This window comes from Klebsiella spallanzanii (assembly GCF_902158555.1).
Classification (GTDB): Bacteria; Pseudomonadota; Gammaproteobacteria; order Enterobacterales; family Enterobacteriaceae; genus Klebsiella; species Klebsiella spallanzanii.
Genome location: NZ_CABGGS010000003.1, coordinates 56,622 through 114,108, shown reverse-complemented (window position 1 = coordinate 114,108; position 57,487 = coordinate 56,622). Strand labels below are relative to the sequence as shown.

Below are 57,487 nucleotides of genomic sequence, written 5' to 3'. Positions count from 1 at the left end.
AGATGCCTGGCTGTACTGAGGCTTTAGCACCACGCTGAAAAGCCCGCTGGAGCCGGTAAAATCTCGCTTCCAGATTTCATGTCCCGGGCAAGAAGGCAAAGCCGGATGAAGCACCTGTTCAACCTCGGGCCTTTCACTAAACCAGCGTGCGATGCGCAGTGCCGACGCCTGATGGCGAGCCAGACGCAGCGACATGGTGCGTAGCCCACGCTGGGCCAAATAGACATCATCTGGCGCCGCGTGCAGACCATACTGATAAACCATACTTCTGATAGCCGGCCAGCACGCCTGATTCGCGGTAATCAGGCCCATCTGAGCATCAGAATGGCCAACAATATATTTCGTCGCGGCATGTACCGACACATCGACACCATGGTCGAAGGGTTTAAAGAACAGTGGCGTAGCCCATGTGTTATCGACTATTACCTTCGCATCACGCGCATGAGCAATGCGGCAAATCGCCGGAATATCCTGAACTTCAAACGTTTGCGAACCAGGAGACTCGGTAAACACCACGCTGGTGTTATCACGAAACAGGCTGGCGATCCCCTCGCCCATACAGGGCTCAAAATAGGTTGCGCTTACGCCCATCCTCGCCAGCACATTATTGATAAACCCGCGCGTCGGCCCGTATACGCTGCTGCTCACCAGGATATGGTCGCCGGTTTTCACCAGCGCCAACAGCGCGCTGGTGCAGGCCGCCAGCCCGGTAGGCACCAGCAGCGAGCGATAGCCTCCTTCCAGTTCCGCCAACGCTTTTTGCACCGCGAAGGTCGTCGGCGTCCCGAAACGACCGTAATACATCACCTCATCAGCCCCATCGGTAAAAAGCGCCTGGTCACGCTCTTTGAGCTGCTGGCAGTTTTTAAATATCACGGTAGAGGCGTGATAGACCGGTGGATTCACCACGCCGCCAAAAACCTCCGGATCGAACGGCCCATGGCACAGATAAGTTTCCGGTGCGACCTGATGGTCAAAATCATGTTTAGACATTCGCTTTATTCCTCTTTCATACTTCATCATTAGGTAAACCACCCCGCGACGTTTGTCGCCAGCCAATCGAATTACGCCATCACGCTATGACGAAAACAGCATTACAAACGGACCAATACACATCAAAATGCCGATTAAAATAACGTAATAAACGGCGGCGCCTCGGACATCGGTAAACTTATCGTTTTTAAGAATAATGATGCCGGGCACAATGCAGCTAATAATCCCGTAGGTGACGCCGCCAAAGACAAAGACTTTCAAAATTGGGAAGTTCGTTAAGACAATTAACCACAGCACCAGCACCACCATAAAAAAAGCAATAATGCTGTTCTGCTTTTCACGCCCTTCTTGCTGGCTGAAAAATTTCTGCGCGGTAAATTTAATTAAACCAACAAACGATTCATGTACGGCAAGGTAGATCCCAAGGAACGCTGTCACAATGGAGAAAACATTGAGAATAACGCTCATAATTTTGACCGCAGAGCCAGGGATCACCTTTGCCGCCAGGGCCAGCGCAGAGATGTTTTCCTGATAGGCACGCAGCGCATCCGCTTCGCTGATTGACAAAATAATCGACACGACAAACAGTAAAATAGTCACAACCAGTATCAGATACGCAACTTTATGCACCCGCAGGATTTTATATTTGGCGATTTCTTTATCTTCCTCACGTTTTTTATAGGCCAGATTCATCGGGTTTAAAATCTGTACAAACATGATGGAAAATATGGCAAACGGCAGCGTAGGAAACGTCCCTACAATTAGATGACTGAATCCCGGCAGTTCGCCAATATTTCCCAGATTCCAGAATGGGATAACCACAAAACCAATAGCGACAATAATAACTAACTTAATCGCAATCATGCTGCCTGAGACTTTAAACAGCATTTTTTCGCCTTTTGAAGCAATCAGCGATAGCCCGGCAATCCATAGCAGCGACCACCACCAGTAGTCGGACATCGTGTGCGCAGTCAATCCAAAGGTCTTCAGATAAGAGGCGCTGTCATTCGTCACCGCCATGGCATACTCAACCATCGATTTAAGTACCGTGATGGAGTAAAGCGCGCCAAGGAAAAAACCCCAGCGGCTGCCGACATAGCTGGTAATTATGCTCAAGTAAGAGTCCTGCGCATCGCTTCGCGCCATCGTCTCAATAAATAATTTTTGCATATAATAAACGGCGGGATAACCCAAAATAACCGCCAGTGCAAATACCCACACACCTTTAAGACCGACCTGTAATGGAAAGAAAACGATGCCTGAACCAATAGCGGCACCAATACACAACATTACCCATCCGCAATCATATAGCGTAAAAGGTATCTTTTTATTTCCAGCCATTTTATTATTAATCCCTATCGCCATGGTGCCTCCGCAACCCATAGATCATTTATTGTTAGAGTACAGTGCATATCGATATCTATCTCAAACATAAGTTTAACATTACTAGACTTTATTATTTCCAAATTGATAACCGTAACGTTATTAATGTCTGGATTAGCTGCAAGCTTTACATAGTCAAATTTCATTAGCGATGGAAAAATAGCAAAAACAGTTTCAACTTAAAGTCACAACTCAGTAATAACTAAAACACATGATCCAATGCACAAATAAATAAAAGATGAGAAGTTAAATTGTGATCTCATCGATAGATTTTACAGACCAGACGAAATTTAAAAAAACAATAAGTGATAGAGATCACACTGACTTTTTACTGCTCAGCACTCATCATCAATCCACTTCTCCCAGTCGTTCCATGGCTGCACATCTTCGACTAAAAAATCAATAAACGACCTGATCTTAGGATTACGATAGCGTGAAGGAAAATAGAGCGCGTAGAGGCTATGGCTGGTACAGGTCAGCTTACCATCCAGGCGCAACGGCAAAAGCTGCTGGGAATCGAGATATTGAGCCACCAGATACGAAGGCAGGTAGGCAATCCCCTGATGAGCCAGAACGGCTTTCAGCAAGATTAAACTGCTGTTGGCCTTAATCGGCGTTAAGGTTTGAACATCACCTTCGGTCATGGGAGATTTATCGCGGCAGGTTGGTGTAATGCCAGGATAAACCAGACATTCATGCCGGTATAGCTCGCGCACGCTCATCGGTGTCCCCATGCGCGCCAGATATTCCGGCGTTGCACAATAAATCCAGCTTATCCGTGCAAGCTGACGCATAGCGTAGTTTTGCGGCGGTGATGAGGTGATTCTAAGCGCAATATCAATATCGTTTTCGTTGAGGTTAACAATATTATCGTTGAGATCAATAACGAGCTCGACCTGCGGATTTTTACGCTTATAGTTTTCATAAATATCAATCAGGTGAGAATAGCCAAATGCGACCGAACAGGTCACTTTTAACGCTCCGCGCGGGTGATTAAAATATCCGCTGGTGGTGTTGATCAGCTCATCAAAATCTTTCAGCAGATCCCCGGCTCTGGCGACAAAGTACTCCCCGGCTTCCGTTAAGCGAAAATTACGCGTAGTGCGCTGAATCAACGAGACACCCAGACTCTCTTCCATCCCCGCCAGCCCTTTACTGACGGCGGAAGGAGAGAGATTAAGCAGTCGCGCCGCTTCCGACAGGCTCTGCCCTTCGCTGATCTTAACCAGCATTTCTAATTGTTTTACTGTTAATGGAATCGTCATTAAGGTGTGGCCGTTTCTGGTTCTACACCGCATCGCGGGCGTAAAGTTAAAAATGGGGCCACTATCTTGCCTTTTCAGCAAACTGGCAAAGCAGAAAATCTTGTGTGAGACAATAGATTTTCTTTGTCGTGAAGAAGGGAAAAGCGAGAGCAGAAAGCGCCCCTCGCTTTTTAGTGTAGAAGATCAGGCAACGCTATAAATACGAATATCCGGCGCGCTGTTTAAATAAGGTTTCAGCGCCTCAACCACGTCCTGCACAAACAGCTCCGACGTGAGGTATGCCTGAGCCTGCTCGGCGGTATTAAAACCATGCAGAACTTGAACATCTTCGTCGCGAATCAATAATTCTTTTGATACCGCGCCGGGAATCAGTGCCAGGAATGGAGCCTTATATTTCTGGTATACCGCTGCCGCCGCGCTGCGGTTGTTATCATTGATATCCAACGTAATCTGTAAAAATGCCATCTTTTACCTCCATTGTGTCGTTGACGTTCGACGTATTGGGTCTGCAGCTTTCCCAGGAAGAAAATCTATGGAGTATTTTTATCCGGGGCGCAACACCAACCGCAACAGGCCGCTGGAGCCGTATTATGTCGATGGGTAGCTGCGACGACAAATGAGATAATCTTGCCTCCCCACAAAGATTTTCTTTAGTGGAAGCGACACCTACAGCCAACGTCGCACTCTACGCGCGTACTCCGGCCACTGGCGAGGAAAGAGGCGGGCCAGTTCCGTTTCTTCCGGGCGGATATGCAGCACGGTCAGCAAATAGATAAACAACGGTAGCGTCAGCAGCAGCAGCGGTATGCCGCTCAGGCTAATAAACGCGACCTGTACGCCAATCATCGCCAGATAGATAGGATTGCGCGAATAGCGAAACCAGCCGTCGGTCATCAGGGTGGTGGTTTCCTCTGCCCGAAGCGGATTCAGGGTCGTGCGTCGGGAATAAAACTGACATAGCGTGCCAAACACGATAACCGCGCATACCCCCAGCAGCAGTGCCGCCAGGCTCAAGGAAAGTGGCTTCCATACCCAAAACTCGTGCCCGGCAATCAACAGGTCAAAAAGCAAAAACAGCAGCAGCAAAACCGGTGGAATAAAAATCTTCCTTAACATTAGTATCCTCCATGGAATAAGCAACAAAATCATTCAGATAGTCCCCCGGCGGCACAACGCCCGCCGGGGCTGATAGCCGTTACAGCACTTTACTCAGAAACTCAGCGGTGCGCGGGTTGGTCGGCGCGCTAAAGATCTGCGCCGGTTTGCCCTCTTCCTGAATAATCCCCTGATCGATAAAGATAACCCGGTCGGCCACTTCTCGGGCAAAGCCCATTTCGTGGGTCACGATAACCATGGTCATTCCTTCGCTGGCAAGATTTTTCATCACCTCCAGCACGTCGCCCACCAGCTCCGGATCCAGCGCTGAGGTCGGCTCATCGAACAACATGATCGACGGCTTCATCGCCAGCGCACGGGCAATCGCCACGCGCTGCTGCTGCCCGCCGGATAAGCTTGAAGGCCAGGCGTCGCGTTTGTCGCTCAGGCCCACCTTCGCCAGCAGCGCTTCCGCCAGATGTACCGCCTCGGCTCGCGCCATACCGCGCAGGCTCATCGGGGCCATAATCAGGTTTTCCAGTACCGTTTTGTGCGGGAACAGATTAAAGCGCTGAAAAACCATACCGACGCTTTCGCGCATCTTATTAATGTCAGTGGCGCGATCGTGGGCGGCAAAACCGTTCACCTCAACTTCGCCTTCGCTGACCGTTTCCAGCGCGTTCATGCAGCGCAGAAAGGTACTTTTCCCCGATCCGGACGGACCAATAATGCAGACCACTTCCTGCGGTTTGATATCACAGCTGATGCCGCGCAGAACATGGCTGTCGCCAAAGCGCTTGTGTAAATTATGAATGTGAATCACTCTTGCCAAACCTCTTTTCCAGACGGTTAACCAGCTGCGCCAGCAGGAAAGTAATAACCCAGTACACCAGAGAGATGGTCAGGTAGGGTTCCCAGTAGGTGGCGTAAGCGCCGGAAACGGTACGCGCGGCGTAGGCCAGATCCGCCAGACCGATGGCTGAAGCCAGCGAGGAGTCTTTGACGATGGCGATAGCGTTATTGCCCAGCGGCGGGAGGATGCGGCGAAACGCCTGCGGCAGAATCACCTGGCGCATGGTTTTCCACCACGGCATTCCCAGCGCGCGGGAGGCTTCCATCTGCCCTTTATCAATAGATTGAATACCGGCGCGGAAAATTTCGGAAACGTAGGCCCCGGCATTGAGGGTAATCGCCACAATACAGGAGAGAAACGCGCCGTAGTTGGAGCGCAGCTCGCGGGCGAAATCAGCGCTCATCATGCCGCTGGTCACCAGCAGACCGTCGCGGGGGTTGATAAACAGCGGCACCAGCGCAAAGTGCACCACCATGATTTGCACAAACAACGGCGTACCGCGAAACGCGCTGACGTAAAAGCGCACCGGAAACTGCACCAGGTAACGCAGAACGTATTTCCATACCCCGTGCTCGGCTTTCGCCATTCGCCCCAGCCCGAGGGTCAGGCCCCACAAGGTGCCGAGGATCACGCAGATAATGGTACATTTGATGGTCATCAGGGCACCGTCCATAAACAGCGGACCGTACTCCTCGATAATCTCCCAACGGAATGCCGTCATAACCCTTCCCTAAAAAATACGGCTATCGCCAGTGTCGATAGCCGTGATGAAAACAAAAAGCGAATTATTGCGCTGGCAGCGTCGGGACGTTCTCGTCGAACCAGGTTTTATAGATTTTGGCGTAGGTGCCGTCAGCAACGATTTTCTGTAAACCGGCGTTGATTTTCGCCTGCAGCTCGCTGTTGCCTTTCGCTACCGCAATGCCGAAATACTGACGTTCAAATTTGGCGTCCGGCACCAGTTTGAACTGCTTCTCCGGGTGCTGTTTGATGTAGTATTTCACCACGCCAACGTCGCCTACCGCCGCGCTCACGCCGTCTTCAAACAGCTCCTGCAGCATCAGCGGGGTGTTATCAAAACGCTTGATAGAGGTGCTGTTTTTACCCAGGACATCAGAAACCACGATATCGCCGGTGCTGGAGTTCACCACGCCAACTTTCTCGCTTTTCAGCGCTTCAAGCGAAGTGACTTTCGAGTCCGCTGGAACGACGATGGACTGCTCTGCGGGGAAATACGGGGCTGAGAAATCAACCATCTGCTTACGCTTATCGGTGATGGTGATCCCGGAAATAATGATGTCGCGGTCGCCGGTGCTCAGGGTAGCAAAAATCCCTTCCCACGGGGTATTAACCAGTTTGATATCAAAACCTTCCGCTTTAGCGATCGCTTTGATGATATCAATATCAAAACCTTCCAGCTGTTTCTGGCTGTTCTCAAACTCAAACGGACGATAGGTTCCACCGGAGCCCACCACGTAAGTTTGCTGAGCCGCCTGCGCGGTGCCGATCATCGCTGCGACCAGGCAGCATGCTTTCATCCAATTCTTAACCATGACAACTCCATTTTATGCATTAATTTTGCATAAAAATACACAGAGTCAGCATGGCATGCAACCGGAAACCGTCCCGGTGGTGAATTATCTTATATTTAGCTTCGTTTACCGCCGGATTTACCAATAGCCCGGTGCAATTCATTGATCCGCTTCATCGATTTCACCGTCTTTTGCGGCGCGGTGGAGGCCACCGACAGCACGATCATCTCCAGGCACACCAGCACCGTACCGTGCAGCGGTACCCGTCCGTTGTCGCCGCCGCGCGGCACGTCGATAACCACCTGCGCTTCCTGGCTAAAGCGGGAATCCACCGCCTGGGTGAGCAGAATGGTCGGGATCCCCAATCGGCGAGCTTCACGCAGGGTGGTCATTCCCTCCCGATGCGGCGATTTTTGCCCCATCATAATCAGCACGTCGCCCCGCTGCAGGCTGATTAGCTGCTCGGCGAGGCTAAATCCGGTGCGATTCATCACGTACGAAGGCAGGCCAATGCGGCTCAGCAGCCGGGCGGTATACTCCGCCAGAATGCCCGACGCGCCGATACCAAAAATCCCTACCTGGCGCGCATCAGTGAGCAACGCCACCGCCTGAGCCACCGCCGCGCGGTTATCAGGACGAGAGAGTACCTCGCAGGCCCGCTGATGCCCCTCCAGCACGAAATCAATACTTGAATTGATATCGCTGGAGAGCTCGCTCACCGTCGAAAGCATTTTTTCCGACGAGGTCACCGACGGGCCAAACCAGCGCTCCATGGTCTGCTTTAATTCACGCAGTCCGGCAAAACCCAGTGCCTGAATCGCCCGCACCACCGTGGCATCCGAGGTGTTCGTCGCGGTAGCTATCTCCATGGCCGTGCGCTCCAGTACCACTTCGCGGTTATCATTGATATAGCTGACCACCGCCAGCAGACGCGGCGACAACTGATGCGCGCGGGCGCGAAAACGCTCGCCGAACAGGTCAACCCGCCCCCTCTCTCTCTTTATTGCCGTTCTCATTTCAATCCCTCAGGCAGCGGTCGTCCGGCAATATGCGACTGTACCTGGGCGACCATCAGCGTTAACGCGGCAAACGAGTTAGAAATAACATCTTCACGCGGCAGCAGAATATAGCGCCCGGTGCGACAAGCGCGCATAAAATCACACCAGCCCGGCATTACGCCCTCCATCGCCTGTAGCTCATCCTGCGGCTTGCCGCCGGTATCCGAGCGCCAGGTGGCGAATACGAAATCTGCATCCAGCTCCGGTAACTGTTCGGCACTCACGTCAATGCGCTGGCCATCGGGTATCTTGTCAATCAGCGGCGGGAAGCGGAACCCGGCATCGCGCAGCACGCGTCCCAGAGCATGATAAGAGTGATGCACGGTAACCTTGCCGTTATTGGCCTGAATCACCGACACGACAATCTTTTGCGTATCCACCGTCGCCTTCAACTGCTTAATCTGCTCCTGATAGCGGCGTTCGAGGATCAATAACCGCGGCTGGGTGCCGGTCAGTTGGGCGAGCTTGCTATAAATGCGCGGCGCGCTGCCCTGCAGGTGGTCAATGCTCACCGTCGGGGCAATCTTCTCCAGTTGTTCAACCGAAACGTGGCGGCTGTTCTCGGTGATAATCAAATCCGGCTTTGCTGCGGCGACGGCTTCAAGGTCGATATCCGCCGTGCCGATAAACTGAATCGCGCTGTTATCGAAATCGATCCCGGTTAACTGCGCGCTGGAACGGAGAAAATGGCTGCCGTCAGGACGGGTCCGTCCGTGGCTGGCGACCGGCGGCACCCCAAGCTCGATCAGCGGAATGGTGATATCCAGATCGTGCATCGACACAATGCGCTGCGGGTGCAGCGGGACGGTCACCGTCCGGCCTAAGTCATCAGTAAATGTTTGCGTATCGGCCGCCGTGGCGACGCCCGTCATTAAAACCAGCAGAGAAATGAACCAGCGCATAGCAATCCTTTTGATTTACAAGGCGTCACGACGACGCCAAAGCAGCACAATAAAAAACGGGCAGCCGACCAGAGCAATCACAATTCCCGCCGGAATTTGTAGCGGAGCAAAAGCCAGGCGCCCCAGGGTATCGGTCACTAACACCAGCAGTGCGCCAATCAACGCGCTGCCACTGAGCAGCGCTACCTGGCCGCCGCGCAGTAAAAAACGCGCCATATGCGGTGCCATCAGGCCCACAAAACCCAGGCTGCCGACGCAGGAAACGCTGGCGGAAGTCAGCAGTACCGGCGCGAAAAAGCGCAGCAGAGTCAGTTGTTGCAAACGCACGCCGAGACCGATGGCGGTCCGGTCGCCCAGCAGCGCCGCATCAGCGGCCCGGGCGGTAAGAAACAGAATCAGCGCCCCCGGCAACGCCCAGCAGAACGCCACAACCAGCAGCGGCCAGGTCGCCGCATGTAGACTGCCGGCCAGCCAGATCATCGCCGTCTGCACGTCACGCACGTCTGCGGTGGTCATGAAAATGCCAACCGCTGCCGCCAGCGTCCACGACACGCCAATACCGATCAGAATAAAGCGCGGCCGCGAGCAGTCGCGGGCCAGCAACAGAACCAGCAGTGCCACCAGCACGCCGCCGAGCATCCCCGCCAGCGGCCGCCAGACGAGTCCCACTGCCGGGAAGAACAGCACCAGCGCCAACACCACAATGCTGGCCCCCTCTTTCACACCGATAAGCCCGGGATCCGCCAGACCGTTGCGGGTAATGCTCTGCATCGCCGCCCCGGCCAACCCGAGCATCGCTCCGCACAGCAGCGCCATAAATAGCCTCGGCAGACGGATATCAAACAAGATAAAACGCTGCTGTTCAGCCACGTTTTCCGGAGCCAGCAGCGCCTGGAGCAACGTCCCGGAGGGCATAGGGAAGCTGCCGCGCGTCAGACCGAATAGCGCCAGCAGCAGGATCACCAGCAACAACCCGCTAGCGATTCTCAGCGCCGCCGGGCGCAGCAGCAGATGATAAGAACCGGTGGTTACAGGACGAAATCCGGCACGACGGGCAGCGCTCTTCATTTAAAGAACCTCGCGGCGATAAAAATAAATACCGGCGCGCCGACCAGCGCGGTCATCGCCCCGGTGGCCAGCTCCTGAGGAGCAACCAGCGTGCGGGCGGCGATATCTGCTAACAGCAGCACCAGCGCGCCAACCGGCGCGGCCAGAGGCAGCGCCAGGCGAATATCTTCAGTCACCAAACGACGCACCACATGCGGCACCACCAGACCCACAAAGCCAATCGGACCCGCTACCGCCACCGCGGAACCGCAAAGCAGCGCGATGGCGGCCAGCCCCAGCAGCCGGGTCTGCACAATCTTCACCCCCAGCCCAAGCGCAACCTTATCGCCCAGCGCCAGCACGTTCAGGCGCGGAGCCAGCACCAGCGCAATGCTCAGCCCCGCCAGCGCCGGAACCAGCGCGGAGCGCAACGTTTGCCAGCTCAGACCTGCCAGGTCGCCCGCCAGCCAGGTACGCATCGCCAGCAGCGTTTGTTCATCAAGGATCAGGATCGCCGCCGTCACCGCCGAGGCAAACGCCGATAGCGCCACGCCGCACAGAGTAATGCGCAGCGGCGTCGCCCCGCCGCGCCCGGAGGACGACAGCAACATCACGCCGCCAAACAGCAGCGCCGCGCCGCAGGCGGCGGTCAGCGGTCTGGCTAACGCCTCGCCGCCGAGGCTAATTCCCAGCGCCGAAGTCGCCACCACCGCCAGCGAGGCTCCGGCGTTCAGGCCAAGAATATGCGGCTCGCCCAGCGGGTTGCGAATCACGGTTTGCAGCAGCAGGCCCGCCACGCCAAGCGCCGCGCCGGTCAGCAGCGCTGCCGCCAGGCGTACCAGGCGTAAATCAACAATAATGCGGTGATCGAAGTTGCGCGGATCGTAATGAAAAAGCGCCTGAATCACCGTTTGCGGCGCAATCCAGCGCGCACCGAGCCCGAGATGCACCAGCGAACCGCCAAGCAGCAAAAGACTCAGCAGTACCAGCGCCAGCCGGGGCCGGGATTGTCGGCGATGCAGGAGCAGCGCAGAGGCGCTCATAAAGCGCTCTCCTCGCGAACGCGAAACGGCATGAAGAAGGGTTTACCCGTCTGCGGGTTAAACGACATCTGCACATCAACGTCAAAGACGGTTTTAATCAGCTCCGGGGTACAAACATCCTTTTCACTAATCACCCCGGCAATCTGCCCTTTTTTGAGAAACACCAGCGTGTCGGCATAGTTCACCGCAAAGTTCAGGTCATGCAGAACGGTCACCACGGTGCGACCATGCTCGCGAGTTAAGGTTTGCAGTAATTCGAGGATATCGACCTGATAGCGCAGGTCGAGCCAGGTAGTAGGTTCATCCAGCAGAATGGTCGCCGTTTGCTGCGCGAGGGCCATCGCAATCCAGCAGCGCTGGCGCTGGCCGCCGGAGAGGCTATCAACCGGTAAATGGGCAAATTCGGCGGTGCCGGTAAGCCGGAGCGCCTCTTCTACAGCCCTTTCATCGGCGTCGGACCACTGACGCATCAGCCCCTGCCAGGGGTAGCGACCACGAGAGACCAGTTCAAAAACCGTCAGCCCTTCGGGGGTCAGAGGCGATTGCGGCAAAATACCCAACCGGCGGGAAACCTCCCGGGTCGGCATCTGGTGAATCACCTCACCGTCCAGGCGCACGCAGCCGCCCAGCGGCTTAAGCATCCGGGCGATGGTCGACAGCAGCGTCGATTTACCCGAGCCGTTGGCTCCGGCCAGTACCGTCATTTTCCCCTGGGGGATGGTCAGATGAATATTATCGACAATTAGCGTCTGGCCATATCCGGCCGACAGGGAATCCAGGACGATCCCCTGCTCTGCAGGCAACACCCGCTGTGGCATAATTCGCTCCCGCGCCCAACGGCGTGGCGCCTGGCCCGCTCGTTCCGCACTCAAACAAAAATAAATCTCATTCTCTTTTGATCATGCGGTGGATGAATGTAGTAGTCAATACCCTATCACCACGTAGGCTACGGTAAGTGACTACCAAAAACCACACAACAAGAATTAGATTTAATAATCAATAAAAACAATAAAATAAAAGAAAATCATCGTTCCCTTACACGGCTAATTCATTGATTATTATTTTTGCTGATTTTTTATCTTACATAACGTTTACTACTACATTTCTTCGTGATTGAATGATTCTCAATTACATATCTGGACGCAGAATAGCGTGAAAAACAGATAGATCTATTTTCCAGGGCAATGATTTTATTGGCTTTACCTCCCGCAAAGGCGAGGTTCGTTCACGAGAAACAAGAAAATGACTCAATTGAATGTCCCTTTTTCGGCATTAAAAGGGCGTGCGCTTTTTTCACTGATTTTTTTAACCTCACCGGGATTATTGGCAGCAGAAAATAGCGCCGATAAAACAAAAAAAACCGCTGACGAGACCATGACAGTCGTGGCCGACAGCGCGCAGCAGAACGCCACCAACGGCTATCAACCGGTCAATACTTCGACCGCCACGTTAACCTCGATGCCGATGCTGGATATCCCGCAGGTGGTCAATACCGTCAGCGATAAAGTACTCCAGGATCAGCACGCAACTAACCTCGACGAGGCGCTGTATAACGTCGCCAACGTCGTGCAAACGAACACCCTCGGCGGGACCCAGGATGCTTTTACCCGCCGCGGCTTTGGTGCTAACCGCGACGGCTCGATAATGACCAACGGGCTGCGTACCGTGCTACCGCGCAGCTTTACTGCCTCCACCGAACGTGTCGAAGTACTGAAAGGCCCGGCCTCAACGCTGTACGGTATTCTCGACCCCGGCGGATTGATAAACGTCGTCACCAAACGCCCGGAGCGCACCTTCGGCGGCTCTGTTTCCGCTACGTCCACCAGCTTTGGCGGCGGCACCGGTCAGTTTGACGTTACCGGCCCCATTGAAGGGACGCAGCTGGCATACCGGCTGATTGGCGAATATCAGAATGAAGACTACTGGCGCAATTTCGGTAAAGAGAAGAGCAGCTTTATCAACCCTTCCCTGACCTGGTTCGGCGAACAGGCGACGGTAAACGTTTCGTATTCACACCGTAACTACAGCACCCCGTTCGATCGCGGCACTATCTTCGATCTGAACACCGGCCACGCGGTTAACGTCGATCGCAAAACGCGTTTCGATGAACCGTTTAACATTACCGACGGTTATTCCGATCTCGCGCAGCTGAATGCGGAATACCGCCTGAGTGATGCCTGGACCGCACGCTTTGACTACAGCTACAGCCAGGATCACTACAACGATAACCAGGCTCGCGTGATGGCTTATGATTCAGCGACCGGAGACCTGACCCGCCGCGTCGACGCCACCCACGGCTCAACCCAGAAAATGCACTCCACGCGGGCGGATTTGCAGGGTAACGTGGTGATAGGCGGTTTCTATAACGAGATCCTCACCGGCCTGGCGTACGAGAATTACGATCTGCTGCGTACCGATATGATCCGCTGTAAAAACGTGAAAGGGTTCAATATCTACAACCCGGTCTACGGCACGGTCGACAAGTGCTCCAGCGTTTCGGCATCCGATAGCGACCAGCGTATTCAGCAGGAGAGCTATGCGGGCTATGTTCAGGACGCGCTCTATCTGAGCGATAAATGGATAGCCGTCGCCGGGGTGCGCTATCAGTATTACACCCAGTACGCGGGTAAAGGTCGTCCATTTAACGTCAATACCGACAGCAGCGACCAGAAATGGACACCAAAAGTTGGCCTGGTCTACAAGCTGACCCCGTCCGTCTCGCTGTTCGGTAACGTGGCGCAGTCGTTTATGCCGCAGTCTTCTATCGCCAGCTATATCGGCAACCTGCCGCCGGAAGAGTCTACCGCATACGAATTAGGCGCGAAGTTTGAGCTGTTCAACGGTGTTACCGCCAATATCGCGCTGTTTGATATTGATAAACGCAACGTCCTCTACACCGAAGCGGTGGGCGATGAAACCATCGCGAAAACCGCCGGTAAGGTCCGCTCGCGCGGCGTGGAAGTGGATGTAGCAGGATCGTTGACCGATAACCTGAGCGTGATCGCCAGCTACGGCTATACCGACGCGAAAGTCACCGATGATCCGGATTACCAGGGCAAACCGCTGCCGAACGTACCTAAGCACACAGGTTCGCTGTTCCTGAGCTATGACATTCATAACGTCTACGACAGCAATACCCTGACGATTGGCGGCGGCGGTCGGGCGGTCAGCAAGCGTTCCGGCACCAACGGCGCGGATTATTATCTGCAGGGCTACGCGGTAGCGGATGTGTTCGCGGCCTATAAGATGAAGCTGCAATATCCGGTTACCTTACAAGTTAACGTGAAGAACCTGTTCGATAAGACCTATTACACGTCATCTATCGGCACCAATAACCTCGGTAACCAAATTGGTGACCCGCGCGAAGTGCAGTTTACGGTGAAAATGGATTTTTAAGTTGATAGCGTTCCCCGGTAGTCCAATGAGGCTACCGGGGAAAACAGGGTTAACGGTTTTTCTTAATCGCCCCGGCGTTGTCATACAGCGTCTGAATGAGCTGCTGCTGTTCAGCCGTCGGCTTGATGTCCAGTGAATGGAAAATCTTACCCACCTGATACAGCTGCTCGTTCCCGGAAGCATCTTTAAAAGTTATCGGCACCTGAGTGGTTAGCTTATTCAGCGTAAAAGTGAGGTGCTGGATACATACCGGCGTGCTGGTAACGCAGAGATTTTGCAGCAACGTCAAATTCAGGCTATCAATTCTCTCTTCACCAACCATTAGCTCCCGGGCTTTATCCCACTCTTTCGCCCGCATATAAAAATCAATCATCGTATAGGATTCAACATCCGGGACATGCTCATGCAGAACCCGCCGGGCGTTAACGGTATCGTTGGCATAGCTGTAAAACTCAGCGAGAGTTTGATAGGGCCGCGCCATTCTTCTGCCCGGATTATTGTTCGCTTCAGCGAGGTAAATAGCCTCGGCATTCACGGCAAGCTTTTGTCCTTCGGTAGAACGCCCCATCTCCATCAGACTTTTTGCGATCCTTTTGGTCGCACTCTCCCACGGGTCAAAACGCTGCCCCTGTGACTCAGCGATAAGCGTATTTAAGTATTTATCCGCTAACGCATCCTGTTTACGCTCAAAAAGATACTGCAACGCCTGCATTTTATTTTCGTAGCAATAATTATTGTCGTAACAGGCATATTCTAGCGCGGTCATCAGTTTGTCCACGCGCTGTTCAAACAGATCTTTTTCACCAATATTAAACAGCAGCCTAATCAGATTTAGCTCATCCTGCGGTTTTGGCTCGAAAGCAAACGCTTTATCGATCTGAACAATTCGGTCCGATAACGCGACTGAATAAAGTAACCGCAGGTTATTATTTTTATAAAACGCCAGCAGCCCCGGCAATGAATGCTCATAATAGCTGCCGCTATCCCCCGTCGCCCTGGTTAACCTTTCGGATAAGGCAATGGCTTTATCTTTATTACCAACAAAGGCATACAGGTTAAGTAAATCGATATATTGCTCATAGTAGGCGGCTTCAAGATTTTTCTTCTCGGCGATGATCGCGTCCAGCATCGCCAGCGCTTTATCGGCATATACGGTGACGTTGGGAATATCATTTTTCGCCTGATAACCCTTCGCGATAATCACCAGCATTTTGAGCTGCGAGGGCAGCGATACCGCTTCGGTACCATAGTTTTTTTCATATAGCGCGGCGGCCCGATCGGGGTCAGATTGATAAGCGGTTAAAACAATGGGGAAGTAATACGCTTTAATCGTCGCATTGGATTTGCTCAGCAGCGCCAGGGCCGGCTCCGGCTGTTTATTCTTGACCCAGGCGTTGATATAGCTTTCATAAGAAGCCATTGAGGAAGGCTGTTTCAGGCCAATTTTAGCCAGGAACTCCAGCCCCGCTTCCGGCGAAACGTTTTCGGCAAGCCAGCTGGCAGAGAAATTCAGCGCGAACTTTGCCTCTTTCGATTGCGTGTCCAGCTTCTTCAATAATGCATCGGCTCTCTCCATCGGGCCGTACATAAACATTTCCCTTTGCAGCTCAAACCACGGGTCTTGTGAAGAGAAAGTGGAATTGTCAGACAGCGGCACCGCCTTTTCAAGCTTGCGTTCAACAACGGAATAAACATCCGGCTGTTGCTGACTTTGCGCCATGACATGGGTTGAAAACAGCGTAGCCAGGGTTAATAGCGACAGTTGAGATAATTTAGTTTTCATTCTAATAATTCCTTTTAGTTTTGATTTTCCGTCTTCTTGTACTGTCTGAGCGCTTCAGCGGCTTCTTTCATCCCTCCCTGCTTAGCCGCTTTTTCTAACCATGCCATTCCAGCGGCAGAGTCGGTACAAGTCAGGAGATATTTTCCCAGTTCATACTGTGCGGCAGCATCTCCCTGATTCGCTCGATTAGTGATTTCCGTAGGTTTGTACAACGCCGCCAGCTGCTCGTTTTTACGATAACAGCGGATAACGCTGACGCCATCTGGACCATAGGTTTCTTCCGTACCGTGCAGATCTCCGTCAACATAAGGTACAGCGCTTAATAATTTTCCCGTACGATCGTTAAACGTTTTTTTCATACCATTTTTGATGTCATCGACATAATCAATTTCTTCGATCATTTTCCCCGTATTTTCGCTCCAGCGGCGGTCCGGGCCGTTCTTTTTATCATCTTTATACATCGTGGTATAAAGTAATTTACCCCGCTCATTCCAGTATTTAGACTCACCGTCAAGCTTACCGTTTTTATAGAGGTAAAGTGATTTAGGCTGACCGTTTTCCTGCCACTCTTCGGCGCTACCGTCCTTAACGTCCTGTTTATAGCTTACTGCGGTATTAATCTGACCGTTGGCAAACCACTCTTTTGCCACACCATCCCTGCGGCCTTCGCTATCAAAAATCTCTTCCTGTTTTAATTGACCGTTCTCGTACCAGCTTTTTTTCGCCAGCTGTTTGCCGTCTTTATAGGTTGATGTGGATATCAGCTTCCCTTCTTCGCTGTACTCCTCACTAACGCCATCATCATTACCGCTGTCATTTTTATGAAAAATTAAGCGAACCTGTCCTGAAGGAAAATAGATAATTTTCTCGCCGACGACCTTACCCTGGCGGTAAGTTGATTTTTCTTTGATTTTGCCATCAGCGAAATATTCGAACGCCGGGCCTTCCAGATGTTGATTCAGATAGCTGTGCTGCTGCTTAATACTGCCATCCTCATAATAATGAGGACATTCACCGTCAGCAATCTTATTGTCAACAAACTGACGCTGGCTCTCTATCGCGCCATTTTTATAATAGACAATATATTCCCCATTGATTAAACCATTGGCGAATACCGCTGTTTCAGCCTTTTTATCTTTTTCATCATAATATGCATCATAACGGCCTTGCAGATTGCCTTCATGATTATAATTAGCGGTACCGCTGATGTTTCCACTCTTATACCAGGATTTCAACTCACCGATAAACCGTTGTTGTTTAAATGACTCTTCGTCGGTATACCCCTCAAAAGCCATCCGTTTTTTCCCGGCATTACCCTCCTGGGGTTCAATATACCAGCCGACCACTTTCCACAGCTTTTTCTCTTTATCAAAGGGAAGAGGAAGTTCAACAAACAACTCTGCCCTGCGCTTCACCGTGGCCTTGATCTCTCCATTCAGCCAAATATAGAGGGATTTTTTCATATACTCTGCGCCGCACAGCGCCTCGGTACATATTTCGATGTCGGTCAACATCGACGTGCCTTCACCATCGCATTGATCGACGGTGAAATAAAAATAACGATCGTCCAGAACTGCCGGCACCAGACTACGAATTTTTTCAGCATATGCTTTAGGCGTCAAACCGAATGATTGAGGACGGGCTGAAAGCGTATCCCGGTTACAGGGCGTCTTACTTTTAAAATAGAAGCGATCGGCTAACAGCAGCTTCATATCTTTACCGATAGCGGTTTTACCAATATCAATCTTATCTATTTGAGCGATGAATGTTATAGGCTCAGATTTTTCCTGTGGCAGCGGTTGTAAATAGGATACTGAGGGGTAGGCCATGCATATCATGGCAATAGTTGTCTTTCGCAACGTTATTTTTCGCAAAACTTATTCCTTGTTTTGGATATTTTTACCGAAAGATATTACAAGCAGTTTCAGGAGTAAAGCCACAGACTATTACCGGGCCACACAGACCCGGTATCAACAACTTACCAATCCTCTTCCTGGCCAAGAATACGCAAAATATCCTGACGATGCTGTAATAATAACGGATTATCGCGATGGCGAGGAAACTCAAGCGGGAGCGAGAACTCAGCGATAATTCTGCCCGGACGCGGCGACATCACCAACACCCGTTCACACAGCAGCAGCGCCTCTTCAATATCGTGGGTGACCAGCAAGCTGGTATAGCCCTGCTGCTGCCACAGCGCAATCAGCTCCCGCTGCATACTGATGCGGGTGAGCGAATCGAGTTTGCCCAGCGGCTCGTCTAATAACAGCAGGCGCGGTTCATTTAACAACGCGCGCGCCAGTGCCGCACGCTGCGCCATGCCGCCGGAGAGCTGTCGCGGCCAGGCCTCGCTAAACGCCTCAAGCCCCATCCGTGAAATCAGCGCGTCGGCCTTCGGCTCAAGTCCCTTCTTACCCTGCGCCTGCGGCCCCAGCAGCACGTTTTGCCGTACCGTCAGCCACGGGTAGAGCGTCGGGTCCTGAAACACCAGAATTCGCTCGGGCCCAGGTCCATCCATTGCCGCCTCATCAATCTGAATGTGCCCACTCTGCTGCGCCTCCAGCCCCGCCAGCAGCCGCAACAGGGTCGATTTACCGCAGCCTGACGGCCCAAGCAGCGCGACGCTCTCTCCGGGCCGCAGCTGCAGGCTGATATTTTCCAGTACCGGTACCGCCTGTTTGCCAAGCGTAAAAGCATGATGCAGATGGCTAATCGATACCGTTGCGCCGGTAGATATCGCCTGAGAACTTATCGTCGCGGTTACCATTGCATTCCTCCCCGCTGCCAGCTCAGCAGCCTGTCGCGTACCATAAACAGCCCGCTAATCAGGCCGGAGCACAACAACGCCATCACCAGCAGCGCCGCGTACATATTGGGATACGCCGCCCAGCCCTGCGCCCATTGCAGATAAAAGCCAATCCCGGATTTTACCCCCACCATCTCAGCGACGATCAGCACCGAAAATGACGCGCCGAGGCCCATAAACAGGCCGACAAACACGTTTGGCAACGCGGCGGGGATCGCCACCCGCAGGATCAGAAAGCGCTGGCTGGCCCCCAGGGTCCGCGCCACGTCATACCATGCCCTATCGATGCCGATCACCCCGGACCAGGTCAGCACGGTCACCGGGAACCAGGTGCTGAGCGCAATCAGAAAAACGCTGGCGCCGAAGCTCGAAGGGAAAATAAACAGACACAGCGGCAGCAGCGCGGTGGACGGCACCGGCCCCAGCAGGCGCAAAACGGGATGTACCCAGTAGCCGATACGCTGAGACCAGCCGATCGCCAGACCGCTGATAAAACCGCAGCTGGTGCCGAGCAGCACGCCAAGCCCAAGCAGCCCCAGCGAATGCAGAAGGCTGTCAAGCAGGCGCGGCCAGTCATCGTGCAGCACTTCAATCAGCGCCTGCGGCGGCGCGAAAAACGGTACCGGCAGAAACGCCGTCTTCGCCGTCAGTCCTTCCCATATAGCAAACAGCACCGGCAGCAGCGCCAGCCATTTCCCGGCATGCTGCAACCGCGCGCCCCGCTGCCGCCAGTAGCGGTAGCTCAGCGCCAGCAGCAGTAATCCCCCGCCGACGGTGAGCTGAGCCAGCGCCCAACCTTCGCTAAACGGCCAGCGCCGACCGACATCCGGCCAGGCGAGAGTAAAAAAACCACCCAGCAGCCACAATACGCCAGCCAGCAGGCCTTCATTCCACAGCGGCCTGCCGCTGCTCTGGCGCGACAGAACCCGTTCAGGCGAAAACGTTGACATAAATACTCTCCGCAAACTGATGAGGATCGGTTCCCGGTTTGATCACCTGTACGCGCTGAAGGTCCACCGCGTACTGCGTCAGCTCTTTGACAAACGCCTCGCCCACCGCGTGATGTCCGTGCCCTTGTCCATGAAGGATCCCGCTGACCTCCGCTTCATTGGTATTGAGCGCATGGGCCAGGAAGGATTGCGCCACGCTTTCCGGGTGTTCAGCGGCGTAGCTGTGCGCTTCAAGAATCGCCTGAGTGAGCGCGGCGGCGGCGGGTTTGTGGTCTCGCGCCAGGGTCCCGCTGACGCCCAGCACGCAGCAGCTCAGGTTGGAGTAATCGCCGGTCATATTGCTGGCGATAAGCTGATATTTACCGGTTTCCAGCAGGCGATAGCTAAACGGTTCGCTGCCGCTAATGGCGGCGATTTCACGTTTATCCAGCGCCACGCTGAGCAGATCGGCGGGATAGACTTTCCACTGCACATCGCTTATCGGATCGATACCGTGGCGCTTAAGCAGAATGGCAAAAAAGTTTTTATCCGGCCCGGCCATATCGGTGACGCCAATGGTTTGCCCTTTCAGGCTCTCCAGGCCGCCGAACGGTGAGTTTTTCGCCGTCAACAAGTTCAGACAGCCGCCGTGGGTTCCGGCGGTCAACTTGACGTCGAAGCCCTGTTCCAGCGCCTTCAGCCAGCGCAGCGCCATGCCAACCCCGGCATCGGCCTTCCCGGTGGCAATCGCCTCCAGCAGTACGTCCGTTGAGTTGCCGAAGTTAACAAACTCAACGTCGAGATTATATTTACTGAAAATCTTCTGCTGTTCCGCGACGGCGACCGGCGCGAGGCACACCGCGCTTTTGTTTATCGCCAGCTTGATTTTGTACGGCTGTGCCAGACGCAGCGCCGGATGCTCGTCGCTGCTCGCCATCGCCGCCATATCGTGAGCCCATAACGGCAGGGATGCCCCCGCCAGCGCCACGCCGCCGGTTAGTTTTAAGAAACGACGGCGGGAAAAACCGGAACGCATCATGGCGCGACCTCCGCATGAGCCTGCGCGGCAGGCACGCTAAAACCGTTATCAAATGTCGGTGTGACGTCGAGCTTTGCGCGGATCAGGCCGTTAGCGAGGTAGAAATCCGCCGTTGACTGCTGCTGGGCGACCGTTTGCGAGTCCAGCCGCAGCCACTGCGACTGACGATTGGCAAACTGCGCGCGAGCAATATCCGCCGGGAAACGAATAATTTCCCCCAGCGTTTTACCGTAGCTATCAAGGTTGGCGTAGGCCCAGCGCTCGGCACCGGCCAGGCGATTGAGATAATCCTGCAGCGCCGCGCGTTTTTGCGAATCGTTCAGCGCATCATCGGTGGCGGCGAGGAAAGTGTTGCCCGGCAGCAGCCCTTTGCCGCTCACCAGAATCTGCCCCTCGGCGGTCTTGACCAGTTGAGTGGTGTACGGCTCCCAGGTGGCCCACGCATCCACCGAGCCGTTAAGTAGCGCCACTTTGGCGTCCACCGGGCCGAGAAATACCCACTGCACCTCTTTGGGCGAAATGCCCGCCTGCTCCAGCGCTTTCAGCGCCACGAAATGACCAATCGACCCTTTACCGGTGGCGATACGTTTGCCTTTTAAATCCGCCGCGCTTTTCAGCGGGCTGCCGGGAGAGACCAGCACAGCGGTCCCCGCCGGATTGCTTTTATCGACAGCGATGGCTTTGACCGGCGCACCGTTTGCCAGCGCAAACAGCAGCGGCGCATCGCCGATAATCCCCACGTCCACTGCACCGGCGTTCAGCGCTTCCGCCAGCGGCGCAGCGGCCGGAAACTCGGCCCACTTAATGTCGTACGAGAGATTTTGCAGCGCGTTGGCGGCTTCCAGTTGCGAACGCATGCCGCCTTTTTGATCGGCGATGCGTAGAGTGATTCGCTCCTGAGCCGCCGCATAGCCGCTCAGGGCCAACAGCATCACCGCCCCGGCTATACGGGTGAATTTGGGTATGCGCATATGAATTATCCTTATTTTTGAAAAGCGTATTTGCCTGCCGCCAGCCACGCGCTGTCGCTCTGCGGGGTATGTACCCGCCCGCACAGCACGTTGCGATAGTGGCGTTCCAGAGGGTTTTGCCGACTCAGGCCATGATTGCCGGTCAGCTCCAGCGCCAGGTTCACCGCCTGAATGGCGTTGTCGGTAATGGTGACTTTTGCCAGATTAGCCTCGATGGCGGAAAAGCCCAGCTCCGCTGCCTTCTCCAGCAAGTTGCGATTCACCAGCAGTAAACCGTCAATCTGCCCGACTTTTTCCTGCACTCGCGGTAGGCTGGACAGCGGCTGCCCGAGGTTTCCCGGAATACGCGCACTCAGCCATGCCACCAGCCAGTCGCGGGCGGCGCGGGCGACGCTGTCGTAAATCGCCGTCAGCAGCGCCGTATGGCGGTTAGCAAACAGGCGAAACTGCTCGGCAGCCGGCGCAGGCGTTTCGTCGGCAGGCCATACGTCCACCGCGTTCTCTGCGGCCACCTGCACATTTTTCAGAATGACTTCATGACTGCCGGTTGCACGCATTCCGGCGTGATCCCAGCTTTTCACCACGCTGATGCCTTCGCTGTCGCGGGGTACCAGCCAGGTACCGACCAGCGGCGTACTGTCGTCACTGCGGCACCAGAGTGCCAGCCAGCTCAGGCCTTCGATGCCGGTGGTATAGATTTTGTGGCCGCTAATTCGCCAGCCCTCCGCGCTGCGGGTCGCCACGGTTTTCGGCAGGCCGCCGCGTGCCGGAGATCCCAGCTCCGGCTCCACGCGCAGGCTATTAATCAACCCGCCCCGCTCAACAGCATCCTGAAAAACCTGCTGGCGCAGCGGCTCGGCCCAGTTTTCATTTTCCGCCAGCCGCAGGTGATGCAGGTACTGCATACAGACGATCAGCGCCGTCGCCGGTTCACCCCAGGCAATCGCGGCGATAGCCTGCTGAAGCTGGGCTAAGTCGGCTCCCGCCCCACCATATTGCAGCGGTACAGCAAGGCTTAAAAAACCGCGCAGGCGCAAACGTTCGATATTGTGGTGAGGAAAATCGCCGCTGGCGTCGAGGCTGGCCGCCTGCTCCGCCATCAACTGGCAGATCTCCGTCAGCCGCCGCGACCAATCATCGAATGCGGAATCGGTCACGATGCGCGCTCCGCAACGGAGCGCAAGACGGCTTTTTCACGGGTTATCGGCAGCAGCGCTTTCCCGTACTCCTGGGCATCGTTCAGCGGATCGAATCCGCGGATCAGGAAATTGCGCACGCCAAGGTCGTAGTAGTCGAGCAGCGCGTCGGCAACCTGTTCTGGCGTGCCCACCAGCGCGGTGGAGTTGTGACCGCCGCCGACCAGTTGGGCGATCCCGGTCCACAGACGTTTATCCACCACCTTGCCCTGCGCCGCCGTCGCCCGCAGGCGCTGCGCGCCGACGCTATCGGGCTTGGCTTTGAAACCGCCTTCAGTTTGCGCCGCGCGTTCGGTGGCGACGTGCAGAATATGCTCGGCCTTTTCCCAGGCTTCGGCTTCGGTGTCGGCGATAATCGGGCGGAAAGAGACGCTGAAGCCAATCTCACGCTGATGTTTCGCCGCCTCGGCCCGCACGCGCCGGATGGTTTCATCAGTTTGTGCCAGCGATTCTCCCCACAGGGCGAAAACGTTGGCGTGCTTTCCGGCCACGGCAATGGCCGCTTCCGACGAGCCGCCGAAATATAAGGGGATGTGCGGCTTTTGCAGCGGGCGGATCGCCGACCAGGCCTGTTCCGCCTGATAAAAATCATTGGCGATATCCACCGGCTGTTCGGCAGTCCAGACCTTGCGGAGGGTATCGAGAAAGGCATCAGTGCGCGCATATCGCTGATCATGGTCGAGATAATCGCCATCGCGGCGCTGCTCGGCATCATTACCGCCGCTGATGATATGCACCGCCAGGCGTCCACCCAGCAGGTGTTCAAGGGTAGCGAATTTACGCGCTGCAAGGGTTGGCGAGACAAAACCGGGGCGATGCGCCAGCAGGAAGCTGATGTTTTGCGTCGACAGCCCGGCCAGCGCGGTCACCAGAAATCCATCGGGTTGATCGGACCAGTGGCCCACCAGCAGGCGGTCGAACCCGGCAGCCTCGTGGGTTTGCGCAAAGCGCACGATGTAGTCGCGGTCAAAAATCGGGCCAACCGGGGCGATGGTTTCCGACGACAGGCGATGACCGATCATGCCGAGAAACTGAATGCTCATACAGAACTCCTTGTATCAGGATAACGAATGGGCCGCAGCGGCGGCGCGTTTTCATTACCCTATACACAGGCTCTTAATGAGCAAAATGCATTTTTATCATATCTTAATATGCAATACAGGCATTTAAATAAATTTTATCTGCTTTTCAGTCAGATACATTAAGCTGCTGAACGACCTTAGCGGCAAAAAAAGTCAGCGGCTGGCTCAGGTTAGCCAGATTCTGCGCGTTAACCAACCACAGATGCACCTCGGGTTGAAAATCCGCAAGAGTCAGCACCGTCACTTCATCGCGCCATGGGCTGGCGGCCAGAGCCGCGCGCGGTACCAGGCCCAATCCCAGCCCCTGAGCCACCAGGCTAATTTGCAACTGGGCGCCTGCGGTTTCCACATTGAGCGCTAAACGCAGCCCTTGCGAGTGCAGCTCGCGGATTAGCCCCGCCCGCAGGCCGCAGCCGTCGGGATTCAGCACCCAGCCTTTCTCCGCACAGTCCCGCAGCGCTCCGGCGTGCAGACGCCAGCTTTTCGCCGCAATCACCACAATATCCAGCGGGCAAAGCAGCCGCCCGCTGTAGCCCTCAGCAAAGCTCAGTTGTTCAGGCCCCATCGCCAGCACCCCATCCAGTTCGACGCTCTCCAGCCGCCTTTGCAACAGCCCGCTCCAGCCGCAGGTGACCTGTGGTTGCAGGGCGGGAAACTGTTGGCGCAGCGCGGCCAGCGCCGGTTGCAGCGCAATTTCCGCCACGCTTTGCGGCACGCCGAGGCGCAGGATGCCGTGCGGCTCCGCCTCAGGGTCGAGCAGGCCGTACAGCTTTTTAGTTTCCCGCTTGATGCTCAGACACTGCTCGTAAACCCGATGTCCGGCGGCGGTCAGGGTAAGCGGTCGGGTCTGGCGCTCCAGCAGCGTCACGTTCAGGGTTTGCTCCAGACGCTGGAGGCGGCGGGTAATCGCCGATTGGGTAATACCAAGATATTCAGCGGCCTGATTCAGGGAGGAAAACTGCACGGTGGCCAGCAGAGCGTCGATGTCGTCGATGCGCATAGAATCCTTAATGTGATTTTTGCATATTAATATATGCGGAAATTGCATTTTAATTATATTAACGCCTTTGCTAGCGTAAAGACCAGTCCCGACAACAGGAAGCGACTATGACCGCAACGCGAGTGGAAAAATTACGCCAGTTTATTCAAGACGTTGATGCTCTGCATCGCGAGTTTGCCGACGAGGCGGCCCTCCTCGACGCCGTAGCCCTGCGCCTGGCGACGCTGGTGAAAAAAGATGACTGGTTGCCGGAGGAGTACACCCTGCCGCATCCCCACCACTATCAGCAGTATCTGCTGCATGCCGACTCCGGGCAGCGTTTTTCCATTGTGAGTTTCGTCTGGGGGCCGGGGCAATCGACGCCGATTCACGACCATCGGGTATGGGGTGCCATCGGTATGCTGCGCGGTGCGGAAGAGAATCAACGCTACCGTCTGGACGAGCGTGGTCAGCCGGTGGCCAGCGGCCTTGCCGAGCGCCTCTCCCCCGGCGAGGTGGAAAAGGTCTCTTCCCGCGACGGCGACATTCACCGGGTAAGCAATGCCCTGTCGGATAGCGTCTCTATCAGTATTCACGTCTACGGCGGCAATATCGGCGGCGTCAAACGCGCGGTGTATACCGCGGAAGGCCTGGTTAAACCTTTTGTCTCAGGCTACTCCAATCGCCACTTACCCAATATCTGGGATCTCTCTAAGGACAATTAATATGCCCATCTATTCTTATCGCCCGGCCGCACAGCTGCGCCAGGCACTGCTTGACGGCGCGGAGCTGGCGCTGATCGACCTTCGCGAAGAGGCGGAGTTCGCCCGCAATCATCCGCTGTTTGCCGCTAACCTGCCGCTGAGCAAGCTGGAGCTGGAAATTTTCCGTCGCGTACCGCGCCTGACAACGCCGATTACCGTATATGACAACGGCGAAGGCCTGGCGGAACAGGCCGTGGAGCGCCTGCAAAACTGGGGTTATCAGGACGTTGCGCTGCTGGAGGGCGGTCTTCAGGGCTGGCAGCGCAACGGCGGAGAGCTGTTTCAGGACGTCAACTCACCGAGCAAAGCCTTCGGCGAACTGGTGGAAAGCAAGCGGCATACGCCCTCGCTGAGCGCCGAAGAAGTGAAAGCGTTGATCGATAGCCCCCTGGAGGTGGTTATCGTCGACGCGCGCCGCTTCGATGAGTATCAAACCATGAATATTCCCGGCAGCATCAGCGTGCCCGGCGCAGAGCTGGCGCTGCGTATTGAGGGCCTGCTCCCTTCGCCGCAGACCACGGTTATCGTCAACTGCGCGGGACGCACCCGGAGCATTATCGGCACCCAGTCGTTACGTAACGCCGGTTTACCCAATCCGGTCTACGCGCTGCGTAACGGCACCATTGGTTGGACCTTAGCCGGGTTCGAACTCGAACATGGTCAGCAGCGGCGCTACGATACAGATTTTCACGCCTCAGCCGAACGCGTGGCGGAAGTGAAACAGCTAGCCGAGCGCGCGGGTGTGATTTTTATCGATAGTGACACCGTTAAGCGCTGGCAGCGGCAGCCCGAACGTACCACGTATCTATTCGATGTACGCACCCCGGAAGAGTACGCGGCGGGCCATCTGCCGCAGAGCGTGAGCGCTCCCGGCGGGCAACTGGTGCAGGAAACCGACCATTTCGCCAGCGTGCGCGGGGCACGGATTGTACTCATTGCCGATGATGAGATTCGCGCACCGATAACCGCTTCCTGGCTGGCGCAGATGGGCTGGGAGGTGGCGGTATTAAACGATGTACGGCGGGATGATTTTAACGAGCGCGGAACCCCAGCCATCAGCGTCCCTCCGGGACCGCAGGCGGAGGAGATTTCGCCGCTGCAGCTGGCGGAACAGCTACGGGAGCCGGGTACCGTGGTGCTGGATTTCACCACCAGCGCCAATTATGTCGCCCGACATATTCCCGGCGCGTACTGGCTGGTACGCTCGCAGCTGCGTCAGGCGCTGGAGACAATCCCCTCAGCTGAACGTTACGTTGTCACCTGCGGCAGCAGCCTGCTGGCAAGATACGCGGTGCCGGAAGTGGCGGCATTAACCGGTAAACCGGTACAGCTATTGAGCGGCGGAACGCTGGCGTGGATTAGCGCCGGGCTGGCGCTGGAGCATGGTGAGACGCATCTGGCGACGCCGCGTGGCGATCGCTATCGCCGTCCGTATGAAGGAACCGATAACTCCCCTGCGGCAATGCAGGCCTACCTCGATTGGGAGTTCGGCCTGGTGGATCAGCTGGCACGCGATGGCACACACGGGTTTAAGGTATTGTAAGTCGATAATAAACACTTCCCCGGAGGCGGTGCTGCGCACCTGTCCGGGCTACAAAACCGCACGAATCCGTAGCCCGGGCAAGGCACTTCTTTTCCGCGCCGCCCCCGGGAATGCCTCGGTGCTCGCTCGTTATCAGATCTCCGGCGTGGTTTTAAAGCCGGTCAGCATCAGCATCGGTTCCTGCGCTGCGCCCGCTGGGTCAAAATGATAGCTGTTGCCCTGACGGTCGCCGCCAATATACCAGGAGATCTCAGTTTTGCCTTCCGCCAGCGCCTTACGCACCGCTTTATCAACGTTCACCATCCGATATTCCCGCGCGGAGTTAAGATACAGCGTTGCATCGGAACTGTAGTTACAGCACGGACGATGGTTCCAGGTCACGCTTTCCGCGCTCCAGTCGTTGCTCGCCGGATAGAAGAAAATCTGATCCGCACCGTTGGTTTCCACTTTTCCACCGTAGATCCGCACCTGATATTTAAACATCGATGCGTCCTGACCTTTCGGCAGCGGTGGGATCTGGAATTTCACCAGCGTCATGGTTTCCGGATTATGCGTGCGACCACCATTCTTCCAGTTATCGCTCACCACCAGGTTTTCCGGCGCGGCGTGAGTAGCAGTCGGTTCGGTGCTATCCACCAGCGCATTCTCCTCCACCGTTGAGAAGCCATAAGGCACCGCGCTACCGCAGTCGATCCCCTTGTTCATGCAGCGCTCGGTCATATAGTGCGCCCCTTCCACCGTCCAGCCGTTCATAAAATCGGCGTGGGCAGAGTAGATGCTGCCCCAACGCTCTTCGCGCACATCACCGTTCATTACCGGGTCCATCGACAATTCAACTTTCGCCGTGTCGAGGGATTTAATCTGCGGCAAGACGTAGGCAATGTTCATGTTTACCGTCGGAACTTTGACCGGATAATCAGTCGGGCAGGCTCCGTTTACGTCATAGGTCGCGTTGCTATGTCCGTGGGTCGGTTTCAGATTGACGCCATCCCAGCAGTTGGGGAACTGAATACCGATATTAAACTGTACCGCGTCCCCCGCTTTACGTAGTCCACAAACCTCCCCGGCTTTGTTGCTGTAGCCTTTGCCGTTAGCGCAAAGAAAGGTGATGCGTGAACTGGGTGCCGAACCGTGATGATCGCCCGCCAGTAGTTCAAGGCCCGCCGGGAACGGATGCAGCGGATGCTGTTCCACTTTGGTGGTCTGGTAATAGGTTTTCTGGTAGGCCGGGGTGACGATTTGGCCATCCGGTAGCTTCATCGACGGTGCCCAGTAAGCAGAGCTGTCGGCTTTGTTATCGCAGGTCGTTTCCGGCTGGTCGCGCAACGTCTGGTAAGTCGACACCGCATCGGTATGGGTGTTGCCAAAAAAATCATGCCACATGGCCTGATTTGGCTTACCGAACATCATAATGGCGTCATCACCAAGCGTATGGTGATAAGCGCAGACCACATGCGCTTGCGGACCGGCATGAGCGGAAAAAGCGCTGGCGGCCAGCAGCGGGGCGAGACTTAGAGCGAACGAGTTCAATTTCATTTTGCAATCCTCCTTGTTTGAAGGAGTGCAGAGATAGCAAACACCCACCGATGTTACACATCAGCAATCATCATTTCGTCTCATCAGCTCATCATCGCCCGGCTCGCGCATGATCCAGGAATACTGGAACGACTTCTCTGCCGGCGTATGGGTACGGCGGCGAAACGACCCCAGCGACTGCGGCGTACAGTAGGTACAGCTCCCCAGCCACTCCATATTTTCATCCGGCACGCCCGCATTGCACAGCAAAAGATAGGCAAAGGCTTGCAGGTCGAACCATACATTATCGCTGCTGGTCGCTTTCGCCCGAGCCCCCTCAGACGAGGCCTGATGAGGCTGAAAAATACGTTCACGATGGCGTTTTGCCAGTTCGCCCGCGGGCATTGCCCGCAGCATCTGATAAAAATCGCTGGAGACTTCGTAGCAACACGGATGAATATGCGGCCCGCTCACCACCACCAGCTCTTCGGGAGAAACCTGATAACGCCGAAACAGCGCGAGGCTATTTTCGATAATCCCGCTGGCCGCGCCGCGCCAGCCTGCGTGGACGCTACAGATATAACGCCCATCTCGCGAAGCCATCAGCAGCGGCAGGCAATCGGCGGTCACCACGCCCACCTTCTGCCCCCTGACGGCGGTAAACATCGCGTCGGCGTGGGGACGTTCGGCCTGCGGGGCCTGATAGTGATGTACGACGTTGCCGTGAACCAGCTTGACCGGTGCCATTTCGCCGTAGGGAAAGGCGGCAGTTTCATGAACATCGAGAAAGGCGTAGCGGATGCCGGGGATATCGCTCAATAAGCGGGATGTAAAAGACATGATGCTCGGAAGAATCAATGGATGATGATTTAACGTATGCCAAAGTGGGTGGATGCGCAAGGGATCGGCGAGCTACGGTGTACGGGCTCGCCCGGAATCATGACCAGCCCCTCCAAAGGCATGGTGGGATAGGTTAGAACCCGCTGTCCGGCTCTTCCCGACAATGCAGCATATCCAAAATTTGCTGATAACCATAAATATCGAATACCGACTCTCCCTCACGAATTCGTTGCATAACAAGAGCCTCTTTTTCTCGTCTTTCTTTCGATGCGGCTAATACCTCTGTAGCCTCATCACTGGGAATAACCACCACACCATCGTCATCACCAACAATGACATCTCCGGGGTTAATAATCACACCGCCAACGGTAATTGGATAGTTAATAAACCCAAGAGTGGCTTTAGAGGTTCCCTCAACACAAATACCCGCAGAAAAAACCGGCAGCGCGAGTTTTTTTATAGCCGCGCTATCTCTTATAGTACAGGAAAAAACCAGGCCCGCGATATTCTTAACGACACATTCAACCGCCAGAACTTCGCCAAAAGGACCTGAATTGAGCAAATCCCCCATATCAATAACAATAACATCATTCGCTGTCGCCATACTGATAGCTTTAATTAGCATCAAGTTGTCAGCGGGATGGCATTTAACCGTAATAGCTCGCCCACACAGTTTAAGTCCTTCTTTAATTGGGCGAATTGTACCAGACATTGCCCCTCGCTGCCCCATTGCCTCATGAACTGTTGCAACATCTTCTTTTCCCAACTGGTCAATAATAGACTGCGCCACAATAGGTCTACGATACACAATATTAACTTTCATATTATTTATACCCTATGCAACGCCCATTATTCGTCATGGGCGTTCTGGTGAAATTATCAATTAAACTTCGACTACATCATCAAAACCAACAATATATGTCACTACAAACGAAACGATTATTGCCGTGCATATACCAGAAACAATGGCAAAAATAGTCTGTTGAAAAATAGGTATTGATAATAAATTCGAGTATCCCATAACAAATGCTTTAGCACCCAATAGACCAGCAACTAACCCTCCGCAAAAACCACCGGCCATGACTCCATAGAGCGGTCGTTTAAGACGTAAATTTATACCGTAAATTGCGGGTTCGGTAACACCAGCTAAAATGCAGCCGACTCCGGAACTGAATGCCTGCGAGCGTAAGGTCTTATTTTTAGTGCGTACCGCAACGCCAAGACAGGCCCCACCTTCAGCCATATTATGTACAATCAATGCGGGTTTAAAGAGGCTGTCGCTTCCTGTCGACGCAAGACTTTGAATAATAATCGGGCTAAATAAGTGATGAATCCCAGCCATAATAATAAATGGCATAAAACCTGCCAGAAGAGCTATTGACAACCCACCAAGCGTACCTTGTAAAAACATCAAAAACTCAATGATATATTTACCTATATAGGTACCAATAGGCCCCAAGATAATAAACCCCAACCCTCCCGCAATGATGACTGTCGACATCCCGACAAACACTGCTTTAAAAATCCCAGGGACTATTTTATTTAATACAAATTCAAGTTTAGCGGCAGTGAATGCAATCATCAGCGCTGGCAAAAAAGAACTCGCATAGCTATCAAGTAATACTGGCACTCCCCAAAGTGTAACTGGACTCCCCAGCGCCACAACCTTAATAAAACCAGGATGAATTAATGATGCCGAGGCAATCATCGAATAAATAGGCGTACTGCCTAACTTCATTGCCGCGCCATAAGCAATATAGACTGGCATAAAATAAAAAGCACTCTGTGAAATAAATACCAACAGTGTATAGCTCGACGAATCTTTAAATTGTGGAAAAATCAATGTCACAATTAAAAGAAGAACCAGCGTCATCCCACCAGCAATAAACCCGGGTACTGCCGGAGTCACTGAACTTGCGACAAAACCAATCAGATTATTAACCGCAGAAAATAATCGATTATCTTTTGTTTTCTCATTATGTGTTTTTTCTTGTTTCTTCGCAGAATCATCACTATAAAATGATTTCTCCACTTCAGTATAAACCGGGATAAGGTTTTTCCCCAGAATAATCTGTAATTGCCCCGTCGCATCCACTGCGCCCAAGACACCTGAAACTTTTCTTATACCTTCCAGATCAACGAGACTTTTATCATTTATAACAAAACGAAGCCTGGTCATGCAATGGGTAACGGATGTTATATTAACTCTTCCGCCGGCCAGTGTTAATATCTCATGGGCAGTTAATGTAGGGTTCATCGGTTAAATCCTCAGAGCTCAGCGCCGTTCGTCATAATTATATTTTGATACCAGGCGAAAGAATCTTTCTTAATTCGCTGTAATGTGCCATGCCCTTCATTATCCTTATCTACATAAATAAAACCATAGCGTTTCTTCATTTCACCAGTGCCTGCGCTGACGATGTCGATGGGTCCCCACCAGGTATACCCCATCACATTAACCCCATCGCGAATCGCTTCTTTAAGCGCCATCAGGTGCTGGCGCAGATAATCGACGCGATAGGCGTCATGAATTTTACCATCCTCAACCACATCAACCGCGCCAAGGCCATTTTCTACCGGGAAGAGCGGTTTCTGATAACGATCCCACAACTCATTAAGCGTATAACGGAAACCCACCGAGTCTATCTGCCATCCCCAGGCAGTCGTCTCCAGATAAGGATTTGGTGTACCGATATCGCCCCCCGTATCGCCAAAAAATGGCTGGCCCGCCTCATGGGTTGTTGTCTTATAGTAACTGAACGCCAAAAAATCATTGGTATAGTTTTTAATTAATGCTAAATCTTCATCCGTTATTATAAGTTTGCAGTTATGCTCATTCCACAGACGATAGATGTAGGCTGGATAATATCCACGAAGCATAACATCTGAATAAAATAGCGAACGACGGCGTAGCTCCTGAGTCTCCAGTACGGCTATTGGATCACAGTTATTCGGATATACATTGCTGGAACCAAGCATACAACCTATCTGGGCATCAGGTATGATTTCACGGCACAGTTTAATAGCTTTAGCGTTTGCCACAAACATATGATGATTCGCCTGAAAAACGACCTCTTGTTTATTCAAATCTTCATGGTTAAAAATAATTCCTGCGACATAATCAGGATTGCGTCGCATATTGTTTATTTCATTAAATGTAATCCAATACTTAACTTTATGTTTATAGCGTGTAAATACAACTTCGCAATAACGCGCATAAAAATCAATAAGTTTTCTGTTACGCCAACTACCATATTTTTCCACTAATCCCATTGGGGTTTCATAGTGCGATAAGGTAATGAGTGGCTTAATATCATTTTTTAACAACTCATCAAATAAATCATCATAAAACTTCAGACCTGCCTCATTCGGCGTTGCTTCATCGCCTTGTGGAAAGATACGCGTCCAGTTTATTGATGTTCTGAATATTTTCAACCCAAGTTCTTTAAATAGCTGTATATCTTCTTTATATCGGTTATAAAAATCAATGCCATCGCGAAGGGCATAATATTTATCTGATTGTGGATGACCAACAAAATGATGATGAATACCATTTGGAAAACAACTGGCTAAATCTAAACCTTTCCCATCAGACAGCCATGCACCTTCGCACTGATTTGCAGCTACCGCTCCGCCCCAAAGAAAGTCTTCAGGAAATGAATTGTTATAGCCTATTGGTGTAGAACCTACAATCTTGGTCAACGTAATTACCTTCAAATATTAGTTAAAAAATCACAGCAACCTACAAGCAACTAGAAAGCGTATGTAAATCCCAAAGCCAAAATATCGGCAGTGTTAACTCCTGTTTTACGCGTAAAATCATTTTCATCAAGCAGGTTGAGCCTGTAATCAACGATGGCAGAAACATTTTTTGTAAAATAATAGAAAGCGCCTAAACTAACGTATTCATTTATATTTTCACTACCGTACCCGCTGATATCATTAGCCTTAGATCTTAAATATGCAATGGAAGGTCTGAATCCATTATCAAACTGATACTGAAGCACAGCTTCCATATTTTGTGTTTCGTTTGAAATATACTTGCCGAAAGTCGTCATATTGTATGTTTGAGAGTAAACCATAGCAGCATAAACATGACCGTTATCATATTTAATCCCAGTTCCCCATGCTTCAGCCCTATCGCCTTTAGCATTAAGCGGTTCGCTGCTCTCTTTTTGCGCCGTCGTCCGCGCGGATGTCGCATAGGTAAAACCGGTAGAAATATCACCATAGCTATAAGTTAGTGCCGCCCCAACACCATCGCCGTTTTGTTTTCTAATTTCATCACGATTGGCTTCATTTTTCCCCTGGTATTGCAGCGTTAGGTTCAGCCCATCGACATAATTAAAGAAATCGGTATTTCGCCATGTTAATAGCCCTGTCGTTCTTTTTGCCATAAATACATCATTCTGAGTCCAGGTATCAGAACCAAACTCAGGTAACATATCGGTCCAGGCGCCAATATCATACAGTACCCCCAGATTTCGCCCATAGTCCAATGAACCAAAACGTTGACTCCTTAATCCGGCAAAAGCATATCGAGTTTTATCGCCTTGATTACTGCCCTCAGGGTTATTACCTTTTAATTCTCGTTCCCACCGCGAATACCCGACAAGTTCATCAGATATCGTGGTTTCGGCTTTTACTCCGATTCGGACATAGGTCTTATCACCATTCTGATCTTCATTATCGCTGGAGTACCAGCGTGGTGATATTTTTCCATAGAGATCCAGTTTATTTCCATCTTTGTTATAAATAACCGCAGCATCTGCGACAGAGAAAACCAAAAGCAGAGGGACAGCAAGATATGATGCTTTATTCATTGAAGCATTCCTTGTTATAAAAAATATTTTCTTTTTATCTACATACTTTTAACTGTAAGTATTAGCCTGCATTTGCATTCTATTTAATCAACAATATTGTATAAAATGATATTTATAGATATAATATATCAAAATTATTGATATTTAAGAATACCAAATGAAACTTGAGCTGGTTGAAACCTTCCTTACGGTGGCAGAATGCCGCAGTATTTCACTCGCCGCGCAGAAGTTGTACCTCGGCCAAAGCACCATCAGTCACCGGCTGCAGCTACTCGAAACGGAGCTCGGGGGGCGTTTATTCCACCGCCAAAGAGGGATAAAAAACCTTTATCTGACCGCCTTTGGCGAATCATTCCTACCCGTTGCTCATCGTTGGCTTTCACTTTGGCGAGACACGCAACTCCTGAAGAGCAGCAGGAGTTACACTGCGCTCACGATCGGCGGGGCTGACATTATTAACAACTACACATTTGTTCCTTTGTACCAACAATATATCGAAAAAAATCCCGATATCCGGTTAGATATCAGAACCCATCACTCCAGTGAGTTGTATAGCTTACTTGAAAGTAGAACCATTGATATCGGCTATGCATTTGGCATCAAACGCTTTCCGGATGTCGTCGCAACGCCCATGTATAGTGAGGAGATGTTTTTACTTTGCCATACAGATAGCAACTATCATGATGAAATGACGGCAGAGGAGCTATCCCCGGCAAAAGAAATATTCATCAGGTGGGGGAGTGATTTTGAAATGTGGCACCATCGGTTTTGGGCCAATCAGAGACCATTGTTGCGAGTTAACACCGGGTCGATGCTTCAGCACTATCTCGATAAGCCCGGGTACTGGAGTATTGTACCAATGAGCTGTATTCGTTTATTGCAGAACAACCAGAACCTTGCCTGGTATTCCCTCAAGAATCCGCCGCCACCGTTTATCTGCTATCAGTTAACGCACCGTTACCCTAAGCCCGACTCGCTGGAAACGATTAACACATTTGCCAACAACGCAATAGCGTTTATTCAGAAGACGTTAATCGACTCTGTTAAACCATTATTTCAGCCCGTTTGATGCCATACTCAATTTCACGGTGTTGGATGTCCTAACACATTAAATGACACCATGAATAAAAAGATCCCAGGTCAGGTATGATTTCCCTCCCTGGGAATTCCTCAGGCCAGCGCCGCGCGTTTTTGTCGGCTCATCAGCCAGAACACCGCCGCACCTGCCAGCAGAATACCGGGAGCCGAAGCCGCCATCACGCCGAGGGTGCCAGTGCCCAGCGCGAGCATTTTTCCCGCCAGCAGCGGGCCGCTCATTGCCCCTAAACGCCCTATCGCCACCGCAGTCCCTACGCCGGTCGCACGGATTTCGGTGCGATAAAACAGCGGCGCCAGGGCATACAGCACGCTCTGCCCGCCGGTAGCGAACAGCCCGGCGACGAATCCTGAAAACAGCATCGCGCCAAGAGACGATGCGGTGCCCAGCGCCAGCAGCGACGCCAGCATGCCGGTGTAGATCAGCAGCGACATCCACAGCGGGCTGAGCTTATCCATCAGCGCCCCCAGCAGCAGCGTGCCGCAGGCAGCACCAAACTGCAGAACAAACATCACGCCCGCCGCCTCGCTGGAGCTAAATCCCTGACCGACTAACAGCATCGGCAGCCAGTTAATCAGCATATACACCACCAGTAGCGTGAAGAAATAACACATCCACAGCAGCAACGTGGCGGTAGCGTTACCCGGCGCGAGCAGCGTGCGCAACGGTGCGCCTTCCACGCTGCGCCGAAAGACCGGCGATTCCGGCAGCCAGCGCATCAGTAATGGCACCAGCAGCAGCGGAACGACACCGCCAACCCAGAATACCGTTTGCCAGGCCGAAGCGAGACCGAAAAAACCCAGCGCCGCCGCCAGCGCAGCGCCAATCGGCACACCGCAATACATCAAGCTCACCGCCCTGCCGCGAAAGCGTGGTCCGGCGGCTTCCGAGGTTAAGGCAATCAGATTGGGTAACGCTGCGCCCAACCCAACGCCGGTCAACAGCCGTGCCAGCAGCAGCGTCGCGAAATCCCACGCCAGCGCGGTAGCGATGGAAAACAGGCCAAAGAGCAGAACCGAGCCCAGCAGAATACGCTTGCGGCCATAACGATCCGCCAGAATGCCGCCCACCAGCGCGCCGGGCAGCAGGCCGAGGATCCCGGCGCTGAAAATCCAGCCCATCTGCATTTTATCCAGCGCGAAGGCCTGCGCCATGCCGACGGCGGCAATGCCCGCCGCCTGCAGATCCAGCCCTTCCATCAGGGCCACCATAAAACAGAGCCCGACGGTTAACATCAGGCGTGAATTGCTTGCAGTCGTGGTTTTGGTCATAGGGTACCTTTGCGATATCCGGATAATCGGAGCAGGTGAATGGCGGCTGATACGTTGCCAGCCGCGCGTTTCTTCTATTTGTTACGATTAAGCAGGTCCAGCGCGACGTCGACGATCATATCTTCCTGACCGCCCACCATCCGCCGCTTGCCGAGTTCGACGAGAATATCCACCGCACTCAGGCCATAGCGCGCCGCCGCCACTTCGCTATGGCGCAGGAAGCTCGAGTACACCCCGGCATAGCCCAGCGCCAGCGTTTCGCGGTCAACGCGCACCGGACGGTCCTGTAGCGGGCGCACCAGCTCATCGGCGGCGTTCATTAAGGCGTAGAGATCGGTACCGTGGTTCCAGCCGAGTTTGTCGGCAGCGGCGATAAAGACCTCCAGCGGCGCGTTGCCTGCTCCGGCCCCCATCCCCGCGAGGCTGGCGTCGATACGGTCGCAACCCTCTTCCACTGCAGCGATGGAGTTGGCAACGCCGAGGCTCAGGTTATGATGCGCGTGCATACCGGTGGTGGTTTCCGGCTTCAGCACCGCCTTCAGGGCGCGGAAACGATCACGAATATCGTTCATATTCATCGCGCCGCCGGAATCGACCACGTAGATACAGGTCGCGCCGTAGGATTCCATTTTCAGCGCCTGCTGCGCCAGCTGTTCCGGGGTGGTCATATGGCTCATCATCAGGAAGCCAACGGTGTCCATCCCCAGCTCGCGGGCGAAGGCGATATGCTGCGCCGAGACGTCCGCTTCGGTACAGTGAGTGGCGACGCGCACCACCCGCGCCCCGGCCTGATAGGCGTTTTTCAGGTCGTGCAGGGTGCCGATACCGGGTAGCAGTAAAGTGGCAATTTTCGCCTGGCTGACCGACTCCGCAGCCGCTTCAATCCACTCCAGGTCGCTGTGCGCGCCAAAGCCGTAGTTAAAGCTGGAACCTTGCAGGCCATCGCCGTGCGCCACTTCAATCGAATCCACCCCTGCACTATCCAGCGCCCGGGCAATCTGGCGCACATTTTCGAGCGAGTATTGATGGCGAATCGCATGCATCCCGTCGCGCAGGGTGACGTCGGATATATAGAGTTTTTTGCCGTTCATGCCGTTTCTCCCGCCGTGTCGTTCATTGCCTGGGCCATTTTCTCCGCCGTTGCCAGCGCCGCCGAGGTCATAATATCGAGGTTACCCGCGTAGGCTGGCAGGTAGTGCGCTGCCCCTTCGACTTCGAGATAAACCGCTGTTTTCAGGCCGGAGAATCGGCCAACGCCCGGCAAGTTCACCGGCTTATCTTCCGGGATCACTTCAAACTGCACCTGCTGTTTCAGGCGGTAACCCGGCACATAGGCCTGCACCGCCGCCGCCATTTTCTCGATTGAGGCGGCAATGTCCTGCTGCGATGCGTCTTCACTTAGCACATAAACGGTGTCGCGCATTATCAGCGGCGGCTCCGCCGGGTTGAGCACAATAATCGCTTTGCCCTTAGCCGCGCCGCCGACTTTTTCAATGGCCTGCGAGGTGGTTTCGGTAAATTCATCAATATTGGCCCGCGTCCCCGGACCGGCGGATTTGCTGGCAATCGAGGCAATGATTTCCGCGTAGTGCACTTTCGCTACCCTTGAAACCGCCGCCACCATCGGGATGGTCGCCTGGCCGCCGCAGGTCACCATATTGACGTTGCCCTGTTGCAGATTGGCATCAAGGTTGACCACCGGTACGCAGTACGGACCGATAGCCGCCGGGGTCAGGTCGATAACGCGAATTCCCGGCTTGGCTTCGCGCAGCGCGGCGTCGTTTTTCACGTGCGCCCCGGCGCTGGTGGCGTCGAAAACAAAATCGATGTCGGCAAATTCCGCCATCTGCATCAGACCGCCGACACCTTCGTGGGTGGTGGCGACGCCCATGCGCCGGGCGCGGGCCAGACCGTCGGATTCCGGGTCGATACCGACCATCACCGCCATCTCCAGATGCTGCCCGTGGCGCAGAATTTTAATCATCAAATCGGTACCGATATTGCCTGAGCCGATAATCGCGACTTTACGTTTACTCATGACGACCTTCCTCTCCGGCGACAAAACTGGCCGCCACTGAACCTAACCCCTCAATATGGGCTTCAAAACGGTCTCCGGCGTTAATCGCCACCATTGGGCCTAACGCCCCCGTCAACACGATATCGCCCGTCCGCAGCGGCTCGCCAAGGCTGGCCATTTTACGCGCCAGCCACACCGCCGCGTTCAGCGGATGGCCCAGGCACTCGCTACCGCGTCCGCTGGAAACTTCCTCCTGATTGCGGGTCATGCGCATGGTGCAGTTTTTCAGATCCAGCCCCTCCGGTCGGCGCGCCGGGCTGCCGACAACGTAGACGCCGCAGGAAGCGTTGTCGGCTACCGTATCGACGAAACCAATCGACCAGTCGCGAATGCGGCTACCGACCACTTCCAGGGCGGGCACCACCCAGTCGATGGCGGCGTACAGCTCATCAAAGGTGGTGTCGGCATGCGGCAGATCGTGTTTAAGTACGAGAGCGATTTCGGCCTCCACTTTCGGCTGCAGGATGCGGGAAAACGGCACATTGGCGTTATCGCCGAAGCACATGTCGGCAAACAGAGTGCCAAAGTCCGGTTGGTCAACGCCCAGCTGCTGCTGCACTTTAGGATGGGTCAGCCCCACCTTACGCCCTACCACCCGGCGACCCATGGCGACGTGGTGCTGGACGTTGATGCGCTGAATGGCGTAGGCGGCTTCGGCGTTGTCGACGCCGAGAATATCGCGCAGCGGTTCAATGGCCTGCCCGTGGGCTTCAGCCTCGCGCAGCCGCTGCGCCAGTTGTTCAAGAGATAACGTGGTCATGATGATTCCTTAGGTCCGCGCCAGAAAATCGAGCACCAGCTGGTTGAAGCTCTCCGCGTGTTCCCACTGTGCCCAGTGGCCGCAGTCGCGATAGATGTGCAGTTCGGAACCGTTAATGCCCGCCAGCAAACGCAGCCCGGCGTCCATCGGCACGAAGCGGTCGTTGCGCCCCCAGACGATCAGAGTTTGGGCGCTAATTTCGCCGAGGCGCGGGCTAAAATCCGGGAACTGCTTCGGATTGGCTTCCAGACTTTTAACGAAATTTTCCAGGTGATCCCGCCGCGACAGCATATTGTTAAGACGCGCTTCAAACAGCGCTTCGGTCAGATCGCGGGTATCAAAGACAAAGATGTTCATCATCTTTTTCAGGTTTTCGATGGTCGGTTCGCGGTACAGGCCGTTAAGTAGCTTGATGCCTTCCGTCGGCATCGGCGTAAACAGGCTCATGCCGCCGGTTCCGCCGCCCATCAGCACCAGTTTGCCAACGCGTTCTGGCCAGCTCAGGGTAAAGGCCACTGCGCTGTGGCCGCCCATGGAGTTGCCCAGCAGATGCACTTTGCTGATATCCAGTTGGTCAATAACGCTTTTCAGCACCAGGGCGTTGAGGTCGGAACGGGAACCACCGTTGATGATAGAGTCGCTTTTTCCCCAGCCGGGGCAGTCCAGCAGAATCACCCGATAGCCCGCCTCGACCAGCGGATCGATATTGCGGCTGAAGTTAGCCCAGCCGGTAGCGCCGGGGCCGGAGCCGTGCAGCAGGACCACGGTTTCATCGCCCTGACCGCAGTCGTTAAAGTGAATGCGTAAGGTTTTTCCGTCCTCTTCAACGTTGAGAAAACGGCTGGTAGCGGCTTCGGTTTGTGGTTGGTAACTCATGATATTCTCCCGTTAATTCAGTTCTGCGTGGAGGCGCTCAGCGAGCCAAATCCAGCAATCCACTCGGGGATTGGCCGGTAGTAGCGGCCTTCGCTGCGCCAGTTGCCAAAGGCGGATAGCGCAGCAAAGGCGGCCACCCAGGTTTTAATCTCGTGCGTCGATTTACCCGCCATCGCCGACAGCTCTTCGTTACTCACGGCGTCCAGCTCAGCCAGTCGTCCCTGCTCCAGCAGGCTCATAAAGCGGTTATCCCAGATGGGGTTGAGCGGATAGAGCGAGTTTTGATCCTTAATAAACTGCTTCGCCGCGCCGATTACCCGTTGCTGACGCAGCTCGCGCTCATCAGGCGGCAGTTGTTTGCCGCTGCCCAGCAGCCGGTCGCGCATATGGGCATCGGCTTTCGCCAGCTCCGGGACCGGCGGCTGGTGCGAAAGCCCGCCGGAGCCGAGGATCAGCACGCGTTTATTGAGGGTGGTAAGAAAGCGGCCGATGGCTTCGCCCAGCATCCGGGTGCGCTGAAACCCCGGCAGCGGCGTCGCCACGCCGTTGATAAACACCGGCAGAACCGGCAGCTTATCCAGCCCACCGAGCAGGAACTCCAGCGGCTGGGCAAAGCCGTGATCCACCTGCATACAGTAAGAAACCGTGAGGTCGATGCCGTCCTTCATCACCGCATGCGCGCAGGCTTCCGCCAGCGCTGTCGGTACCGGCAGTTCGCCGCTGGCGCTGGTGAAATCGCCGATAGAGGTCGCGCCAATGCCTAGACAGAACGGCGGCATGACGTCGTAGAAAAAGCCGTTGTAGTGGTCCGGGGCAAACAGCACCACCAGCTCGGGGTCGAAGGCGGCAATTCGCGCTCGCGCGTCGGCTATCACACCGTTGACCTCGTCCAGTACCGCCTGTTCCGGATCAACGTAGCCCACCAGCGGGGTATGCGAGAGACAATGAAGATAAGCATTCATATCAGGCCACCTTTTCCATCGTTGTTGTGGATGGCGCGGGTGCCAGCTGCATTTTGCTCGCCAGCGCATCAAGCTTATTGCCCAGGGTTTGCGGGATCGCCAGGGTGGCGACGAAGCGGTCCGGACGCACGACGGCGATGGCAGTATCGTGCAACGCAAACCAGCTTTTCAGGCGGTTTTGCGTGTCGCCGAGGCGGATGACGCCGGGCACGTTGTCCTGGTCGCAATGAATCTGTACCTCCGGCACCACCTGGATAAAACGCACCCCGACGGCACGCCAGCGGGAAATCTGCTCTTCATTTAGTCCCCAGAGCGGGTTACAGCCCCAGGCGATAATGGCAAAGTTCGCACCAATCACCTCATCCAGCAGCGTGACCTGCCCCGTTTCCAGCGTGACCTTTGGCTGGATAAACATTTTGCCAACCGGGGAGCTTTTACCTTCATCTTCCGCCAGCAGCGCGCCGTCGCGATACTGCGGCATCGGCTTGAAGCGCATTTCGAGGAAGTAGCGTTTGACCGGCGGCAGATAGTTGAGTAACCACGAGATACCGTCGCGTACCGCGCCGTGCCAGCGTTTCGGCGGCGCCAGGACGTTACCAGCGGTGACCGACAGGTCGATCATCGCTTTCGCGTGGTCCCGGCGCTCCTGCTGGTAGCTATCGAGCAGCGACTCTCCGGCCTGGCCGTTCACCACCAGCGCCAGCTTCCACGCCAGATTGAAGGCATCGCGCATGCCGCTGTTGTAACCCTGCCCCTGCCAGACCGGCATGATGTGCGCGGCGTCGCCCGCCAGCAGTATGCGATCCACGCGAAAGCGTTCGGCGACGCGCGCGTTATGGGTATAGACGCGCTGGCGGATCAGCTCGACGTTATCCGGGTCCGGCAACACCTTGCTCAGCAGCTTGCGCATATTGTCCGGCTCGCTCAACTGGGCCTCGGTTTCACCAGGCATCACCATAAATTCAAAACGGCGTACCCCGTGCGGAAGCGCGGCGGAGACGTACGGGCGCACCGGGTCGCAGCACAGATAGACATGCGGAGTGGCAAGCGGGTCATTGGCGATATCGATAACAATCCACTGATTCGGCGCAGTTTTCCCTTCGAAGGGGATATTCAGCGTGCGGCGAATCAGGCTCGCTCCGCCGTCGCAGGCTACCAGCCAGTCAGCGCGTACGGTTTCGTGTTCGCCGTCGCTGCCTTGCAGGTTTAACGTGACACCGTCACTATCCTGGCTAAAGGCTTCAACTTCACGGGAAAACAGGCAACGGACGTGGGGAAAGCGGCTCAGGCCTTCGTACAGTACTCCGTCAACCTGCGGTTGAATAAAGGCGTTGCGTCGCGACCAGCCAAACTCGTCGGTCATCGGCTGAATATCGGCGAAGCAGCGCCCTTTCGGAGTCAGAAAGCGCATGGCGTGCCACGGCGTGGTGTGTGGCAGCACGTTATCCACCAGTCCCACCGCCTGCATCGCCCGCAGCGCCTCATCGTCGATACCAATGGCGCGGGGGTAATCGATCAGTGAATCCAGCTTCTCAATCAGCAGCACGCTGACGCCCATCTGGCCGAGGTAGTTGGCGATCATCAGACCAACGGGGCCAGCACCGGCAATCGCGACCTGGGCGGTATGCTGTACGGCCGGTTGGATATCAGGATTAGATGTTGTCATTTTCAAAACCTCACGCTACGGACAAATTGCCATCACTCAGAAAACATCAGCACGGCAATCTGTTAAATAAATGTGAATATTTTTTATTGTGAGGCCAGTATAAATGTGGCAATTTGCGCTACAATCAAAACATCACGTAATGTGCACCTGGTGCACATGATTGTTTAAACTGATTTTTATTGAGACAGCATGAACGAAAATTCGCCAGCGGATTACAAGACGGTACGTGGATTAAGCCGCGGATTATTGTTATTAAATTTGTTAAATAAATTCGACGGAGGCGCGACGGTCGGCACCCTGGCCGAGTTTAGCGGCCTGCATCGCACCACCGTCCGGCGGCTGCTGGAAACGCTACAGGATGAGGGATATGTTCGCCGCAGCCGCTCTGATGACAGCTTTCGATTGACGATCAAAGTTCGGCAATTAAGTGAGGGATTTCGTGACGAGCATTGGATTTCTGCCCTCGCCACGCCGCTGCTTGGCGAGCTTTTGCGGGAGGTTTTATGGCCCACCGACATCACAACTCTTGATGTGGATGCCATGGTGGTACGCGAAACCACCCACCGCTTCAGCCGCCTCTCCTTCCACCGTGCGATGGTCGGACGCCGTCTGCCGCTGCTGCTGACGGCGTCCGGGCTGACCTGGCTGGCCTTCGCCCCGGAACATGAACGAAACCCAATCATCGAGATGCTGGCCGCGCGCCCGGAAGCGGAGTACCAGCTAGCACGCGAGCCGGAAAAGCTGGCCGCCATTCTCGAACGCACCCGGCAAAACGGCTACGGTGAAAACTTTCGCGGCTGGCAGCAGGAGGAAAAAATCGCCTCCATTGCCGTCCCTATCCGTAGCCAACAGCGGGTTATCGGCTGCCTGAACCTCGTATATATGGCCAAAGCCATGACCATCGACCAGGCGGCACAGAAGTATCTCGCCTCATTGCAAAAAGTGGCTAGCCAGCTCGAAGAACGCATGGCCGATGAAGAGGTTTTTTACGAATAACCTTGTCCTGAAGGGGTATATAATCCGGTAACAATTGCGCTCGGCGTCGCTATATATTTTAATGCATAGCGATAATCCTTAGATAACCGAGCCATTCCATGTCAAAACAGCCGAGTTTTCTCCTCGCCCTGACGCTTTTCAGCGCCAGCCTGTTCGCCAGCCAGGCTTTTGCCGACCGTACCGTCACCGATCAACTGGGTCGTGAAGTCACTCTCCCCGACCACGTCACCCGCGCCGTGGTGTTTCAGCACCAGACCTTAAACCTGCTGGTGCAGCTTAACGCCGCTGACGATATCGTCGGCGTCATGAGCAGTTGGAAAAAGCAGCTCGGCCCGCAGTTTGCCCGCTTTATGCCGGGCATTGAGAAACTGCCGATGCCGGGCGATCTGACTCAGGTCAATATCGAGAGCCTGCTGGCGCTGCATCCGCAGGTGGTCTTCGTCGCCAACTATGCGCCGCAGGCGATGATCCAGCAGATCCAGAATGCCGGGGTCCCGGTGGTGGCCGTCTCGCTGCGCCAGGATGCCGCAGGCGAGAAAAACAAAATGAACCCGACGATGGCCGATGAAGAGCAGGCCTACAACGAGGGCCTGAAACAGGGCATCCGCCTGATTGGCGAAGTGGTTGATCGTAAAACTCAGGCCGAAGATCTGATTAACTACACCTTTAGCGCCCGTAAGCAGGCCAATGCGCCGGTCGCCGATATCCCGGAAAGCCAGCGGGTGCGCGTATATATGGCCAATCCGGATCTCAACACCTATGGTTCAGGTAAATATACCGGCCTGATGATGACGCACGCCGGGGCGCTAAACGTCGCTGCCGCCAGCGTAAAAGGCGCACGCCAGGTCTCTCTGGAGCAGGTGCTGCAGTGGAACCCGGAGGTGATTTTTGTCCAGGACCGCTATCCGGACGTCGTCAAACAGATCCAGAACGACCCGCAGTGGCAAAGCATTGACGCGGTAAAGAACCACCGCGTGTGGCTGATGCCGGAATACGCCAAGGCGTGGGGCTACCCGATGCCGGAAGCGCTGGCTATTGGCGAACTGTGGATGGCGAAAAAGCTCTACCCGTCCCGCTATAACAACGTCGATGTTGATGCGAAAGCGCAGGATTACTATCAGCGTTTCTATCGCGTGAAGTGGACGCCGGATGCTCAATAATCGCCACCCGGCCCTGCTGCAATGCACCCTCGCGCTGCTCACGTTGCTGATTGCCGTCGCTTCAATCTGTTTTGGTCAATATCCATTAAGCCTGGCGGAAGTTTTCCGCCAGTTGGCGCATCTTTCGCCCATTGACGGCGTGGCCGGACAGGTGGTCTGGTCGGTGAGGCTGCCAAGGATCGTGATGGCGCTGCTGGCCGGCGGCGCGCTGGGGCTGTGCGGAGCCACCTTACAGGGCGTGTTCCAGAACCCGCTGGTGGATCCGCATATCATCGGCGTCACCTCCGGATCCGCTTTCGGCGGTACGCTGGCGATTTTGCTGGGGCTTAATACCGTGCTGATGATGACCTCAACCTTTTTCTTCGGTCTTGCCGCACTGATTCTGGTGTACCTGATTGCCGCGCTTCAGGGGCGGGAAAGCACGCTGGTGCTGATCCTCTCAGGGATTATCCTCAGCGGATTTTTTGCTGCCCTGGTGAGCCTGATGCAGTACCTGGCCGATACTGAAGAAACGCTGCCGAATATTGTTTTCTGGCTGCTGGGTAGCTTCGCCACCGCCAACTGGCACAAAGTGCTGATCATGGCAATTCCAGTAGGCTGCGCGGCGGCGGTGCTCTTTAAGCTGCGCTGGCGGATCAACCTGCTGGCGCTGGAGGACAAAGATGCGCGCGGGCTGGGGGTTTCCGTTACCGCCCTGCGTCGCGGCGTGCTGGTGTGCTGCGCGGTGCTGGTGGCTTCCCAGGTGGCGGTGAGCGGCAGCATTGCGTGGGTCGGACTGGTTATTCCGCACCTGGCGCGGCTGCTGGTGGGAGCCGATCATCGGCGTCTTCTGCCCACCGCCTTCTGGCTTGGCGGCGGTTTTATGATTGTCGTCGATGACCTTGCCCGTACGCTAACCCAGGCTGAGATCCCCATTGGCATTATTACCGCCCTGCTTGGCGCGCCGCTGTTCACTTATCTGCTGGTACATTCGCGGCGCAGAGGGGCATTCTGATGACGCTTTCCTTACGTTTAACCGACCTATTATATGGTCATAGCCAGCCGCTGTTTACGCCACTGAGCCTGCAATGCCGCTCCGGCGATATCTGGGCGGTACTCGGCGCGAACGGGCGCGGCAAAAGCACCCTGCTTGATACGCTGACCGGGGTGCTGACGCCGCTCGGCGGTCAATTTACCTGCGAGGGCGGTATTGCTATTGTGCCGCAATCTTTTCGCCCGGCCTTTAGCTGGCAGGTGCGCGACGTCGTACTGATGGGCCGTGCCCGTCACGTCAATCTGTTCGCTCAGCCGTCAGCGGAAGATGAACGCCAGGTACAGGACGCGCTGGCGCAGCTCGGCATCGCGTCGCTGGCCGGTAAGGTGTTTCGTTCGCTGTCCGGCGGCCAGCAGCAGCTGGTCCTGATCGCCAGGGCGCTGGTGGGAGCCAGCCAGAATATCCTGCTGGATGAACCCTGCTCGGCGCTGGATCTGGCCAACCAGCAGGTGGTGCTACAATTAATCAGCAATCTCGCCCATCGCCAGCGGCGCACGGTGGTGTTTACCACTCACGACCCGACTCACGCCCTGCAGATAGCGAGCCATACGCTGCTCCTGCTGCCTGATGGAGAATGGCTGGCAGGAGAATCCATTGACGTCCTGACGGAAGTCAATCTTCAGCGCGCCTATGGTTTGCCGGTGCGCAAAATCAATCTTCCCGGCTCGGCGGTTCCGCTGCTGGCCCCGCAGTTTACTATTCATCGTTGAGAACCAAAAAACCGGCTTTTTTCAGGAAGCGCTGGCCCTCCGCGCCGAGGATAAAGCGGCACAGCTGCTGCGCCCCGGCGCTCTGTTCAATCTGCGCCAGCTGATAGTCGCAGCGAATATTCCACGACGGCGGTATGGCCAGGGTACGCAGATCATCGCACGCCGCCATCTGCGTAGCGTAATGCGCATAGCCAATAAACAGATCGGTTAAGTTTTCGCGAATCAGCCACGCTCCGGCGGTTTCTCCCGCAGGTACCTGCAAAGAGTCTCGTCCCCCCACCAGCTGCTGCGCGCGAGCCGTAATAGCGACACCCACGCCAGGGCAACGTTGTTCAATCAGGGAAAAAAGCTGCCAGGTATAGTCACCCGACGGGTCGCAGCCCGGAGTGGAGGTTGCCAGGCGCAAGACCGGGTCGCTGAGAAGCGCCAGCCAGTCCCGCTCGTCGCTTTCCGCGCCGCGCCGGGCAGTCAGCATAAGCTGATTACGGGCGAACGAATGGCACTCCCCGGCCAGCCCGGCCTGACGCAGCGCCTGCGGATGCTGAACGTTGGCTGAAGCAAACACCGAACAGGGTTCTCCGGCCTCAATGCGCTCGCGCAGTAGACCAGCCGGACCGAAATGGGCGTTGACCGGGATGCCGGTCTGTTGCTGAAAGCGTGCCAGCAGCGGGATAAAAGCACTTTTCAGGCTTCCCGCCGCCAGCAGCGTTAAAGAGATGGTCATAAGAACAATCGCTATAAAACAAAAAATATAGCGCTATATTAACTGGATCCAGTCCGTTTCAGTAACGAATTTCCGCCAGCTCCCGCAGCTGTTCCGGAGTTGCCACCGGCAGGTTAAAGAAGCGCAAATAGGCCGGGATCATTTCAAACAGCATATCGGTACCGCGCTGAATTGGGCATCCTGCCGCCTGTGCCGCCAGCAATAACGGCGTGAACTCCTGGGCCATGACCACTTCGCCAACAAACGTTCCCGGCGTCAGACGTTGCGGATCCAGCGGCAGCGGATCGCCCTCTTTCATTCCCAGCGGCGTCGCGTTAACCACCAGATCGTGCCCCTGCGGGTCGCGCTGCATCAGGGTAATATCCAGCTGAGGATAGTGAGCAAGCAGACGCTCAGCCAGCGCTTCAGCGGTCTGCGAACGAGCGTCGTACAGCGTCAGCGCGCTAACGCCCGCCGCCGCCAGCGAAGCGGCAATGGCCGAGCCTACGCCGCCGCTACCAACCACCAACGCTCGCGCCCCCTGTGTCACGAAACCTTTACGCTGAATGCCAAGAACAAATCCATCGCCATCAAACATATCGCCGCTCAGGCTGCCGTCAGCTTCAAGGCGAATCGCGTTACAGGCCCCCGCGATTGCCGCCGTCGGGCTAATATGCTGGACCAGCTCGCAGGTGGCGATTTTGTGCGGCATGGTGACCAGCGCGCCGATAATATTGGTCATCTTAAATAGCGTCGGCACAAATGCGGCATAATCCTCTGGCTTCACGCCCATCGGCACCACTTTGGCGTCAACCTGCTGATGGACAAACCACGGGTTATAAATCATCGGCGCTTTAAACTTAGCGGTCGGGTAGCCCAGATGCGCTATCAGCCGCGTATTCCCACTAATCACCATGCCCTGCTCCTTTTGTCACTGCAAAAATGTTACTGCGAAAGTTCAATACGCTTCACGTCGCCCAAAATAAACACATATGCCGCTACGCCAAGCAGCGCAGCGCCGCCGATATAAATCAGCGCGTAGAAGAAATTACCTGAGGCAGCCACAATGAAACCAATCACCAGCGGCGTCAGGATGCCGGCAAGGTTGGCGCAGAAGTTAAACAAGCCGCCGGTCAGGCCGCCGAGACCTTTTGGCGCGATATCAGAAATTAACGTCCAGCCCAGACCGACCATTCCCTGACCAAAGAAGGCAAACGACATCACCAGAATGACCGCCAGATCGCTGGTCAGCCAGTTAGCAGAGATAATAGTACTCGCCATCAGCAGACCGGCAATAATCGGCAGCTTACGCCCAAGGTTTGCCGAGCCGGTGGCTTTCAGCAACTTATCGGAAACCCAACCGCCGAACATCACGCCGCCCGCCGCCGCGAGAAACGGCATAATGGCGAAGAAGCCGACTTTGATCCACGGCATATGGCGTTCGGTGGCCAGATAGGTCGGGAACCAGGTAAGGAAGAAGACCAGTACCGTATTACCGGCAAACTGACCGATGCTGGCGCCGAGAATCTGCCGTTTGGCCAGCAGCTGGCGAATCAACGGCCAGCTAAACGCGGTGTGTTGCTCAGCCCCGGTCGACATCCCGCCGCCGTTAACAATGTGCTCACGCTCAAGCTGATTAAGATGCTTATCCTCATGCGGCTCGCGATAGCAGCGCCACCACACCAACGCAAACATTACGCCGACCGCACCCACGCTGATAAACAGCGCGCGCCAGCCGAAGCTGCCCATGATCCAGAACAGCAGCGGTGAAAAACAGGCCAATCCGAGATATTCGCCGACGGTATACACCGCCGTCGCTTTTGCACGCTCCTGCTGCGGGAACCAGGCGCTCACCACCCGACTGTTCACGGGGAAACAGGGCGCTTCGCTGACGCCGAGGCCAAAGCGGCACAGCAGCAGCGTTTTCAGACCGACCGCCATTCCGTGGAACATAGTAAATAGCGACCACAAGGTCAGCGCCAGAAAATAGGTAACCTTGTTGCCAAAGCGATCGAGAAAGATGCCGCCAGGGATCTGCGCCAGCGCGTAAGTCCAGGCAAAGGCGGAGAAGACAATGCCCATTACCGCGGCATCAATACCCAGTTCAGCAGTCAGTTGTGGTGCGGCAATGCCCAGCACCGTACGGTCGAGGTAGTTAATCATCGTGCCGACGGCCAGCAACGCGAGGATCCCGATACGCCGCCGGGATGGACGCCCCCTGGCCGCAGCACCCGCCGTCGCCTGATTTTGGCTATAAGAGTTCATAGTCGTTTCCTGTCATAGGGTACAGATACGTGTTGTTATTGTGTTGGTGGCGTTCTCAAACGAACCATCTGCTACATTACTAGGTGTACTGCATAGCTGACAAGCGTACAGCTGCATTTACAGCACCATAAAGTGCGTAACCGTTGCGTCGCTCGGTCAATTCAAAGAAAAAGCGCCCCGCAGAGAACGGGCGGGTATAGAGATGCTGGAACTCACCGCCGCTGTTGTCGCGGTCATAGAGAATACGATGATTTTTCAGCTGGTTGACTGAACAGCCGTCGCCAAAACGGGCCAGCAAATCCTCATAGTAGTTCGCCGGGATCGGCAGTGCATTGACCGAGAGCTGCGGCAGGTTTTCCAGCGTCGCGGATAAATCGCGGCAGGCAAAAGCGGCATGCTGTAAACCTGCCCCCTGATAGCAGGCGACGGAGCGGGCAATCTGCGTGGCGCGGCTTTGCGAGATATTTAATGCGAGACGAATATCGCCCTGCGGACTGCGCACCGCCAGGCTGCGCACCAGCCCGTACGGATCCGGTAGCGTCTGCTCATGCTCAAGCGTGAAGCCAAATACGCTACGGAAAAAGATAATCCAGTTATCGCGGCTATCCGCTTCCATTCCAAGAGCAAGATGGTCAATGCCGCAATAATCGTCACGTAGCGTAAGATTCGCGCGCAGATGAAAATCACGGGTGTAGATGTCATCGCCCACTTCAATCAAATAGATAAGGCTACCGTCAGGAGCGCAAATCGCCGGAATCGGGCTTTCGTTTGGCCCGGCATCTCCTTGCCAGGTTGCGTAGCCGTAGGCACGCGCACGTTCCACGATCGGCTCACTCTGGCTAACACGCAGCGCCATAGCGCACAGTGAAACACCGTGACGCTGGTGAAAATGATCGGCCCAGCTGTGCGGCTGGGCATTCACCACCACCCGTGCCCCGCCGTTGCGCCAGAGGGAGACGCGTTTTGAACGATGCGCCCCTTCCTCTACAAAGCCAAGCTGCGACAGCCTTTGTCCAAGCTCGCTAGCTTCAGCCGGACTGGCGGCAAACTCGATAAACTCCAGTCCGGCGTACTCAGGAAGTTCAGGAGGCGCGAACAACGGCGCGCTGCTCTGCGGCAGCCGCTGACGGGTCTGTTCTTCCAGCCACAGCAGAGAACGATAGCCATCTTTCGCCGTCGCGTTGTTGGGCGAGGCGCGGAAGCTATCGTTAAAAATTTCCAGCGACCACGGGCCGCGATAGCCGCAACGGGTCAACTCGCAGGCAAAGTCCACCAGGGGTAGCTGCCCCTGCCCGGGAAAGCAGCGGAAATGCCGACTCCATTCCAGAATATCCATTTTCATCAGCGGCGCGTCGGCCATCTGCACAAAGGTGATTTTCTCCGGCGGCACTTCCGCCAGTCTTTGCAACGTGTCGCCGCGCGCCAGTACGTGGAAGCTGTCGAGCACAATGCCCAGCGCCGGGCTGTCAACGCTTTTGACCCGCTCCCAGGCCTGATGCCAACGGTTGACGTGCGTACCCCAGGCCAGCGCCTCATAGCCAATAGCTATGCCCTCTTGCTCCGCCAGTTCAGCCAGCGCACGCAGGTCCGCGACCTGTAGCTCAACGTCAGCGGAACAGTCCGGCTGGACGTTGCTGCACAGCAACATGGTGTCGCAGCCCAGTTCATGCATTAGCGCGAATTTGCGCTTTGCACGTTCCAGATTCGCTTCGAACTGACTGCGGCTGGCACCTTCAAAATCACGAAAGGGTTGAAAAAGCGTGATTTTTAGCCCTAAATCTGCCGCGAGATGACGGATATCGCTCGGCGAACCCGTATAATAGAGCAGATCGTTTTCGAAGATTTCAACGCCCTGATAACCCGCCGCCGCAATCGCGTGGAGTTTTTCGGGTAAGGTACCGGAGATCGAAACGGTGGCGATGGAGCGCAACATAGTGTCCTCGTGTCATTAACTGACCTAAGACCTGAATATGTATCATTTGGTTCAATTGCGCCATGGTAGGTTGCTAAATTGTGATCAATATGTGTATTTTTTGCATCTCATGAAAAGGAGCCGTTATGTCTGCCGTTGCACAAGATGAAGCGCAATCCCTGAAAGAGCGGATCTTCGCTGCCGCCATTACCGTTTTCGCCGAGCATGGATTGTCGGGCGCGCGGATGGAGCAGATCGCCACCGAAGCGCAGACGACTAAGCGCATGGTGGTCTACTACTTCAAAACCAAAGAACAGCTTTATCAGGCGGTACTACAGCATGTCTACGCGCGGATCCGTGAAACCGAACAGCAGCTTGGGCTGGAAAACGTGCCGCCGGTCGAGGCGCTGGTGCAGTTGGTAAAGTGGAGCGTGCGCTATCACGCTACGCACGCCGACTATATGCGGGTGATCTGTATGGAAAACATGCAGCGCGGAAAATGGTTGAAAAGCTCAGGTCAGTTGAAACCGTTAAACCGCACCGCCCTGTCGATTCTGGAAGATATTCTTCAGCGCGGCCAGCAGCAAGGGGTGTTTCAGGCGGGGCTGGAAGCACGCGATGTGCATCGTTTGATCAGCAGTTTTAGCTTCTATCAGGTATCAAACTTCTACACGTTTAGCAGCCTGTACCTCGACGATCCAATGCCTGAAATTGATGATGAAGCCATGGTTGCGCACCACTGCGATATTGCCGTCAAAGCCGTTCTACGCTTCGTGATTTCCTGACGCGCGCAGGCAACTACGCGCAGCAGCAGTTAACTTCCAGAAAGCGCATGGACAACCCTTGCCATCGCTTCCTGCGTCAACTCTGAGCGCTGGACTTTAGGGTTTGCCAGCGCGGTGCGCACAACGCCCGCAATAACGATATGTTTCGGCTCCTGACCCAAATCGCGCATCTCAAGCACGACTTTGCCAACTACACGGCACATTTCCTGATATAACGCATCGTCTTTGGCTTTATTTCCCATGATATTCAGCTCTCAAATTTTCATTATCAATCAAATCATTATTGATATATTTCTCTGGTAAATCAAACCAGCGTAGCCTTTAGGCGCCAATGACTGATTTTCTCGAGCAAACTTGTGAATAAATCCGCGTTTCCACGCTTTTTAACTTGTCAGTCGGTGAAAAAATGTGTTGCGGATAATCATCGTATTAGTTTGCAATTTGTTAAGTATATAGCTATAGAAATGAAACATGGTTTTCATTTTCTTTTTTGGATTCGGCAACGTATAATGCCCAACAAATTCTTATTGAATGGTTTCAGCGCATTGGATTGCATGACTAAACGCATAACACACTGCCTCTTTTCATGGGCTGAACCGCCAGCACACATTCTTCTGCACGCTCTATTGTTGTCACCTATCCTTAGAGCGTGGCATAGCAACTTTCGTAATACAGGTTTAACTCCGCGGCAGTGCGCCCACGGAGTGAGATTCCCCCATCCTTATCCTTCACAACTTAAAGATTAAACTGTCATGAAAAAGACCACAATTGTTTGCACCATCGGTCCGAAAACCGAATCCGAAGAGATGTTGACCAAAATGCTGGACGCAGGCATGAACGTTATGCGTCTGAACTTCTCTCACGGTGACTATGCGGAACACGGTCAGCGCATTCAGAACCTGCGCAATGTGATGAGTAAAACCGGTAAGAAAGCGGCAATCCTTCTGGATACTAAAGGTCCAGAAATTCGTACTATTAAGCTCGAAGGCGGCAACGACGTCTCTCTGAAAGCGGGCCAGACCTTCACTTTCACCACCGACAAATCCGTGGTGGGTAATAACGAAATCGTTGCGGTGACCTATGAAGGCTTCACCAGCGACCTGAGCGTTGGCAATACCGTACTGGTTGACGATGGTCTGATCGGTATGGAAGTCACCGCTATCGAAGGTAACAAAGTCGTTTGTAAAGTACTGAACAACGGCGACCTCGGCGAAAACAAAGGCGTAAACCTGCCAGGCGTTTCTATCGCTCTGCCGGCGCTGGCTGAAAAAGACAAGCAGGATCTGATCTTCGGTTGCGAACAGGGCGTTGACTTTGTTGCGGCATCCTTTATCCGTAAGCGTTCTGACGTCGTTGAAATCCGTGAGCACCTGAAAGCCCACGGCGGCGAAAAGATCCAGATCATTTCCAAAATCGAAAACCAGGAAGGCCTGAACAACTTCGACGAAATCCTCGAAGCGTCTGACGGCATCATGGTTGCACGTGGCGACCTGGGCGTAGAAATCCCGGTTGAAGAAGTGATCTTCGCGCAGAAGATGATGATCGAAAAATGTATCCGCGCGCGTAAAGTTGTTATCACCGCGACTCAGATGCTGGATTCCATGATCAAAAACCCGCGTCCGACCCGCGCTGAAGCAGGCGACGTCGCTAACGCCATCCTCGACGGTACCGATGCAGTGATGCTGTCCGGCGAGTCCGCAAAAGGTAAATATCCGCTGGAAGCTGTCACCATCATGGCGACCATCTGCGAACGTACCGACCGCGTAATGACCAGCCGTCTGGAGTACAACAACGACAACCGTAAGCTGCGCATCACCGAAGCGGTATGCCGCGGTGCCGTTGAAACGGCAGAAAAACTGGAAGCCCCGCTGATCGTTGTGGCAACCCAGGGCGGTAAGTCTGCACGTGCCGTACGTAAATACTTCCCGGATGCCACCATCCTGGCGCTGACCACCAACGAAACCACCGCGCGTCAGCTGGTGCTGAGCAAAGGCGTTGTGGCGCAGCTGGTAGAAGATATCTCCTCTACCGATGCATTCTACATCCAGGGTAAAGAGCTGGCGCTGCAAAGCGGCCTGGCGCGCAAAGGCGATGTCGTCGTTATGGTATCCGGCGCATTAGTTCCGAGCGGAACCACCAATACTGCTTCCGTACACGTGCTGTAATAATTTACAGGTTAATTAGTATTTCCTTTAAAAGCGCCTCTTCGGGGCGCTTTTTTTTATTCCAGTACTAGCTACTATTAATAAAAATGCAAATCGGAATTTACTATTTAACGCGAGATTATCTAAGATGAATCCGATGGAAGCGTGCTGTTTTCACTCGCCTTTTTAACCTTACGTGACGATTTCGATGCTTCTTTGAGCGAACGATCAAAAATAAGTGCATTCAAGTAAAAAAATATTCTCATCACAAAAAAGTTTGTGTAATACTTGTAACGCTACATGGAGATTAACTCAATCTAGAGGGTATTAATAATGAATCGTACTAAACTGGTACTGGGCGCGGTAATCCTGGGTTCTACTCTGCTGGCTGGTTGCTCCAGCAATGCTAAAATCGATCAGCTGTCTTCTGACGTTCAGACTCTGAACGCTAAAGTTGACCAGCTGAGCAACGACGTGAACGCAATGCGTTCCGACGTTCAGGCTGCTAAAGATGACGCAGCTCGCGCTAACCAGCGTCTGGACAACCAGGCTACTAAATACCGTAAGTAATAGTGCCTGCGTAATAGAAATGGCGCACAGTGTGCGCCATTTTTTTTGCTTTGCTTTTCGCCCCGCCTACTGTGTTCTTTTCGCTTCATCCACCGGCGCATTTTGTACCGACAACGTTGAGGTCGCGTTTCCGCTATCGGATACCGCCACCGGATACCCTGCCCGCCTGCTTAGCGCGCGCTTAAGTTGCGCCTCATCAACCGCTTTATCACCAGCAAACTGATGGAACTCTGCGGGTAACGTATAGGCCATCGTCTGGGTATTGCCGCCCTCATCCGACGTCAGAGGACGATGCACTTCTACATAACGCCTGCCATCCGGCTCTACGGCGAATTTTACCGGCTGGTTGATAATGCGCACCGGCGTACCGCTCTTCACCTGACTGAATAACGCCTGAATATCTGCCGCATTCATACGCATGCAGCCGGAACTGACGCGTAATCCCACGCTGTCCGGCGCATTGGTGCCATGAATGAGATATTCACCGTTGCCGTACGCCAGGCGCAACGCAAAGCGTCCTAACGGGTTATTTGGCCCTGCGGGTACCACAGGCGGCAGAGTGATGCCTTTTTCCAGAGAGCGGGCGCGGATGCCTGCCGTGGGGGTCCAGGTCGGGTTAGGGATTTTCTGCCCAATACGAGTGGTCATTTCTGGCGTTTCCAGCCCCTGTTGACCAATTCCCAGCGGATAAACCTGCACCTGATTCACACCTGGCGGGAAGTAGTAAAGGCGCAGCTCAGCCAGATTGACGACGATCCCCTCACGCGGTACGTCAGGCAGCAGCATTTGCGAGGGAATAAGCACCTGAGTACCCGGTTTAGGCTGCACCGGGGCGATCGTATCGTTCGCTTCGAGGATCAGCATCGCCGCCGTATCAAAACGACGAGCGATTGCCTGTAGGTTGCGGTCCCCCTCCTGTACCGTCCAGGATTGGTTCTCACCAATCAGACGGCTGTTGGCTGGAGGAAGCGGGTAATCAACGGCCCAGGCGGCGTGTGACGCGCTGAGGGCGCTCAGAAGGGCTATGGTGATGAGAGATGCGCGTTTCATACTGAGATTCCTTCTTTCGCTGATAAAACGCCGGCCTGTTATGCACAACGGGAGGCTAGCCTCCCGTTGTGCATAACAGAATGAAATCTACTGTTTTATTCTAGCTAAGATTTGCCGCTTTCGCGCGAATTGCGCGGATCATGGCTTCCAGTCCTTGCGACCGGGATGGGGTAAGGTGCTGCGTCAGGGCCATTTTTTCAAACCACGGACGCACGTCAAAAGCGGTGATATCTTTGGCCGTCATCTGGTCATAAAGAATAAACACCACCGCGATAAGCCCTTTTACGATGGCCGCATCGCTGTCGCCGCGAAGCACGATGGCGCCAGTCTCATCCTGCGTCATCACAATCCACACCTGACTCTGGCAGCCCTGAATGATGTTCTGCGCGATGTGTTCCTCGGCGCTCAACGGTGCCAGACGCTGACCGAGTTCAATAATGTAGAGATATTTCTCTTCCCAGTTCGCGCAACGGCTAAAGTTGCGCAGCAGTTTCTCTTTGTCCGGTAACGCCGCCATGGTTGCTTCCTTCAGCTTAATAATTTGTGGATCCGCTGTAGCCCTGCCACCAGTCGGTCCACCTCTTCCGTGGTATTGTACATCGCCAGCGATGCCC

The 57,487-nt window shown here is 54.6% G+C and carries 54 protein-coding genes and 1 pseudogene (2 of these 55 only partly in view); 12 read left to right on the top strand and 43 right to left on the bottom strand.

Features of this window, described 5'->3' with window-relative positions:
• From metC to FN082_RS05535, 13 genes are all read right to left on the bottom strand, one after another.
• Window positions 1–993: the 5' portion of a cystathionine beta-lyase gene (gene metC, locus FN082_RS05595; protein ID WP_139537477.1), read on the bottom strand. It extends 213 nt beyond the left edge of the window; only the first 993 of its 1,206 coding nucleotides appear in the window; its start codon is at window positions 991–993; its stop codon lies beyond the left edge, outside the window.
• Between the two features lie 84 nt (window positions 994–1,077).
• On the bottom strand, window positions 1,078–2,283 hold the full coding sequence (locus FN082_RS05590) for an amino acid permease (protein WP_235891683.1): 1,206 nt from the start codon (window positions 2,281–2,283) through the stop codon (window positions 1,078–1,080).
• 428 nt (window positions 2,284–2,711) lie between these two features.
• Window positions 2,712–3,641 (bottom strand): LysR family transcriptional regulator, encoded by a 930-nt coding sequence (locus tag FN082_RS05585; RefSeq protein WP_142981265.1) that lies wholly within the window; start codon window positions 3,639–3,641, stop codon window positions 2,712–2,714.
• Window positions 3,642–3,824: 183 nt separating this feature from the next.
• Window positions 3,825–4,106 (bottom strand): hypothetical protein, encoded by a 282-nt coding sequence (locus FN082_RS05580; RefSeq protein ID WP_139537480.1) that lies wholly within the window; start codon window positions 4,104–4,106, stop codon window positions 3,825–3,827.
• A gap of 201 nt (window positions 4,107–4,307) precedes the next feature.
• On the bottom strand, window positions 4,308–4,757 hold the full coding sequence (locus FN082_RS05575; RefSeq protein ID WP_185931873.1) for a methyltransferase family protein: 450 nt from the start codon (window positions 4,755–4,757) through the stop codon (window positions 4,308–4,310).
• A 79-nt stretch (window positions 4,758–4,836) separates the two neighbouring features.
• Entirely contained in the window at window positions 4,837–5,559 is a 723-nt protein-coding gene (locus FN082_RS05570; RefSeq protein ID WP_139537676.1) for an amino acid ABC transporter ATP-binding protein, read from the bottom strand.
• Window positions 5,543–6,310: an amino acid ABC transporter permease gene (locus FN082_RS05565; protein WP_142462910.1), complete on the bottom strand. Its 768-nt coding sequence runs from the start codon at window positions 6,308–6,310 to the stop codon at window positions 5,543–5,545. The genes FN082_RS05570 and FN082_RS05565 overlap by 17 nt, the downstream gene beginning before the upstream one ends.
• Before the next feature lie 64 nt (window positions 6,311–6,374).
• On the bottom strand, window positions 6,375–7,142 hold the full coding sequence (locus FN082_RS05560) for a basic amino acid ABC transporter substrate-binding protein (RefSeq protein ID WP_139537483.1): 768 nt from the start codon (window positions 7,140–7,142) through the stop codon (window positions 6,375–6,377).
• 95 nt (window positions 7,143–7,237) lie between these two features.
• Entirely contained in the window at window positions 7,238–8,137 is a 900-nt protein-coding gene (locus FN082_RS05555) for a MurR/RpiR family transcriptional regulator (protein WP_142981264.1), read from the bottom strand.
• Window positions 8,134–9,081, bottom strand: coding sequence for an ABC transporter substrate-binding protein (locus tag FN082_RS05550; RefSeq protein WP_139537485.1), 948 nt, complete (start codon window positions 9,079–9,081; stop codon window positions 8,134–8,136). The genes FN082_RS05555 and FN082_RS05550 overlap by 4 nt, the downstream gene beginning before the upstream one ends.
• Before the next feature lie 15 nt (window positions 9,082–9,096).
• The gene (locus tag FN082_RS05545) at window positions 9,097–10,149 is read right to left on the bottom strand and encodes a FecCD family ABC transporter permease (protein WP_139537486.1); all 1,053 of its coding nucleotides are present in this window, start codon (window positions 10,147–10,149) and stop codon (window positions 9,097–9,099) included.
• The gene (locus FN082_RS05540) at window positions 10,146–11,171 is read right to left on the bottom strand and encodes a FecCD family ABC transporter permease (RefSeq protein WP_139537487.1); all 1,026 of its coding nucleotides are present in this window, start codon (window positions 11,169–11,171) and stop codon (window positions 10,146–10,148) included. The genes FN082_RS05545 and FN082_RS05540 overlap by 4 nt, the downstream gene beginning before the upstream one ends.
• The gene (locus FN082_RS05535) at window positions 11,168–11,989 is read right to left on the bottom strand and encodes an ABC transporter ATP-binding protein (protein WP_139537488.1); all 822 of its coding nucleotides are present in this window, start codon (window positions 11,987–11,989) and stop codon (window positions 11,168–11,170) included. Before FN082_RS05535 ends, FN082_RS05540 begins: the two co-directional genes overlap by 4 nt.
• Window positions 11,990–12,494: 505 nt before the next feature.
• Between FN082_RS05535 and FN082_RS05530 the strand changes: the two genes are divergently transcribed.
• Window positions 12,495–14,567, top strand: a complete 2,073-nt coding sequence (locus tag FN082_RS05530; protein ID WP_139537679.1) for a TonB-dependent siderophore receptor — start codon at window positions 12,495–12,497, stop codon at window positions 14,565–14,567.
• Window positions 14,568–14,616: 49 nt separating this feature from the next.
• Here FN082_RS05530 and FN082_RS05525 read toward each other — a convergent pair whose 3' ends face one another.
• From FN082_RS05525 to FN082_RS05485, 9 genes and pseudogenes are all read right to left on the bottom strand, one after another.
• A complete protein-coding gene (locus tag FN082_RS05525; protein WP_142981263.1) occupies window positions 14,617–16,350 on the bottom strand; it encodes a tetratricopeptide repeat protein in 1,734 nt (577 codons plus the stop codon).
• A gap of 14 nt (window positions 16,351–16,364) precedes the next feature.
• Window positions 16,365–18,224 carry a toxin-antitoxin system YwqK family antitoxin gene (locus FN082_RS05520; protein WP_142462915.1) on the bottom strand — a complete coding sequence of 620 codons (1,860 nt, stop codon included), beginning with the start codon at window positions 18,222–18,224 and terminating at the stop codon, window positions 16,365–16,367.
• A 104-nt stretch (window positions 18,225–18,328) separates the two neighbouring features.
• Complete coding sequence (locus FN082_RS05515) at window positions 18,329–19,117, bottom strand: ABC transporter ATP-binding protein (RefSeq protein WP_139537491.1); 789 nt, start codon at window positions 19,115–19,117, stop codon at window positions 18,329–18,331.
• Window positions 19,111–20,106 carry an ABC transporter permease gene (locus tag FN082_RS05510; protein WP_139537492.1) on the bottom strand — a complete coding sequence of 332 codons (996 nt, stop codon included), beginning with the start codon at window positions 20,104–20,106 and terminating at the stop codon, window positions 19,111–19,113. The genes FN082_RS05515 and FN082_RS05510 overlap by 7 nt, the downstream gene beginning before the upstream one ends.
• Complete coding sequence (locus FN082_RS05505) at window positions 20,087–21,124, bottom strand: ABC transporter substrate-binding protein (protein ID WP_142465237.1); 1,038 nt, start codon at window positions 21,122–21,124, stop codon at window positions 20,087–20,089. Before FN082_RS05505 ends, FN082_RS05510 begins: the two co-directional genes overlap by 20 nt.
• A complete protein-coding gene (locus FN082_RS05500) occupies window positions 21,121–22,095 on the bottom strand; it encodes an ABC transporter substrate-binding protein (protein WP_142465238.1) in 975 nt (324 codons plus the stop codon). Before FN082_RS05500 ends, FN082_RS05505 begins: the two co-directional genes overlap by 4 nt.
• A gap of 11 nt (window positions 22,096–22,106) precedes the next feature.
• Window positions 22,107–23,195: an acyl-CoA dehydrogenase family protein gene (locus tag FN082_RS05495; RefSeq protein ID WP_142981310.1), complete on the bottom strand. Its 1,089-nt coding sequence runs from the start codon at window positions 23,193–23,195 to the stop codon at window positions 22,107–22,109.
• A 34-nt stretch (window positions 23,196–23,229) separates the two neighbouring features.
• Window positions 23,230–24,334 (bottom strand): annotated as a pseudogene (locus tag FN082_RS05490) (LLM class flavin-dependent oxidoreductase).
• Window positions 24,335–24,479: 145 nt separating this feature from the next.
• Window positions 24,480–25,373 carry a LysR family transcriptional regulator gene (locus FN082_RS05485; protein WP_142981261.1) on the bottom strand — a complete coding sequence of 298 codons (894 nt, stop codon included), beginning with the start codon at window positions 25,371–25,373 and terminating at the stop codon, window positions 24,480–24,482.
• A gap of 107 nt (window positions 25,374–25,480) precedes the next feature.
• Between FN082_RS05485 and FN082_RS05480 the strand changes: the two genes are divergently transcribed.
• Both FN082_RS05480 and FN082_RS05475 read left to right on the top strand, forming a co-directional pair.
• Window positions 25,481–26,077, top strand: a complete 597-nt coding sequence (locus FN082_RS05480) for a cysteine dioxygenase family protein (protein ID WP_142462922.1) — start codon at window positions 25,481–25,483, stop codon at window positions 26,075–26,077.
• A gap of 1 nt (window position 26,078) precedes the next feature.
• On the top strand, window positions 26,079–27,659 hold the full coding sequence (locus FN082_RS05475) for a rhodanese homology domain-containing protein (protein ID WP_142981260.1): 1,581 nt from the start codon (window positions 26,079–26,081) through the stop codon (window positions 27,657–27,659).
• Window positions 27,660–27,791: 132 nt separating this feature from the next.
• On the opposite strand, the gene FN082_RS05470 is transcribed toward FN082_RS05475, so the two are convergent.
• From FN082_RS05470 to FN082_RS05445, 6 genes are all read right to left on the bottom strand, one after another.
• Entirely contained in the window at window positions 27,792–29,195 is a 1,404-nt protein-coding gene (locus tag FN082_RS05470; RefSeq protein WP_142981259.1) for a CBM96 family carbohydrate-binding protein, read from the bottom strand.
• Window positions 29,196–29,255: 60 nt separating this feature from the next.
• Window positions 29,256–30,014 (bottom strand): polyphenol oxidase family protein, encoded by a 759-nt coding sequence (locus FN082_RS05465; RefSeq protein ID WP_142981258.1) that lies wholly within the window; start codon window positions 30,012–30,014, stop codon window positions 29,256–29,258.
• A gap of 133 nt (window positions 30,015–30,147) precedes the next feature.
• Window positions 30,148–30,837: a 4-carboxy-4-hydroxy-2-oxoadipate aldolase/oxaloacetate decarboxylase gene (locus tag FN082_RS05460; protein WP_142981257.1), complete on the bottom strand. Its 690-nt coding sequence runs from the start codon at window positions 30,835–30,837 to the stop codon at window positions 30,148–30,150.
• 60 nt (window positions 30,838–30,897) lie between these two features.
• Window positions 30,898–32,271, bottom strand: a complete 1,374-nt coding sequence (locus tag FN082_RS05455) for a PTS transporter subunit EIIC (protein WP_142981256.1) — start codon at window positions 32,269–32,271, stop codon at window positions 30,898–30,900.
• An 11-nt stretch (window positions 32,272–32,282) separates the two neighbouring features.
• The gene (locus FN082_RS05450; protein ID WP_328592351.1) at window positions 32,283–33,716 is read right to left on the bottom strand and encodes a glycoside hydrolase family 1 protein; all 1,434 of its coding nucleotides are present in this window, start codon (window positions 33,714–33,716) and stop codon (window positions 32,283–32,285) included.
• 50 nt (window positions 33,717–33,766) lie between these two features.
• Complete coding sequence (locus tag FN082_RS05445) at window positions 33,767–34,837, bottom strand: porin (protein WP_142981255.1); 1,071 nt, start codon at window positions 34,835–34,837, stop codon at window positions 33,767–33,769.
• A 157-nt stretch (window positions 34,838–34,994) separates the two neighbouring features.
• Here FN082_RS05445 and FN082_RS05440 point away from each other — a divergent pair, with 157 nt between their 5' ends.
• A complete protein-coding gene (locus FN082_RS05440; RefSeq protein ID WP_142981254.1) occupies window positions 34,995–35,906 on the top strand; it encodes a LysR family transcriptional regulator in 912 nt (303 codons plus the stop codon).
• A gap of 101 nt (window positions 35,907–36,007) precedes the next feature.
• On the opposite strand, the gene mhpT is transcribed toward FN082_RS05440, so the two are convergent.
• The 7 genes from mhpT to FN082_RS05405 form a co-directional block, all read right to left on the bottom strand.
• Window positions 36,008–37,204: a 3-(3-hydroxy-phenyl)propionate transporter MhpT gene (gene mhpT / locus FN082_RS05435; RefSeq protein WP_112213444.1), complete on the bottom strand. Its 1,197-nt coding sequence runs from the start codon at window positions 37,202–37,204 to the stop codon at window positions 36,008–36,010.
• 74 nt (window positions 37,205–37,278) lie between these two features.
• Window positions 37,279–38,295 (bottom strand): 4-hydroxy-2-oxovalerate aldolase, encoded by a 1,017-nt coding sequence (mhpE, locus tag FN082_RS05430; protein ID WP_142981253.1) that lies wholly within the window; start codon window positions 38,293–38,295, stop codon window positions 37,279–37,281.
• Window positions 38,292–39,242, bottom strand: coding sequence for an acetaldehyde dehydrogenase (gene mhpF / locus FN082_RS05425; protein ID WP_142981252.1), 951 nt, complete (start codon window positions 39,240–39,242; stop codon window positions 38,292–38,294). The genes mhpE and mhpF overlap by 4 nt, the downstream gene beginning before the upstream one ends.
• Window positions 39,235–40,041: a 2-keto-4-pentenoate hydratase gene (mhpD, locus tag FN082_RS05420; RefSeq protein ID WP_142981251.1), complete on the bottom strand. Its 807-nt coding sequence runs from the start codon at window positions 40,039–40,041 to the stop codon at window positions 39,235–39,237. The genes mhpF and mhpD overlap by 8 nt, the downstream gene beginning before the upstream one ends.
• Before the next feature lie 9 nt (window positions 40,042–40,050).
• Entirely contained in the window at window positions 40,051–40,917 is an 867-nt protein-coding gene (gene mhpC, locus FN082_RS05415) for a 2-hydroxy-6-oxonona-2,4-dienedioate hydrolase (protein WP_142981250.1), read from the bottom strand.
• 17 nt (window positions 40,918–40,934) lie between these two features.
• Entirely contained in the window at window positions 40,935–41,879 is a 945-nt protein-coding gene (gene mhpB, locus FN082_RS05410; protein ID WP_112213439.1) for a 2,3-dihydroxyphenylpropionate/2,3-dihydroxicinnamic acid 1,2-dioxygenase, read from the bottom strand.
• Between the two features lies 1 nt (window position 41,880).
• Window positions 41,881–43,545, bottom strand: coding sequence for a bifunctional 3-(3-hydroxy-phenyl)propionate/3-hydroxycinnamic acid hydroxylase (locus tag FN082_RS05405; RefSeq protein ID WP_142981249.1), 1,665 nt, complete (start codon window positions 43,543–43,545; stop codon window positions 41,881–41,883).
• Window positions 43,546–43,734: 189 nt separating this feature from the next.
• On the opposite strand from FN082_RS05405, the gene FN082_RS05400 reads away from it, so the two are divergent.
• The 4 genes from FN082_RS05400 (at window position 43,735) to FN082_RS05385 (ending at window position 47,444) form a co-directional block, all read left to right on the top strand.
• Window positions 43,735–44,541 carry a DNA-binding transcriptional regulator gene (locus FN082_RS05400; protein ID WP_139537506.1) on the top strand — a complete coding sequence of 269 codons (807 nt, stop codon included), beginning with the start codon at window positions 43,735–43,737 and terminating at the stop codon, window positions 44,539–44,541.
• Window positions 44,542–44,639: 98 nt separating this feature from the next.
• A complete protein-coding gene (locus FN082_RS05395) occupies window positions 44,640–45,701 on the top strand; it encodes an ABC transporter substrate-binding protein (RefSeq protein WP_142981248.1) in 1,062 nt (353 codons plus the stop codon).
• On the top strand, window positions 45,691–46,695 hold the full coding sequence (locus tag FN082_RS05390) for a FecCD family ABC transporter permease (RefSeq protein ID WP_142981247.1): 1,005 nt from the start codon (window positions 45,691–45,693) through the stop codon (window positions 46,693–46,695). Before FN082_RS05395 ends, FN082_RS05390 begins: the two co-directional genes overlap by 11 nt.
• Complete coding sequence (locus FN082_RS05385) at window positions 46,695–47,444, top strand: ABC transporter ATP-binding protein (protein WP_139537509.1); 750 nt, start codon at window positions 46,695–46,697, stop codon at window positions 47,442–47,444. Before FN082_RS05390 ends, FN082_RS05385 begins: the two co-directional genes overlap by 1 nt.
• Here the strand turns inward: FN082_RS05385 and FN082_RS05380 are convergent.
• The 4 genes from FN082_RS05380 to FN082_RS05365 all read right to left on the bottom strand — a co-directional run bounded on the left by FN082_RS05380 (window position 47,431) and on the right by FN082_RS05365 (window position 52,345).
• Window positions 47,431–48,168: a substrate-binding domain-containing protein gene (locus FN082_RS05380; RefSeq protein WP_142981246.1), complete on the bottom strand. Its 738-nt coding sequence runs from the start codon at window positions 48,166–48,168 to the stop codon at window positions 47,431–47,433. The two genes, FN082_RS05385 and FN082_RS05380, sit on opposite strands and share 14 nt — an antisense overlap.
• A 58-nt stretch (window positions 48,169–48,226) precedes the next feature.
• Window positions 48,227–49,063 carry a shikimate dehydrogenase family protein gene (locus tag FN082_RS05375; protein WP_142981245.1) on the bottom strand — a complete coding sequence of 279 codons (837 nt, stop codon included), beginning with the start codon at window positions 49,061–49,063 and terminating at the stop codon, window positions 48,227–48,229.
• A 29-nt stretch (window positions 49,064–49,092) separates the two neighbouring features.
• Window positions 49,093–50,412, bottom strand: coding sequence for an MFS transporter (locus FN082_RS05370; RefSeq protein ID WP_139537512.1), 1,320 nt, complete (start codon window positions 50,410–50,412; stop codon window positions 49,093–49,095).
• A 79-nt stretch (window positions 50,413–50,491) separates the two neighbouring features.
• Window positions 50,492–52,345, bottom strand: a complete 1,854-nt coding sequence (locus tag FN082_RS05365) for a bifunctional sugar phosphate isomerase/epimerase/4-hydroxyphenylpyruvate dioxygenase family protein (RefSeq protein WP_142981244.1) — start codon at window positions 52,343–52,345, stop codon at window positions 50,492–50,494.
• Between the two features lie 125 nt (window positions 52,346–52,470).
• Here FN082_RS05365 and FN082_RS05360 point away from each other — a divergent pair, with 125 nt between their 5' ends.
• On the top strand, window positions 52,471–53,109 hold the full coding sequence (locus FN082_RS05360) for a TetR/AcrR family transcriptional regulator (RefSeq protein WP_139537514.1): 639 nt from the start codon (window positions 52,471–52,473) through the stop codon (window positions 53,107–53,109).
• Window positions 53,110–53,138: 29 nt separating this feature from the next.
• On the opposite strand, the gene fumD is transcribed toward FN082_RS05360, so the two are convergent.
• Window positions 53,139–53,351 (bottom strand): fumarate hydratase FumD, encoded by a 213-nt coding sequence (gene fumD / locus FN082_RS05355; protein WP_139537515.1) that lies wholly within the window; start codon window positions 53,349–53,351, stop codon window positions 53,139–53,141.
• Between the two features lie 222 nt (window positions 53,352–53,573).
• On the opposite strand from fumD, the gene ynhH reads away from it, so the two are divergent.
• The 3 genes from ynhH (at window position 53,574) to lpp (ending at window position 55,823) form a co-directional block, all read left to right on the top strand.
• A complete protein-coding gene (ynhH, locus tag FN082_RS30550) occupies window positions 53,574–53,855 on the top strand; it encodes a protein YnhH (RefSeq protein ID WP_456237441.1) in 282 nt (93 codons plus the stop codon).
• Window positions 53,856–53,861: 6 nt separating this feature from the next.
• The gene (gene pykF, locus FN082_RS05350) at window positions 53,862–55,274 is read left to right on the top strand and encodes a pyruvate kinase PykF (RefSeq protein WP_142981243.1); all 1,413 of its coding nucleotides are present in this window, start codon (window positions 53,862–53,864) and stop codon (window positions 55,272–55,274) included.
• 312 nt (window positions 55,275–55,586) lie between these two features.
• Window positions 55,587–55,823 (top strand): murein lipoprotein Lpp, encoded by a 237-nt coding sequence (lpp, locus tag FN082_RS05345; RefSeq protein ID WP_001082307.1) that lies wholly within the window; start codon window positions 55,587–55,589, stop codon window positions 55,821–55,823.
• 66 nt (window positions 55,824–55,889) lie between these two features.
• On the opposite strand, the gene ldtE is transcribed toward lpp, so the two are convergent.
• The 3 genes from ldtE to sufS form a co-directional block, all read right to left on the bottom strand.
• Window positions 55,890–56,873, bottom strand: a complete 984-nt coding sequence (gene ldtE / locus FN082_RS05340; protein ID WP_142981242.1) for a L,D-transpeptidase LdtE — start codon at window positions 56,871–56,873, stop codon at window positions 55,890–55,892.
• 100 nt (window positions 56,874–56,973) lie between these two features.
• Complete coding sequence (sufE, locus tag FN082_RS05335) at window positions 56,974–57,390, bottom strand: cysteine desulfuration protein SufE (protein ID WP_142462941.1); 417 nt, start codon at window positions 57,388–57,390, stop codon at window positions 56,974–56,976.
• An 11-nt stretch (window positions 57,391–57,401) separates the two neighbouring features.
• Window positions 57,402–57,487, bottom strand: the 3' portion of a protein-coding gene (gene sufS / locus FN082_RS05330) for a cysteine desulfurase SufS (protein ID WP_139537518.1). The gene runs 1,135 nt beyond the window's last position; only the last 86 of its 1,221 coding nucleotides appear in the window; its start codon lies beyond the right edge, outside the window; the stop codon is at window positions 57,402–57,404.

Coding starts and splice junctions, on each gene's coding strand:
- FN082_RS05495 (WP_142981310.1), bottom strand. CDS start 23,195: ATGGCGGAGCAGGCGGCCAGCCTCGACGCCAGCGGCGATTTTCCTCAC.
- FN082_RS05560 (WP_139537483.1), bottom strand. CDS start 7,142: ATGGTTAAGAATTGGATGAAAGCATGCTGCCTGGTCGCAGCGATGATC.
- FN082_RS05550 (WP_139537485.1), bottom strand. CDS start 9,081: ATGCGCTGGTTCATTTCTCTGCTGGTTTTAATGACGGGCGTCGCCACG.
- FN082_RS05480 (WP_142462922.1), top strand. CDS start 25,481: ATGACCGCAACGCGAGTGGAAAAATTACGCCAGTTTATTCAAGACGTT.
- FN082_RS05445 (WP_142981255.1), bottom strand. CDS start 34,837: ATGAATAAAGCATCATATCTTGCTGTCCCTCTGCTTTTGGTTTTCTCT.
- mhpF (WP_142981252.1), bottom strand. CDS start 39,242: ATGAGTAAACGTAAAGTCGCGATTATCGGCTCAGGCAATATCGGTACC.
- FN082_RS05370 (WP_139537512.1), bottom strand. CDS start 50,412: ATGAACTCTTATAGCCAAAATCAGGCGACGGCGGGTGCTGCGGCCAGG.
- FN082_RS05465 (WP_142981258.1), bottom strand. CDS start 30,014: ATGTCTTTTACATCCCGCTTATTGAGCGATATCCCCGGCATCCGCTAC.
- FN082_RS05535 (WP_139537488.1), bottom strand. CDS start 11,989: ATGCCACAGCGGGTGTTGCCTGCAGAGCAGGGGATCGTCCTGGATTCC.
- mhpE (WP_142981253.1), bottom strand. CDS start 38,295: ATGAACGGCAAAAAACTCTATATATCCGACGTCACCCTGCGCGACGGG.
- mhpD (WP_142981251.1), bottom strand. CDS start 40,041: ATGACCACGTTATCTCTTGAACAACTGGCGCAGCGGCTGCGCGAGGCT.
- FN082_RS05385 (WP_139537509.1), top strand. CDS start 46,695: ATGACGCTTTCCTTACGTTTAACCGACCTATTATATGGTCATAGCCAG.
- FN082_RS05545 (WP_139537486.1), bottom strand. CDS start 10,149: ATGAAGAGCGCTGCCCGTCGTGCCGGATTTCGTCCTGTAACCACCGGT.
- FN082_RS05455 (WP_142981256.1), bottom strand. CDS start 32,271: ATGAACCCTACATTAACTGCCCATGAGATATTAACACTGGCCGGCGGA.
- FN082_RS05510 (WP_139537492.1), bottom strand. CDS start 20,106: ATGTCAACGTTTTCGCCTGAACGGGTTCTGTCGCGCCAGAGCAGCGGC.
- FN082_RS05380 (WP_142981246.1), bottom strand. CDS start 48,168: ATGACCATCTCTTTAACGCTGCTGGCGGCGGGAAGCCTGAAAAGTGCT.
- FN082_RS05540 (WP_139537487.1), bottom strand. CDS start 11,171: ATGAGCGCCTCTGCGCTGCTCCTGCATCGCCGACAATCCCGGCCCCGG.
- FN082_RS05375 (WP_142981245.1), bottom strand. CDS start 49,063: ATGGTGATTAGTGGGAATACGCGGCTGATAGCGCATCTGGGCTACCCG.
- mhpC (WP_142981250.1), bottom strand. CDS start 40,917: ATGAGTTACCAACCACAAACCGAAGCCGCTACCAGCCGTTTTCTCAAC.
- FN082_RS05585 (WP_142981265.1), bottom strand. CDS start 3,641: ATGACGATTCCATTAACAGTAAAACAATTAGAAATGCTGGTTAAGATC.
- FN082_RS05475 (WP_142981260.1), top strand. CDS start 26,079: ATGCCCATCTATTCTTATCGCCCGGCCGCACAGCTGCGCCAGGCACTG.
- FN082_RS05525 (WP_142981263.1), bottom strand. CDS start 16,350: ATGAAAACTAAATTATCTCAACTGTCGCTATTAACCCTGGCTACGCTG.
- FN082_RS05365 (WP_142981244.1), bottom strand. CDS start 52,345: ATGTTGCGCTCCATCGCCACCGTTTCGATCTCCGGTACCTTACCCGAA.
- FN082_RS05555 (WP_142981264.1), bottom strand. CDS start 8,137: ATGAGAACGGCAATAAAGAGAGAGAGGGGGCGGGTTGACCTGTTCGGC.
- pykF (WP_142981243.1), top strand. CDS start 53,862: ATGAAAAAGACCACAATTGTTTGCACCATCGGTCCGAAAACCGAATCC.
- FN082_RS05590 (WP_235891683.1), bottom strand. CDS start 2,283: ATGTTGTGTATTGGTGCCGCTATTGGTTCAGGCATCGTTTTCTTTCCA.
- FN082_RS05405 (WP_142981249.1), bottom strand. CDS start 43,545: ATGACAACATCTAATCCTGATATCCAACCGGCCGTACAGCATACCGCC.
- mhpB (WP_112213439.1), bottom strand. CDS start 41,879: ATGAATGCTTATCTTCATTGTCTCTCGCATACCCCGCTGGTGGGCTAC.
- FN082_RS05575 (WP_185931873.1), bottom strand. CDS start 4,757: ATGTTAAGGAAGATTTTTATTCCACCGGTTTTGCTGCTGCTGTTTTTG.
- FN082_RS05440 (WP_142981254.1), top strand. CDS start 34,995: ATGAAACTTGAGCTGGTTGAAACCTTCCTTACGGTGGCAGAATGCCGC.
- FN082_RS05505 (WP_142465237.1), bottom strand. CDS start 21,124: ATGATGCGTTCCGGTTTTTCCCGCCGTCGTTTCTTAAAACTAACCGGC.
- lpp (WP_001082307.1), top strand. CDS start 55,587: ATGAATCGTACTAAACTGGTACTGGGCGCGGTAATCCTGGGTTCTACT.
- FN082_RS05400 (WP_139537506.1), top strand. CDS start 43,735: ATGAACGAAAATTCGCCAGCGGATTACAAGACGGTACGTGGATTAAGC.
- FN082_RS05395 (WP_142981248.1), top strand. CDS start 44,640: ATGTCAAAACAGCCGAGTTTTCTCCTCGCCCTGACGCTTTTCAGCGCC.
- FN082_RS05390 (WP_142981247.1), top strand. CDS start 45,691: ATGCTCAATAATCGCCACCCGGCCCTGCTGCAATGCACCCTCGCGCTG.
- ynhH (WP_456237441.1), top strand. CDS start 53,574: ATGAAACATGGTTTTCATTTTCTTTTTTGGATTCGGCAACGTATAATG.
- FN082_RS05460 (WP_142981257.1), bottom strand. CDS start 30,837: ATGAAAGTTAATATTGTGTATCGTAGACCTATTGTGGCGCAGTCTATT.
- FN082_RS05500 (WP_142465238.1), bottom strand. CDS start 22,095: ATGCGCATACCCAAATTCACCCGTATAGCCGGGGCGGTGATGCTGTTG.
- FN082_RS05470 (WP_142981259.1), bottom strand. CDS start 29,195: ATGAAATTGAACTCGTTCGCTCTAAGTCTCGCCCCGCTGCTGGCCGCC.
- FN082_RS05580 (WP_139537480.1), bottom strand. CDS start 4,106: ATGGCATTTTTACAGATTACGTTGGATATCAATGATAACAACCGCAGC.
- sufE (WP_142462941.1), bottom strand. CDS start 57,390: ATGGCGGCGTTACCGGACAAAGAGAAACTGCTGCGCAACTTTAGCCGT.
- mhpT (WP_112213444.1), bottom strand. CDS start 37,204: ATGACCAAAACCACGACTGCAAGCAATTCACGCCTGATGTTAACCGTC.
- FN082_RS05485 (WP_142981261.1), bottom strand. CDS start 25,373: ATGCGCATCGACGACATCGACGCTCTGCTGGCCACCGTGCAGTTTTCC.
- FN082_RS05565 (WP_142462910.1), bottom strand. CDS start 6,310: ATGACGGCATTCCGTTGGGAGATTATCGAGGAGTACGGTCCGCTGTTT.
- FN082_RS05360 (WP_139537514.1), top strand. CDS start 52,471: ATGTCTGCCGTTGCACAAGATGAAGCGCAATCCCTGAAAGAGCGGATC.
- ldtE (WP_142981242.1), bottom strand. CDS start 56,873: ATGAAACGCGCATCTCTCATCACCATAGCCCTTCTGAGCGCCCTCAGC.
- FN082_RS05515 (WP_139537491.1), bottom strand. CDS start 19,117: ATGGTAACCGCGACGATAAGTTCTCAGGCGATATCTACCGGCGCAACG.
- fumD (WP_139537515.1), bottom strand. CDS start 53,351: ATGGGAAATAAAGCCAAAGACGATGCGTTATATCAGGAAATGTGCCGT.